This window comes from Burkholderia pyrrocinia (genome assembly GCF_001028665.1).
Lineage (GTDB): Bacteria > Pseudomonadota > Gammaproteobacteria > Burkholderiales > Burkholderiaceae > Burkholderia > Burkholderia pyrrocinia.
This window is the reverse complement of sequence record NZ_CP011503.1, coordinates 1,241,559-1,299,229: the sequence shown is the minus strand read 5'-3', so window position 1 is coordinate 1,299,229 and position 57,671 is coordinate 1,241,559. Positions and strand designations below refer to the sequence as shown.

Annotated in this window: 47 protein-coding genes, 1 tRNA gene and 3 pseudogenes (2 of these 51 cut by a window edge); 21 read left to right on the top strand and 30 right to left on the bottom strand. The window is 63.1% G+C overall.

All coding sequences use genetic code 11. From position 1 onward, the window contains the following. The 16 genes and pseudogenes from drmC to dnaA form a co-directional block, all read right to left on the bottom strand. Nucleotides 1-497 carry the 5' portion of a DISARM system phospholipase D-like protein DrmC gene (gene drmC / locus ABD05_RS05985; protein ID WP_047899377.1) on the bottom strand. Its footprint begins 265 nt before the window's first position, so 497 of the gene's 762 nt are visible here — the first part of the coding sequence; it begins with the start codon at nt 495-497; its stop codon lies beyond the left edge, outside the window. A 1-nt stretch (nt 498) separates the two neighbouring features. After that, entirely contained in the window at nt 499-2,358 is a 1,860-nt protein-coding gene (gene drmB, locus ABD05_RS05980; RefSeq protein WP_047899376.1) for a DUF1998 domain-containing protein, read from the bottom strand. 2 nt (nt 2,359-2,360) lie between these two features. Further along, nucleotides 2,361-6,365, bottom strand: coding sequence for a DISARM system helicase DrmA (drmA, locus tag ABD05_RS05975; RefSeq protein ID WP_047899375.1), 4,005 nt, complete (start codon nt 6,363-6,365; stop codon nt 2,361-2,363). After that, a complete protein-coding gene (locus ABD05_RS05970; RefSeq protein WP_047899374.1) occupies nt 6,355-8,229 on the bottom strand; it encodes a DUF4209 domain-containing protein in 1,875 nt (624 codons plus the stop codon). The genes drmA and ABD05_RS05970 overlap by 11 nt, the downstream gene beginning before the upstream one ends. Further along, nucleotides 8,226-12,296, bottom strand: coding sequence for an Eco57I restriction-modification methylase domain-containing protein (locus ABD05_RS38780; RefSeq protein WP_063847277.1), 4,071 nt, complete (start codon nt 12,294-12,296; stop codon nt 8,226-8,228). Before ABD05_RS38780 ends, ABD05_RS05970 begins: the two co-directional genes overlap by 4 nt. Beyond that, nucleotides 12,293-14,317: a DUF2075 domain-containing protein gene (locus ABD05_RS05960; protein ID WP_047899373.1), complete on the bottom strand. Its 2,025-nt coding sequence runs from the start codon at nt 14,315-14,317 to the stop codon at nt 12,293-12,295. Before ABD05_RS05960 ends, ABD05_RS38780 begins: the two co-directional genes overlap by 4 nt. Continuing rightward, entirely contained in the window at nt 14,314-17,442 is a 3,129-nt protein-coding gene (gene drmD / locus ABD05_RS05955; protein ID WP_047899372.1) for a DISARM system SNF2-like helicase DrmD, read from the bottom strand. Before drmD ends, ABD05_RS05960 begins: the two co-directional genes overlap by 4 nt. 20 nt (nt 17,443-17,462) lie before the next feature. Continuing rightward, the gene (locus tag ABD05_RS05950) at nt 17,463-17,921 is read right to left on the bottom strand and encodes a very short patch repair endonuclease (RefSeq protein WP_047899371.1); all 459 of its coding nucleotides are present in this window, start codon (nt 17,919-17,921) and stop codon (nt 17,463-17,465) included. An 18-nt stretch (nt 17,922-17,939) separates the two neighbouring features. Further along, nucleotides 17,940-18,983, bottom strand: coding sequence for a DNA cytosine methyltransferase (locus ABD05_RS05945; RefSeq protein WP_047901093.1), 1,044 nt, complete (start codon nt 18,981-18,983; stop codon nt 17,940-17,942). A gap of 66 nt (nt 18,984-19,049) precedes the next feature. Further along, nucleotides 19,050-19,247 carry a methylation-associated defense system helix-turn-helix domain-containing protein MAD1 gene (gene mads1 / locus ABD05_RS05940; protein WP_047899370.1) on the bottom strand — a complete coding sequence of 66 codons (198 nt, stop codon included), beginning with the start codon at nt 19,245-19,247 and terminating at the stop codon, nt 19,050-19,052. A gap of 191 nt (nt 19,248-19,438) precedes the next feature. After that, nucleotides 19,439-19,633 (bottom strand): annotated as a pseudogene (locus ABD05_RS38845) (lysozyme); the annotation flags it as partial. A 9-nt stretch (nt 19,634-19,642) separates the two neighbouring features. Next, nucleotides 19,643-19,851: pseudogene (locus ABD05_RS38840) on the bottom strand (hypothetical protein); the annotation flags it as partial. Between the two features lie 187 nt (nt 19,852-20,038). Further along, nucleotides 20,039-20,145: transfer RNA gene (locus tag ABD05_RS37345), tRNA-OTHER, on the bottom strand. A gap of 63 nt (nt 20,146-20,208) precedes the next feature. Beyond that, nucleotides 20,209-22,683, bottom strand: a complete 2,475-nt coding sequence (gene gyrB, locus ABD05_RS05930; protein ID WP_047899369.1) for a DNA topoisomerase (ATP-hydrolyzing) subunit B — start codon at nt 22,681-22,683, stop codon at nt 20,209-20,211. 193 nt (nt 22,684-22,876) lie between these two features. Further along, nucleotides 22,877-23,983 carry a DNA polymerase III subunit beta gene (dnaN, locus tag ABD05_RS05925; RefSeq protein WP_006756934.1) on the bottom strand — a complete coding sequence of 369 codons (1,107 nt, stop codon included), beginning with the start codon at nt 23,981-23,983 and terminating at the stop codon, nt 22,877-22,879. Between the two features lie 169 nt (nt 23,984-24,152). After that, the gene (gene dnaA, locus ABD05_RS05920) at nt 24,153-25,724 is read right to left on the bottom strand and encodes a chromosomal replication initiator protein DnaA (RefSeq protein ID WP_047899368.1); all 1,572 of its coding nucleotides are present in this window, start codon (nt 25,722-25,724) and stop codon (nt 24,153-24,155) included. A 421-nt stretch (nt 25,725-26,145) separates the two neighbouring features. On the opposite strand from dnaA, the gene rpmH reads away from it, so the two are divergent. From rpmH to yidC, 4 genes are all read left to right on the top strand, one after another. After that, nucleotides 26,146-26,280 carry a 50S ribosomal protein L34 gene (gene rpmH / locus ABD05_RS05915; RefSeq protein WP_004198824.1) on the top strand — a complete coding sequence of 45 codons (135 nt, stop codon included), beginning with the start codon at nt 26,146-26,148 and terminating at the stop codon, nt 26,278-26,280. Nucleotides 26,281-26,295: 15 nt separating this feature from the next. Further along, nucleotides 26,296-26,757, top strand: coding sequence for a ribonuclease P protein component (rnpA, locus tag ABD05_RS05910; RefSeq protein WP_021157986.1), 462 nt, complete (start codon nt 26,296-26,298; stop codon nt 26,755-26,757). Nucleotides 26,758-26,832: 75 nt separating this feature from the next. Then, on the top strand, nt 26,833-27,099 hold the full coding sequence (gene yidD / locus ABD05_RS05905; RefSeq protein WP_047899367.1) for a membrane protein insertion efficiency factor YidD: 267 nt from the start codon (nt 26,833-26,835) through the stop codon (nt 27,097-27,099). Between the two features lie 8 nt (nt 27,100-27,107). Then, entirely contained in the window at nt 27,108-28,775 is a 1,668-nt protein-coding gene (gene yidC, locus ABD05_RS05900; RefSeq protein WP_047899366.1) for a membrane protein insertase YidC, read from the top strand. 127 nt (nt 28,776-28,902) lie between these two features. Here yidC and ABD05_RS05895 read toward each other — a convergent pair whose 3' ends face one another. Next, nucleotides 28,903-29,337, bottom strand: coding sequence for a transcriptional regulator (locus ABD05_RS05895; protein WP_047899365.1), 435 nt, complete (start codon nt 29,335-29,337; stop codon nt 28,903-28,905). Nucleotides 29,338-29,674: 337 nt separating this feature from the next. Between ABD05_RS05895 and mnmE the strand changes: the two genes are divergently transcribed. Then, on the top strand, nt 29,675-31,069 hold the full coding sequence (gene mnmE, locus ABD05_RS05890) for a tRNA uridine-5-carboxymethylaminomethyl(34) synthesis GTPase MnmE (protein WP_047899364.1): 1,395 nt from the start codon (nt 29,675-29,677) through the stop codon (nt 31,067-31,069). Nucleotides 31,070-31,177: 108 nt separating this feature from the next. Here mnmE and ABD05_RS35755 read toward each other — a convergent pair whose 3' ends face one another. Then, nucleotides 31,178-31,627 (bottom strand): OmpA family protein, encoded by a 450-nt coding sequence (locus ABD05_RS35755; protein ID WP_082146048.1) that lies wholly within the window; start codon nt 31,625-31,627, stop codon nt 31,178-31,180. A 15-nt stretch (nt 31,628-31,642) separates the two neighbouring features. After that, complete coding sequence (locus tag ABD05_RS35750) at nt 31,643-31,945, bottom strand: M35 family metallo-endopeptidase (RefSeq protein ID WP_238594092.1); 303 nt, start codon at nt 31,943-31,945, stop codon at nt 31,643-31,645. A 356-nt stretch (nt 31,946-32,301) separates the two neighbouring features. Between ABD05_RS35750 and ABD05_RS38270 the strand changes: the two genes are divergently transcribed. Then, entirely contained in the window at nt 32,302-32,457 is a 156-nt protein-coding gene (locus tag ABD05_RS38270; RefSeq protein WP_158361562.1) for a hypothetical protein, read from the top strand. 73 nt (nt 32,458-32,530) lie between these two features. Here ABD05_RS38270 and ABD05_RS05885 read toward each other — a convergent pair whose 3' ends face one another. The 4 genes from ABD05_RS05885 to ABD05_RS38500 form a co-directional block, all read right to left on the bottom strand. After that, nucleotides 32,531-32,668, bottom strand: a complete 138-nt coding sequence (locus tag ABD05_RS05885) for a hypothetical protein (RefSeq protein WP_162489607.1) — start codon at nt 32,666-32,668, stop codon at nt 32,531-32,533. 151 nt (nt 32,669-32,819) lie between these two features. After that, a complete protein-coding gene (locus ABD05_RS05880; RefSeq protein ID WP_047899362.1) occupies nt 32,820-34,178 on the bottom strand; it encodes a sensor domain-containing diguanylate cyclase in 1,359 nt (452 codons plus the stop codon). Between the two features lie 112 nt (nt 34,179-34,290). Then, the gene (locus tag ABD05_RS05875) at nt 34,291-34,539 is read right to left on the bottom strand and encodes a DUF2795 domain-containing protein (RefSeq protein WP_047899361.1); all 249 of its coding nucleotides are present in this window, start codon (nt 34,537-34,539) and stop codon (nt 34,291-34,293) included. A gap of 115 nt (nt 34,540-34,654) precedes the next feature. Further along, nucleotides 34,655-34,792: a hypothetical protein gene (locus ABD05_RS38500; protein ID WP_162489606.1), complete on the bottom strand. Its 138-nt coding sequence runs from the start codon at nt 34,790-34,792 to the stop codon at nt 34,655-34,657. A gap of 184 nt (nt 34,793-34,976) precedes the next feature. Here ABD05_RS38500 and speG point away from each other — a divergent pair, with 184 nt between their 5' ends. The 3 genes from speG (at nt 34,977) to ABD05_RS05855 (ending at nt 37,115) form a co-directional block, all read left to right on the top strand. Next, nucleotides 34,977-35,525, top strand: a complete 549-nt coding sequence (gene speG, locus ABD05_RS05865; RefSeq protein WP_047901092.1) for a spermidine N1-acetyltransferase — start codon at nt 34,977-34,979, stop codon at nt 35,523-35,525. Nucleotides 35,526-36,024: 499 nt separating this feature from the next. Further along, nucleotides 36,025-36,372 (top strand): surface attachment protein Sap1, encoded by a 348-nt coding sequence (gene sap1, locus ABD05_RS05860; RefSeq protein ID WP_047899360.1) that lies wholly within the window; start codon nt 36,025-36,027, stop codon nt 36,370-36,372. Between the two features lie 188 nt (nt 36,373-36,560). Then, on the top strand, nt 36,561-37,115 hold the full coding sequence (locus ABD05_RS05855; protein WP_047899359.1) for a YaeQ family protein: 555 nt from the start codon (nt 36,561-36,563) through the stop codon (nt 37,113-37,115). Nucleotides 37,116-37,136: 21 nt separating this feature from the next. Here ABD05_RS05855 and ABD05_RS05850 read toward each other — a convergent pair whose 3' ends face one another. Further along, the gene (locus tag ABD05_RS05850) at nt 37,137-37,550 is read right to left on the bottom strand and encodes a VOC family protein (RefSeq protein WP_034179392.1); all 414 of its coding nucleotides are present in this window, start codon (nt 37,548-37,550) and stop codon (nt 37,137-37,139) included. 430 nt (nt 37,551-37,980) lie between these two features. Here ABD05_RS05850 and ada point away from each other — a divergent pair, with 430 nt between their 5' ends. The 3 genes from ada (at nt 37,981) to gshA (ending at nt 42,099) form a co-directional block, all read left to right on the top strand. Further along, nucleotides 37,981-39,072: a bifunctional DNA-binding transcriptional regulator/O6-methylguanine-DNA methyltransferase Ada gene (gene ada / locus ABD05_RS05845; protein ID WP_047899358.1), complete on the top strand. Its 1,092-nt coding sequence runs from the start codon at nt 37,981-37,983 to the stop codon at nt 39,070-39,072. After that, entirely contained in the window at nt 39,069-40,028 is a 960-nt protein-coding gene (locus ABD05_RS05840; RefSeq protein ID WP_047899357.1) for a DNA-3-methyladenine glycosylase family protein, read from the top strand. The genes ada and ABD05_RS05840 overlap by 4 nt, the downstream gene beginning before the upstream one ends. Nucleotides 40,029-40,485: 457 nt before the next feature. Then, a complete protein-coding gene (gene gshA, locus ABD05_RS05835; protein WP_047899356.1) occupies nt 40,486-42,099 on the top strand; it encodes a glutamate--cysteine ligase in 1,614 nt (537 codons plus the stop codon). Between the two features lie 102 nt (nt 42,100-42,201). On the opposite strand, the gene ABD05_RS05830 is transcribed toward gshA, so the two are convergent. Beyond that, entirely contained in the window at nt 42,202-42,513 is a 312-nt protein-coding gene (locus tag ABD05_RS05830) for a DUF4148 domain-containing protein (protein ID WP_047899355.1), read from the bottom strand. Between the two features lie 498 nt (nt 42,514-43,011). On the opposite strand from ABD05_RS05830, the gene ABD05_RS05825 reads away from it, so the two are divergent. Next, complete coding sequence (locus tag ABD05_RS05825) at nt 43,012-44,652, top strand: L-lactate permease (RefSeq protein ID WP_047899354.1); 1,641 nt, start codon at nt 43,012-43,014, stop codon at nt 44,650-44,652. Between the two features lie 99 nt (nt 44,653-44,751). Here ABD05_RS05825 and ABD05_RS05820 read toward each other — a convergent pair whose 3' ends face one another. Continuing rightward, nucleotides 44,752-45,651 carry a LysR family transcriptional regulator gene (locus ABD05_RS05820; RefSeq protein ID WP_047899353.1) on the bottom strand — a complete coding sequence of 300 codons (900 nt, stop codon included), beginning with the start codon at nt 45,649-45,651 and terminating at the stop codon, nt 44,752-44,754. Between the two features lie 231 nt (nt 45,652-45,882). Here ABD05_RS05820 and ABD05_RS05815 point away from each other — a divergent pair, with 231 nt between their 5' ends. Together ABD05_RS05815 and ABD05_RS05810 are read left to right on the top strand one after the other, a co-directional pair. Beyond that, entirely contained in the window at nt 45,883-48,054 is a 2,172-nt protein-coding gene (locus tag ABD05_RS05815) for a phosphocholine-specific phospholipase C (protein ID WP_047899352.1), read from the top strand. A gap of 195 nt (nt 48,055-48,249) precedes the next feature. Next, nucleotides 48,250-48,978 (top strand): phosphonate utilization associated transcriptional regulator, encoded by a 729-nt coding sequence (locus ABD05_RS05810; protein WP_047899351.1) that lies wholly within the window; start codon nt 48,250-48,252, stop codon nt 48,976-48,978. Nucleotides 48,979-49,070: 92 nt separating this feature from the next. On the opposite strand, the gene ABD05_RS05805 is transcribed toward ABD05_RS05810, so the two are convergent. Both ABD05_RS05805 and ABD05_RS05800 read right to left on the bottom strand, forming a co-directional pair. Next, nucleotides 49,071-50,459, bottom strand: a complete 1,389-nt coding sequence (locus ABD05_RS05805; RefSeq protein WP_047899350.1) for an FAD-dependent oxidoreductase — start codon at nt 50,457-50,459, stop codon at nt 49,071-49,073. Nucleotides 50,460-50,598: 139 nt separating this feature from the next. Further along, nucleotides 50,599-50,799 (bottom strand): annotated as a pseudogene (locus ABD05_RS05800) (2-aminoethylphosphonate--pyruvate transaminase); the annotation flags it as partial. A 208-nt stretch (nt 50,800-51,007) separates the two neighbouring features. Here ABD05_RS05800 and phnA point away from each other — a divergent pair. Then, nucleotides 51,008-52,246 (top strand): phosphonoacetate hydrolase, encoded by a 1,239-nt coding sequence (phnA, locus tag ABD05_RS05795; RefSeq protein ID WP_047901090.1) that lies wholly within the window; start codon nt 51,008-51,010, stop codon nt 52,244-52,246. Between the two features lie 29 nt (nt 52,247-52,275). Further along, nucleotides 52,276-53,730, top strand: coding sequence for a phosphonoacetaldehyde dehydrogenase (gene phnY, locus ABD05_RS05790; protein WP_047901089.1), 1,455 nt, complete (start codon nt 52,276-52,278; stop codon nt 53,728-53,730). A 90-nt stretch (nt 53,731-53,820) separates the two neighbouring features. Here the strand turns inward: phnY and ABD05_RS05785 are convergent, their stop codons facing one another. Continuing rightward, entirely contained in the window at nt 53,821-54,096 is a 276-nt protein-coding gene (locus ABD05_RS05785; protein WP_047899349.1) for a hypothetical protein, read from the bottom strand. 324 nt (nt 54,097-54,420) lie between these two features. Here ABD05_RS05785 and ABD05_RS05780 point away from each other — a divergent pair, with 324 nt between their 5' ends. The 3 genes from ABD05_RS05780 to ABD05_RS05770 are packed head-to-tail and all read left to right on the top strand — an operon-like array spanning nt 54,421 to nt 56,653. Next, nucleotides 54,421-55,203: an amino acid ABC transporter substrate-binding protein gene (locus tag ABD05_RS05780; protein WP_047899348.1), complete on the top strand. Its 783-nt coding sequence runs from the start codon at nt 54,421-54,423 to the stop codon at nt 55,201-55,203. A gap of 14 nt (nt 55,204-55,217) precedes the next feature. Then, nucleotides 55,218-55,898 (top strand): amino acid ABC transporter permease, encoded by a 681-nt coding sequence (locus ABD05_RS05775; protein ID WP_047899347.1) that lies wholly within the window; start codon nt 55,218-55,220, stop codon nt 55,896-55,898. Further along, the gene (locus tag ABD05_RS05770) at nt 55,895-56,653 is read left to right on the top strand and encodes an amino acid ABC transporter ATP-binding protein (RefSeq protein ID WP_047899346.1); all 759 of its coding nucleotides are present in this window, start codon (nt 55,895-55,897) and stop codon (nt 56,651-56,653) included. The genes ABD05_RS05775 and ABD05_RS05770 overlap by 4 nt, the downstream gene beginning before the upstream one ends. Before the next feature lie 36 nt (nt 56,654-56,689). Here ABD05_RS05770 and ABD05_RS05765 read toward each other — a convergent pair whose 3' ends face one another. Further along, nucleotides 56,690-57,499: an alpha/beta fold hydrolase gene (locus tag ABD05_RS05765; protein WP_047899345.1), complete on the bottom strand. Its 810-nt coding sequence runs from the start codon at nt 57,497-57,499 to the stop codon at nt 56,690-56,692. A gap of 81 nt (nt 57,500-57,580) precedes the next feature. On the opposite strand from ABD05_RS05765, the gene ABD05_RS05760 reads away from it, so the two are divergent. Beyond that, nucleotides 57,581-57,671, top strand: partial view of a CGNR zinc finger domain-containing protein gene (locus ABD05_RS05760; protein WP_047899344.1) — the start only. The gene runs 524 nt beyond the window's last position; the window shows 91 of its 615 coding nt (coding positions 1-91); it begins with the start codon at nt 57,581-57,583; its stop codon lies beyond the right edge, outside the window.

Here is a 57,671-nt window from a genome sequence, read left to right as displayed (position 1 = left end):
GCATCGAAGGTGATGCTGCCACCGTGATCCTGGGACAACTCAAGCAGCATCAAGATGACCACGCCGCGATCAATTGCCGCGTTCAGTGCCTTGACGATTGTCGACACGTCGTAGGCCACGAAGCTGGTGATGAACAGAGACTTTTCAGCGGAGTTGATGACCTGCAGAAGGGCTTGCTCTGTTCGACGAGCCGAGACGAAAGGAGTCGTCGGGCCAGTCCACACGAGTTCGGTGGATTGCTCAGAAGCCGCTTTGGCGTAGACGTGGCTGGCAGCAAGAAGCATTGATGCCAGTTCGTCTGAACCGACCGTGGTGTTTTGCCAGGCTGCCGCAAGTTGCTCGACCACGGTGCTGGCCACCGGGGTTCCCACAACGCTCGGCAACGCCGAAGCGGCCTTGCTGGCATCAGTTCGACGAACGCGGGCTGCAACGGCCTGTACCTTTTCAGGCGAAACCAGAGAGACCAAGGCTGCAATAGCATCCAAGAGTTCATCCATGTCAGAAACCCTTGAAGAAAGCAGCGTCGGCGCGTTCGAGAGTTGGTATGAGCAGCGATCGATCCAGATAGCGATTGCCCCGCTCGCAAGAGGTCTCCGCCACTAGAGAGCACGCATGGCAAGCAGCCCCATGCAATGAGCGATCTTTTTCGGGGTCATGTTCCGAGCAGAGCGGATCGGATGAGCAGACCTTCGAACGATTCAGTGCTTGCTCCAGCAGGCGACCAAGGTTTTCTGGTTTGCCAAGATCTACGAGGCCGCCCAGTGTGCCGTCTGAATCTGCTGCTGCGGTGTAGATGAGGATGCCCGCCTGTGGGCTATCGCCCGATGTGTCGGCATAGATGCGCTCACGAATGCTCGCAGCGTTGTACCCGCACTCCAGAGCCAGCTCGCGAATCAGCAAGTGAGACAGCGTGTGCAGCATTGCATAGCGAATGCCGGGGTAGCCCTCGTTCGGGTCGAGATGACGTGAATTGCGCCATCCCTTATGACCACCACGGAGCATCTGGTCGACCTTCTTCACGCCATTCAAAGCCTCCCACTTGACTAGCGCGGCTTCGTCAAACTGCACGAAGATCCCTTCGCCATGAACCTGGTTGGCTGGGACCCAATCGGGCTTGTTGCGCGACAGGCTGGCCATTTGCGGGCGGTCATTCGGGTCGCCAGACTCTTCGGGGGCTTCGACCCGTGTGAAGCCCAGCAGAGCATTCACCTCGCGCAAGCGCTCAAGGAGCAAAACTCGACTGATATGGCCTCCGAACCCCGGTGGCGTGCCGACCTTCTTGCTCATGAAGTGTGGGTAGTCCGTGGGTGGGTTGGCCTCTGTCAGCACATCCCACTCAGGGGCCTTGATGTCGGCCTCACCCACTGCATCCTGTCCGCCACCGTTGCGGTACGCCTCGATGGCCGACCAGATCGACGCCGCCGGATATTTGTCGATTCCTGGCAGCGCCCCGGTCTTCTTCAAGGTCTTCACCGTCACCGACACTTCGGCTTCGGAATCAAGATCTTCAAAAAACTCCCAGCCATCCTGGATCAGTTGACTAAGCGGGTCTTTAGTCTGAGGAATCGCGAGCGCAGAGAGCGTGATCGGAAACCAGCTATTTGTGGCACCCAGCAGAACCGCGCGCGCTTCCTCGTCGCATTCGTTGTCGAAGTGATCCAGATGCGGATGGCGTCCTCGGCAACCCGGCAGATTCTCTTTTCCTGCCTTGCCGAAAGCGTGCGCCATGCTTCTTGATGCCCCACAGGCATCACACTTCACCCACAGGTTCTCCGTTTGTAGTGACGCGCCACTCTCGAAGAAGCGCAGCGTGCCCTTGCACGAGCTGTTGCCGCCATGGACGAAGTAGTGCCAAGGGAAGTCATCAAGGTGGCCGTCGCGGCAGGCCAGCAGGAAACGTGCGGGGACAGCATCCGCGTCCTTGGCAGGCTGGTCGCCTTTGGAGCCACGGCAGCCTTTGTGCACAAAGCGGGTTCGCTCCGGCCTGAAACGGTTCTCCTTAATCTCGAACAGACCAGCATCAAAGGGTGACAGCAGGCCGCATTTCACGCAGCGCATCCAGCGCGGGAACGGCCGCACCGGCACACCGATGTTGGCTTCAGCCGACCAGACGTCGACGAGTTCGCTTTTCTGGAATGGCGGCATCCGCAGGTTCTCGACCTGCGCACCCAGAACCTTCCGAACGGCAGCGAGAAGCCGTGCCTCTTGAATCGGCTGGCAGCGGTCTTTCTCCCATCTATCGATACCAAGCGTCACTACAGACAGGCTGGGCAGGTCGATCAATGCACCGGGTCCATAGGTCCACAGCAACTGGCTGGGGCGTACTTCTCCGACTGGTGTTTTGTTGTTGATGATCATGTTCAATCCTCATCCTTCGTTGCGGGACGAGGCTTCCAGTCGTGGTCGTCCGTGATATGGCTCGTGTTCATGATCAGGCGCACGCCGGGCTCCACTTCCCGCATCGACATCGGTACGGTCCAGTTGTCCCAGGCTTGAAGCCCGGGCGACTTGATTAATGCAACGGTCTTGTCTTTTTCGGGGCCACGTTTCTCATACGCTAAGATGCGTCCACCCTTGCTGACCTCTTTTGCCCATTCGTCGGCACGCTCTTTCAGCTCAGTCTCAGCCAACTGCTTGCGCGAGTTGTCTTCAGCGACATTGCCCGCACGAGTCGCCAATATCTTGATGGCATCCGTCATCTCGACCTGGTTGGACATGCTCAGTTGGCCCGCGCCTTCGTTCGGACTGAAGACATCGTTCTCAAGGCGCATCAAGCTCAGCATCGCGCCCGTCAAACCCCGGTCCATCGCGCGAGGTGAGAATGGCGTTACCGATTGCGCCTCGACGTGTTTGTAGAACGTGGCGTGGTAGTGCTCGAAGGTTTCGTAATGCGACAGGTCGCGCGGTCTGGCCCACGTCAGCACCGTGCAGACCAAGCCCGGGAACGAGCGCCCCACGCGGCTGGTGGCCTGAATGTATTCGGCGGTTCCCTTGGGTTGCCCGTTCACAGCCATCAGGCCGAGCCGATTCACGTCGACACCCACTGACAACATGTTGGTCGCAAGCACCACATCGATGGCGCGCGTGTCACCCTCCTGCCAGCGGGTCACGTACTTGCCGCTTGATGTGTCGAACTCGGATTTGAATTTCACTTCCAGGTTGTCGAGGTACTTGGGGATGTCCTGGCTTGATACCCGAGACGTCAGCTCGCGAATGTTACTGATGCTACGTTGTGCCAGTGCGGGCCGCTCCACCATGCTCATCTGCACACGGTAGGAACGCGTTTGCACGTCGTCCTCTGCCAGCCGTTTCATGCCGCCCAACTCACGGAGGGAGTTGAAGTAGCCGACCATCGTCATGTATGGGTCAGCGGGTTCGCCAAAGTGGTCGAACAGTTCCTGTGCTGCCGTCAAGAACGCGGTGTAGACACGGATCAACATCGCGGGGCGTGAACTGCCGGGTGAGCACACCCCGAGGTAACGCCGTCCCGGCTTCTCTTCGATCGGTCGTTGCACCGAGAAGAAGTTGTCTTCCACGTCCAGCCCATGCGGGGGGAACACCGAAACACGTCGCATGAAGACGTTGTTCACTTGCTCCTTGGCTTTGCGCACCGTCGCCGTGGAGGCAATGATCTTCGGCTTGACCGTCTTGCCATCGAGTGTCCAGCCGCTCAGTTCATCCACGGCGGTCTCATACAAACCCACCATGGTGCCCAGCGGCCCACTGATCAGGTGGAACTCATCCTGAATGATCAAATCGGGCGGGCGAATCGGGCGGATGGTCTTTACCTTCGAGGAAGGGAGTCCTTTGCCCGCTTGGTGATTGCCATTGCAATCGGCACCTTGCCAAAGCAGGCCGTGGCGCTCGCATTCATGTCCCACGCGACCAAACAGTGTGCGCACCTGACCACGCCACGCCATCATGGCGAACTTATCCACGGTGGCGATCATCATCGTCGGTGGGCGGTGGTAGATCTCATCGTCCACGACCAGCACCGGAATCCCCGCATGCGGCTGCTTGCTGGACTTGCCCTTGGAGAAATCGCAGCGGCCTTTTTTGTCTCCGCAGTAGACGACGGTTCGGCCAGAGCCTTTGTCGACCTCAACGTCGCGTCCGGGAGCCACTTCCGAGCCACACCAAGGGCAACTGGTGAGCTGCGCGGGCGATGCCGCTCCGGCGTTGTATTTGCCGGGGTTGCGCACATCCTCGATGGCGCGGTGGCTGTCCTCGGTCGTGCCCGGTGTGACCTTGTTGCCAACCCAGAGGCCGATGGTGAAGGGTTCCGTGCCGAGGGATTTATCGCCTTTGTCCAGCGCCTCGCGTCGCAACACCTCCATCGCACAGATCAACGCCGTGGCGCGCTGGAATTGCTGCAGAGTCAGCAGGCGCAGGGTGTAACGCATGATCACGGCCAAACCGCGTGAACTGTCGTACCCGCCAAGATTGCCCTGCATACGCCGGATGGCCATGGTGAAGGCAGCCACACCCAAATAGGCTTCGGTTTTTCCGCCACCGGTAGGGAACCACAGCAGATCCGCATAGGCCTCGACAGGCTGGACGCGATCCGGGTGGCTCGGGTCTGCCAGCGACGGGATCGAGAGCAGCAGAAACGCCAACTGGAATGGACGCCAACTGCGGTTTTTCAACACATCGAACTTGTCGAGAGTGTCGTCTTCGCCCCGGCGCATGGCCAGTGCGTACTGGCTGCGCACGCGCTGTGTGGCCATGGCTCGGTTGGCAAACCGGAACGCGGCCAGCGCCTTCTCATTGCTCTTCAGCGTGTCGATACCCTGCTGCAGGCGTGTGTGGATGTCCTGGCAACGGTCCATCGCTTGTTGCGACTGGGTGTCGTAGCCGGTCACCTCGGCACCGACGCGTGCGCGCTGTTCATCAATCCACGCGGCGTAATCCTTGGTCAGCATGCTCAAGGCGTCGACCAGCGGGTCGATGTCCAACGTCGCCAATCGCTGCATATCGAGCAGGCCGCTGCTGACCATCTCGCGCATCGCTGGGCGATCGCTTGGATCGAGCCCGGGCGTCTCCGTCACCTGCACCTCGTACTGCGGCATCACCGTGGTGCGCACCTCGGTCGCCAGCATCACGTCGTCTGCAGTTTCGGCATGGACGGCAACGCCATGGCCCACGGCGAATTCGACGCGATTGCGGTAAATCATCTCCAGCGCTTCGCGCTCGGGGTCCATGCCGTCGGCGTCCAGCACCGGCCTGCGCCGGAAGATGGCGCGCTTGGCGGCATCCTGTGCCGAACGAGCGATCAATTCTGGCTGGAACACCCATGCCGTGTCTCGGTTGGTGTCCGGCTCTTCCTGTGCGTTCACCAGGAACAAGGTGACCAGCCGATCGCCATTGGCATTCTTGGCCCGAATGGAACCCTGCACGCGCACTTCGGGGAACTCGTTGTCGGGTGCCTGATGTGGAATCACGCCTTCGGTAAGCGGCAGCACGATCTTGCCGCCACAAGGAATGCGTTGCCACACCTTGGCCTTGGTCTGCACTTCCGTACCGGTTTCCTTGTTCTTGCGGGTGCGGAATATCTCGTGCTCGTCACTACGCTCATACCGACCCCAGCGCGCTTCGATCTCGATCCGGTCGGCGTCACCATCCACGCAGAAGGTCATGCCGAGGCTGCTGGGCACCAGCGACTGGTTGCTGGCGGCATCGATCTCGTCAGCCGAATCCGATTCCGGCTCTACACGCCCGGTGGCCGTTCCAAACTCCGCACCAGGCTCGTGACGTCCGGGAGCTTTGGCCTCCGTGGGCTCTTCGGCGTCGTCGTTGGCCAGTGGCCCGTCCAACCCCTCGATGCCGCCCTGTGTGGCCTCACGCGGGGCCAGTTTGCCAACCAGATAGCGATCCCGCACACCCATGTCGACGATGCGTTCACGGGGGCCGCCAGCCGGGCCGAGCAGGTCGTCCATCACGGCAAGTTGCAGCAGTTCGCGGATGTAGGCCTGATCCTCAATGGTCGGCACTTCAGCGATGGTCTTGTGCAATGCCTTGGGGAGCGACTCCAGGAAGTCCGTCCATTGAATACGGCCAACGCTGCCGGAGGATGGCGGGGTGAGCGAGGAAAGACCAATTTGAACCGCTGAATCGACCCGCAGCATGCGGTCGAAGTAGATCGTGGTGGTTTCCAGATCAGAACGAAGCCGCAGTACCCGCCCGACCCGCGTGATGTGCCCAGCAGTGTTCAGAATCAACACCCAGTCGTCATTGGCGATGGCTTGGCAAAGCGAACGCTCGCCGTTCAGCTGCAACGTGTAGGGTGCCAGCGTGAGATCGACGGAAAGACCATGATCAATGGCGATCCACGCATTGGGTGATTTGGTCGAATTGTCAGTTGTCATTGTTTTCCTCCACACCCTTATCGCTTTCGGTTCTCCGTGCCGCATTCCAGAATGTGTTGAATACCAGCCTCAACCCCATCCACCACGCGTAAATCGCATGAATCGACTGAAATGAATCATCGTCCAAGAGGCCGTGAGCCAGTTCGTTACGCAAGTTCGGCCCCAGGGCATCGCAGAACAGTGCCTTGATTTCAAAGGACAAGTCTTTCCCGAATACCGTTTCCGTTTCTGGCAGGCCCATCAACGTGCTCAAGCCGTTTTCGTTCTCAATGCCATCAATGTCGAGATTGGTGGTTTTCACCCCGGCATTCTTCAGGTGGAACCGAACCATGTGCTCTATCTGGGGCGCCAGCAGATGCATGGACACAGTGAAATCGCGGTCAAAGCCAGCATAGAGCGCCTTGCCGAATAGGCGCTCTCGGCCTCGTGGCACGATTGGGGACTGACTTGCCAGGCCAATGAAGTCGTCCTCACGCAAGCGATGCTCTTGCAGCAGCACTTGGTGGGCAGGCCATATGTCGCCATGCACTACGATGTTGATCAGAATCTGATAGTCGTGGATCATCTGCGCCCACAACGCCGGGTCGTCACTGCCAGGAGCATTGTCGAACCCGGCTGCTGGCTGCTTGGCAATGACCCGACCATCACGCGACAGATGCGTGCTACCGGCCAAACGACGAAAAATGCTCTGCTGCAGGATCTTTTCTGCCGCTGTGCGAACTTGATCTACCCGAGCCCCTTGGTAGATATTTGCAAACGAAAACAAGGCATCCTGTACTGACTTTCCTGCAACCGACTTGCGAGCATTCTCAACAAGCTCGGAGATGTCTACGCCTGGGGTTTTGACCGCACCAAGTTCATCCAGTGACTTTTCTCCAACATCACTCATGTGCCGATGCAGTTCGGCAATCCGCTCATCGCCTTTATGTACCGCTCGCAGGCTGCGTGGAATGCTGCGGTAGATCTGGATGGCTTTTTCATAAAAACTAGCAGCGACCATATGACTGGGTTGGTCGGACGAGATTCGGGCGATTGCTTCTTTCACCCATCCTTCAGCGACTGTAACAGTCATTTCTGCTGATTTGGCTTCGTCACCAGACCGATCAAACCACCGGCTTGCTGCGTCGAAGAACTCGCGGGAGCGATGAAGGTCGCCATCCCCCTCAAATTCAACAGCCAACGCATTCAGCCTCTGCGCAATGGCTGACGAATGTGTTCGACCAAGGGCATTTGAATCTAATAGATCAGCTAGCCACAGCCCGAGAAAACCGCTGTCCTTGATTGCGGCATTGAAGGCGTCAAGAATTGCTTTTTCCATCTCGGCCAAGCGGGTGCCTGCGCCAGCTTTCAACATGCGAGCCAAGCTGATAGCGCGCTCCCAGCACTCGCGGCCACCACGAACCCATGTTTCTGCATCCAATGGGATTAGTCGATAGGCGTCGATCGCCGCAAGCGCAAACTGGACGTTTCGCGGACGCTGCTTCAGCCAGACGAGATCAGCTACTCGTGCCTTCAACCATGCATCATCGATTGCATCGACAATCTCGGCATAAAACGCGATGTCTGATTCCGATAGATCGTCAGGAATCACCGAACGCCGCCCCTCCATTACCATGAATGGTTTGAAAGGCTCATTGAGGCTTTTCGGCGACAGCATCATGGAGCATGCATCCGCAAGCAACCACAGAGCTTTTCCGTGTGACGGGCGATTATCTTCCGATGCTTCGCGTGCAGCGCTGGAGAAAGCCTGCCACATCGAGAAATAGCCCTCGCGTTCTTCATCGGCCAGCGAGCTTTTCCAGCCGCACTCTGTAAAGTCTTGCGCCGTGACGATCAGGTCGGCGGAGTAACGCTGGTCACTCATGCGTTGTCTCCGGCAAACAAATCATTCAACGGAATCGATGAAATAGCCTTCGGTCGACGCCCGCGTTTGGACTTTGCAACTGACGACTCTCCGTTGCTAATCGCCGCCGCGTCGAAGCGCTCGTGATTGAGTTCCGTTAGCCGCTTGAGAATTTCCAGTCGAGACGAACTATCCACTCCAAACCGCACACCACGCTTCGTCTCGACGAATTGATGATTGAGTTGTATGTCATGCCACCCATAGGTATCAATGACGGCGCGATCAAGCTCTGCAATTAACTGTCGGAAGCGAATAATATCCTCGGTGGTCTCATCCCGTGAATGCACCAAATTGTAGACGGCAGTAAACCCCTGTTGACGAGATTCGCATATTGAAGCGCGATGCTCGAAATATGTCTTTCCGATGGTCTCAAGGCGGGAATCAATCGCCTCGTGAGAGAGACTTCCATCAATCACAAAGTTTGATGGAAAGGGGAAAGTGTCGAAGCAGCTCGTTCCAACATATGCAGGCGTTTCGCCCGTTGTCGAACCCCACACAAGCGCCCATTCGGCATGTGCGACGGATTGAAGAACCGCGAAAGCGCTGAGGGTTGAAAAATCGAATAGCTTGACCTTCTCCGAGTAGATGTTTCGCGGGTCTCCGAAAGTTATGCAGAAATGCTTTGACAACTTGGAGGTCACGAGCACTCTTCCGTGCTGACGAATTCGATTGTGGAATACTTCTCGACGATCCCAGAACTTCCAGAAGCAGCTTTCGTGAACTTGGCGCGTGAGTGAGTCCCGGTACGGGCGGACTCGCTCAACTACGATTTCCCACGCCGTCTTGAAATTCTCAGCTTCGTGTTTTTCTCGTGTCCAGAAATTTATGACCCGTCGAGATCCGGTTTGGCGAGGGCAGTTGTTTACGTCATCACCAACGATGTACTTGGTGATCACTTCGCTTGATGCCGGTTCCTTCTTGAGAATCGAAGCTGCTTCAGTCTCGTCTAGGACAAACCCAATACCCTGGACTTTCACTCCGTCCGAACAAAAGCCTAAATTTGAAGCGAGCGGATGTGGAGCAGGGAGTTCCGAGCCTGGTTCAAGCATCGTCGAAATCGACTGGACTTGCTCACCATCCAGCATCACAGTTCCCTTCCATGTTCGCAGGCTGAACACGAGTACGGAAACATAGACACCAGCCGTCCCCGGCCAAGGGAAGGACGAGAGAGCAAAGAACGTCGTCGTTTGCTCGAATACACGTGTCAGAACCTGAGTTCGCGTGTCGCTCTCAGTGATCGAGTCCGTTGCAATAAATCCGGCGACACCAGTGCTCCGAAGTAGTCGGAGCGAGCGGACGAGAAAGTACGCAACCAAGTTCACAGAACCCTTGGCCCCATCAAGAAGAAGCCTTTTAAGGGCCTTCTCGTAGGAGTCGCCCAGGTTCGACGAGATTTTGCGCCCGCCCATGAAAGGCGGATTGCTGACCCACGCATCGAACCCACCGTTCTCTCGCTGGAACACTTCGGGGAATTCGAGTGGCCAATGGATGGGGTGGCGCGGTGGCTTGCCTGGGAGCAGATCCAAGGCAAGGTCGTGAGCGACTTGGCGTTTCGCGGCCTCCAGCGTTTCGGCGTCACCGCGTGCTATGCGATCCGCCTGGATGGCCAGCGCCGAGAGGCGAGTCTCTTGCGTGCGCGTGGCTTCGGGTGTGAAGACGGTGCCGATAAAAGCGTCGGCCAGTCGCTCTGCCACGTTGAGCTTCTGTCGCGCATCGGCATCCAGACGTGCCATGACCTCAATGTCGTGAATGTCGCGGATCGGCGTCTCGCGCAACCGCTGGCGCAACTCAATCGCCTCGTGAACCGCTCGCTCAATATTCTGACCGAACAGGCGCTGTTGGCCTTTTCCGTTGGGTGCTATCGAAAGCTCAGTGAGCTGATCCAGCCTGTGGATGCCGAGCAGGCTGTCACCGCAGCGCAGATTGTGGTCAAGAAAGCCAAATGGGCGTCCCTTGGCCAGCGTCACCAGCCAGATAGACAGCTTGGCAAGCTCTACGGCCAGCGGATTCAGGTCTACGCCGTACAGGCAACGCTCAGCGATGAGGCGGCGTGCAATCACCGTACGGGCTTCACTGTCGCGAGGCAGAGGTTCCTTGGCAGATCCTGCTTCCAGAAGTTTACCATCCACGCTCACGGTTTTACCCGTAGACTCGACCTGTGACCAAGCCTCAACAAGGCGATTAGACAGCCAACGGCAGGCTTGCACCAGGAACGCGCCCGAGCCCATGGCAGGGTCGCAGATCTTGAGGTCGAGCAATTCGGTGGGGGATTTCAGCACCCATTGCTCGCGCGGCGTTCCCTCTGCTGGACCGACATAGGCCACCGGCGTGAGGGTCTCGGTAACGATCGCTTCGGTCAGCGATTTCGGAGTGTAGTGGGTGCCGGATTCGCGCCGGTCGGAACCTGTGGTTACGATGAATGCCCCAGCGGGATACACCAGCGGATAACCCCATGGATCGGTGCGCAGCAGATGGGCATAGGGTTTGACGCGATCGCGGAGCTTGGTGTCGCCCTGACATACGGTCAGCAGGCGGTCGGCCAGAGTGTCGTCGACGGGTTTGGCCAGATCATTGCGCACCCGACTGGCAGAGCTGCCGGAGCGTTCTTGCAGCAACGCGGCCAGTTGCGCTCCACCATCCAAACGTGCCGAATCCAGCTCGGCTAGCTTGACCCATGGGGTCTTGGCATTCTTGGTGGCATCCAGTTCCAGCGTGACTTCATCAGTGCGTTTGACGGTGCGTTCGAGCAAACCTTCATACACGTAGCCGATCTGTTCGACATCCAGCGCGCGATAGGACAGCGCGCGCCCCTGAAATTGCTGAATGGCCTCCAGCAACAGCAGCACGGTGCGGTTGTCGATGGGTAGTGGCTTGGCTGCATCGCTGCGCCAGTTCGAGCCTTTCGCCCGACCTTCGAGGAAGGGGAAACGGTCCGGATCGAAGAGCGAACCGCCCAAGGCTGGCAGGCGCAGGTTTTCGTGCTCAATGCCGCCGAACACCGCGCGGAAGATCGCCAGCAGGCGCGACCAAGCGTCCCATCGGCGCTCCAGAATTTCCTCGGACTCTTTGCGCAACTGCATGCGCAAGGTGGAGAGCGCGTAATTGGCTTCGTAGCGCTCGTCGCCCATCAGGAGCAGGCCCCGCTCTTCGGCGGAGAGCAGGAACACCAAGCGCATCATCACCGTCAGCGCGGCCTCATACAGCTCGGGTTCTTTGACGTCGTGCAGGAGCTCTCGATTACGGTCCTGGTCGGCTTTGTCGAGTGTTTGAATCAAGACTTCGACGGCGCGGCGTACTTGTTCACCCAGGGCGTCGGTAACTTCGTCCTGGAACTTCAAGGAACTATCGAACAGCGCAGGCAGTTGTTCGGTTTCGTCGACAAAGAAACGACGAATACCGAGCAGGTGCACGAAAGCCTGCAGGGTAATGGGCTCCTGGCTCCAGATGCGGGCATACCAACTGGCAAAGGTGGTGACGGCACCCACGTGGGCATCCACCAGCATCCAGCGCTCGCCGTTGGTCACCAGCCCGAGTCGACAACCCAGCGAACGGCACAAAGCAACCATGCGATCGGCGGGTGTGGCAGCCCAGCCGTCTTGCTTCAGAGTGGCATCTAGATCGACGTCCTGCGCATAGGTTTGGATCAGCAGCAGTGGCTTGTTGGCACGTTGCTCGTCGATCACCGCAAGATCGGGCGACAGCGTCACGCCGTGTTCGGGCAAGCTGGCTTGGAGGTTGGCGGCGCACCAGTCGGCGCGCTTGAGGACGTCGCCTTTGCCGTCTTCGTCGAGCTCAAGGCCACGCGACAGCACCTCGTCGATCCACGCACTGTGCAATTCGTTGAACTGCGGGTCTTCCAGCTCCAGCGCTTCGCGCCATTCCTCGTAGGCTTGGCGCAGCCGTTTGCGCTTGGTGGCATCGAGTTCTTCCAGGCCTTGTGGAAAGGCTTCCTTCAGAACGGGAACGGCGAGGAAAGGGCCGGAGATTTCGATCAGCGATAGCCAATCGTGATGGTTGTCTTGGCTCACGGGTGAGCTCCTTCGAATTCTTGTTGAAGCTCGGGCACGCCAGCGGCCTGCAACAGTTGCGCGGTGCGGTCGAATCTGGCCGGGTCCAGGGTGGGGTCGTCTGCGTTGCCAGGTGGAATCCAGATGACCAAGCCGAGCCGTGCACGGGTGAGCAGAACGCGATAACGATTGCGTACAAAGGTTCGCTCGGCATCGCTGCGTACCTGTTGCCACGTGCTGCCGCGAAACTTCCGGTATTCCCAGTCGTCCGGGTTGGAGGGGGTCAAGTCTCCGCCCCAGCACAGCCCCACCCAGTCGAGCTCGAGCCCTTGGCATTCGAACTCGGACGCCGCAACTTCGAGTGCATGACTTGAACGAACATCCGTTGGAGGCATGAGAAACCACTTCTCGAACGAGTAATCCAGTCGAAAAGCGCTGGACCGCTCTAGGCCATAGGCCCGTAGGCGTTGGTCCTCTGACGTGGCGATCAAACCGGCACGCTGTCCGTCTTCCGGTGCGCTCCTGGCCCGCAACCACGCCTTGACGGTGTCGAGACTACGTGTGAAATTGAGTGGGAACTCCCTGCGATCGGGTAGGAGTGACCGCGCCCGCTCTGCATCAAGGGTGAGTACGGCATCAACCCATTCCGCCAGCCGTTGAGCCCGAAAGCTCCGCACCCCGACGCTCAGGTGAGCCAAGGGCTCCGGCCGAAACTCAATGCCTGGAGGAACGCCTTCGCCAAACAAGCGGTGCCCAGATACGCTGGCACCACCGGATACAACCTCGGGAGAGGCGACGACTCGCCAATGCGGCCGAGCAGCGGCAGCACGCCCCCATTCCTCTAATCCTGCCTCGCCGAGGAAGATTTCTTGCCCGCCGCCAACCAGGGCGATGATCACGGCCCATCCGTCCAATCGATCCATTACGTCGAAGAGTTCGGCGGCCTCAGACGTGTCCACGCCTTGCTTGCGTAGCATCTGCTCACGGTCCCATGCGCGTTGGGCTTCATCGAAGACGACGACATGCTCGTGCGGGAGTGCCGCGGGATTCTCGCGGTGGTAACGCAAAAACTGGTGGACGTTCTGGATGAAGGTCGAGACCTCGTGGGCACTATCCTGGCGCCGACGTCCGGCGCGCTGCTGACTCAAGACCAAGGCTTCACGCACGACCTTGACTAGGGGGCCGTTGCCAGACAAGAAAATCCCTGAAGGGCCGCCCTCAGTACGCAGGGAGGGATCATGAACGACATTGAGCCCGGTCAGCGTCTTGCCGGCCCCCGGCACACCGGTGACGAAGCACACATAGCGTCGGTTTAACGTTCTCGCCTCTCTGATTACTTCTGCCAACAGGTCCGTCGTTGCGTCCAGGTTGCTGGCATAGCTGTGGCTGATCTCGCGAACGTCGTGGTTTTCGTAGAGTCGTTCGGCCGCTTCGATGACCGACAGCGTGGGGCGATACGGTGCGCCGACCCAGGAATCGACATCAATGGGCGATCGGTCAGGATCGTGTTGCGCCGAGTAGGCAGACAACAGCACTGCGGTCAGATCGCTGGCATTGGCGAGCCGTATCGGTGCAACACATGGACCCGAAGTCGGGGCTCTCGAATCCTTGGCACTTGGTGCGGCCGTGGCGCAAAGCACCGGCACGATCGCGCGCCCGGTGCTACCAGCATGGAAATCACGAAGGTTCAAGCAATAGTCTTCTACTTGCCAGCGGGCCGACGCATCGTGAGACGGAGAGCCGACCTTGAACTCGACCACCAGGATCACGTCCTCGGCAAGCAAGACTGCATCCGGACGCTTCTGTCTACGTGGTAGCTCGTACTCCAGGACCAAGTGCCAATCCTTGGCAGCCTCACGCCGTTCGATCAGTTCGTCTGCGCAACGCCTCAAAAGCGCAATCTGGGACTTCCAGGTCTCGATCTGAGTCGTGCGTGTGCTCTGAATGCCTGTCGAGGCGACTGAGTCGGTGAGCTCGCCAAGCAACAGGGCTTCATCTGCGCTCAAGAACGCGCAGAGCGTGTAGCTAACCCCACGACTCATCTCGTACTTCCTTCCGGCACGATGAAGATCACGGCGACTGGAAAGGTGCGGTCATCAAGTTTGGCGTAGCGGGTTTCGATGGCTTGAGCCTCCTGCAGGCGCTCGGCTGGAATGCGGGCAAGACGCGCTTCCAGTGCGGCGGTGTCGCGCCGGAGCTGTGTTCGTTCGTCTTCCGAGAACAGGGAAAGCTGCGCCGGTTGCTGATCTTTTTTCAGTTCGGCCTGGATGGCTTTTTCAAGCTCATCAAGCACGGTGCCAATGTCAGCCACTTCCTGCTGTTTACGGGATTGAAGGGTGTTGGTCAGGAACTTGAGCCGGTCCTTAGACCGGGCGTCGACCGACTGCAGGATGGCGCTTTGAGCGCGGTCGAAACGCACACGGATGGCATCGAATAGCGAATCCGCGGCCATCAGTGGCTTCGCCTGATCCAGCCATTGCTGGACTTTGGTGACGCCTTCTTCCCGGCGGAAGGATTTATCCCCCAGATAGCCTCCGGCCACGGTCAGCTCTTCATGGAGGCGATGATGATTGCCGCCAGTGACGACCAATCGTGAGATGACCACCACGGCAGGACCGTCGATAAGCGCATCTGGCACTGAACGGACTGTGACGCGATGCAACTTCTTCACATCGTCTTGTGCCCAGACCTCGGCGCGCAGCAATCGCAGGCACATCTGCACTAGCCGGTGGTTCAGGTGAACAAGCACCACGTCGTCACGCCCGGTGGCGACGGCATGATCGAAGGTGATGGGCCGAATTTGCAGTGTGTGGGGGTGGCGAAGCCCTTCAAGGCAGCGCACCCATGAGCCCGACAGCGTGGGCATCTTGAATACGGTGCCCGCCGGGGCATCAGCCAAGGCAAAAGGTTCAAGCGGCGGGCGGCCTGCCAACACAAGCCCCGTCTTGACCGCCATGAGGATGTGCTCTGGTGTGAGATGGAAATCTTGCTGCGTAGTCAGGAGCCGTTCGTGCAGCTTGGCGACTCGGTCTTTCAGTTCGCGCTCAGCGCGCACAAAGCGCCTGGCCTTGGCGATCTTGGCTTCTGCGAGGCGGGTATCGAGGTCTTTGAGCGAGCCTTCGATCAGCCCCGACATTTGCGGCGCGATGACTGGGTTGACGCTGCCCATGTCCGCCCGCATGGATTCGAGCTTGCGCAGTGCGCGGATGATGTCGTCACCGTGGCCACCAATGGTTGCTTTGCCATGTTCGCCACCATCGACGGGGTGCCAGATCAATACTTCTTTCTGGCGCTGGCCGTGCCGGTCGATACGGCCATTGCGCTGCTCCATCACATTGGGGTTGTAAGGGATCTCCAGATGGATGAGGCAGTTACAGTGGTTCTGCAAGTCGATACCTTCAGACGCGGCATCAGTGGCCAGCAGGATGCGCACCGCTGAATCCTTGGGCGAGGTCTGGAAGGCGGCTTTGACCTTCTCGCGCTCATCCTGCGGCATGCCGCCATGAAGGATGGCCAGTCGATCGCCACCAAAATCGTGGCTGGCTAGGATCTCGTGCATCCACTGGTGGGTGGTGCGGTATTCGGTGAACAAGATGACCCGGCGCTCATTCCACTGACCGTCGGTCTTGAGATTGGTCGTGAGCCAGTCGAGGATCGCCTTGGCTTTGGCGTCGACCTGGTTCTTGGCCGTTTGGGCCCACGACCGCAGCTCGTTCAGCATTTGTTGCTGGTCTGCTGTCAGCGGTTGCGCGCGACGTGAGGCTTCTTCAACGGCCTCGGACTGTGCGTTTTCGACCTCCTGGTCGTTGGCGTAGTCTTCATCGACCCGCAGGATGGCCTTGCGCAAAATGCGATCAGCCATCGCATCCTTGTCTTTGCGTTGGCTGCCATTGGCCAGACTGGCAATGTGCTTTTCCAGGGTCGAGGCGAAAGCGGCTGGAGAAGAAAAGAGCCGTTTCTTGAGCAGCTGGTTGACGAACGACGTGCCGAAGGCATTGCCGACCTTCTCTGCATCCTGCTCACGGCTCGCGCAGTAGTCGTTCAGCTTCTGATGAATGGCGCGCTCTTGCGCGGAGTACGAGGCCAGCAGCGCTTGCAGCTTGCGCTGCGCATAGAGCGGCTTGCCTTCCGCATCGACCAGATCGCTTTTGAGGCGGCGGATCATCACCTGACTCAATTGCTTTTCATCCGGCAGAATGTTTCGAGCGAAACGCTGGTCGTCCAACAACTCCAGCAGCGAAGTGAAGGATTCGGTGTAGCCGTTGTGGGGGGTGGCGGTGAGGAACAGCCGATGCTGGAAGTGCGGACTGATCGAGCGAATGAAGCGCGTTCGCTGACTCTCCAGTGCGTAGTTCGCACCGGCAGCAGGGGCGATGTTGTGTGCTTCGTCGACGACGAGCATGTCGAATTTGCGCGGATAGCTGGTATGTGCAGGTAGGACGTCGCGCATGGTGCGCAATCCTTCGCCGCTTTTGACCCAGTCCATGGAGGTGATCAGGCGCGGATGGGAGGTCCAGGGATTGGCGTGGATGCCGCGTTCTCGCCGTAACTGCTTGATATAGGCGGTATCGACGATGCGGAATTCGAGGCCAAACTTTTCCAGCATCTCCACGCGCCACTTTTCTTGCAGCGACGCGGGGCAGACGATCAGGACGGTGTGGGCTCGGTGCCGCAGCAACATTTCTTGGATGACGAGGCCGGCCTCGATGGTCTTGCCCAAACCGACGTCGTCGGCGATAAGAAGATTGACCCGCGCCATGTCGATGGCACGAACCAGAGGATCAAGTTGAAAATCCTCAATGCTGGCACCGCTGCGGAACGGCGCTTGCAGAAAGCCTCTGTCGGCATTAGTCGCCGCACCCCAACGCACAGCGTCGAGAAAGGCTTCGAGGGTGGCGGAGTCATCCAGGCCGGTGATCGAAGGCAGGCCAGCACGCTCAATGATTTGCGCGCCCGGCTCGATCTCCCAGATGACCTCAAGCTCCTCACCTAGACCATCCTCGTCGATGGATGAGAGGGTCACTGCATTCTGTGGTGCTGACATTGAGGTGAATTTTGAGGATGTCACATCTGCGACGACCCATTGACGCCGCCTGACCTCGACCAACTGGCCTGGTTCAGGACTGGCGCGGTAGGCCTGGCTATTCTGTACGTTCGAAATTTCCATGCGGTCTACCGTTTTCCTGTTCAGTCTGTTTGGTTCGAGCTGGCTGGTGATTCACTGCGCGTCAATCTGGTCGTGATCACCAAGTTCGCGATGGCGTCAGCTGCACTGGGCGCTGGCTCGTGCTCCCAGAATCGCAACACAGTCCACCCGATGCTGCGAAGCCGCTCGTTCGTGTCGGCATCCCGATGCCGATTCGCTTCTATCTTTTGCAGCCAGAACTCCGCGTTCTGCTTCGGCCATGTGGCGTGTTCGGGGCATCCGTGCCAGAAGCACCCATCGACGAATATGGCGATCCTTAGCCCCGGAAAGGCGATGTCCGCGACCCGACGAGGTTTCTTCAGCACCTCGAAATCGACTCGGTAGCGCAGGCCCCTCCGGTACAACTCTCGACGCAATGCGATCTCAGCGCCGGTTCCCTTTTGCCGTACCTTCGCCATTCGGCGACTGGCTTCTGGAGATGAGGGCTGAATGCGTGGCATCGATTGAGTCTCGTCAGATCATCGGGACTTGGCCGATGCCAAGTGCTCGTTGATGCTGCGCGCGATGGCGCGGCCGAGGTCAACTGGAACGGCATTGCCGATGAGCCGTCCAAGAACTTTGAAACTCACTTCACCATCATTCGGAATAAACGAGTAGTCGCGCGGAAAGCTCTGAAGAATTGCGGCTTCCCTCAGCGAGATTGCGCGGTCCTGCTCAGGGTGCCCGAATCGACCATTCCCGAAGCCATAGCACTGAGTCGTCATGGTGGGAGCTGGCTTATCCCATTCCATGCGGCCATAGACGCCAGGGTAAGTCCTGCCGCTTTCCGCGCGATGGCAGTCGGCCACGAGATGCTCCGGCCAGTCACGCCACGTTCCGCCCGGCTTTGAAAATTTGATGCGCTTGAGATTCTTCTCCGACAACGTGGATGAAACGTGCAGCTTGTCTCTGGGGGCTGCCTCGCCAGCGCTCAATGCGCGCAGGCGACCAATCGCCTGCCTCACAGTCTTGGGCTTTTCGAGCGTAGGTTCGATCATCTTGATCTCGCCGTGCCTGGAAGCCAGCAGCACCATGCGTCGGCGAGTCTGTGGCACGCCATATTGGGAGCTATCGACGACATCAAACCATACGTTGTAACCGAGTCGCTTCAACGTATCGACGAAGTCATGAAACACCTCGTGCTTGGCTACGGTCGGAACGTTCTCCATCGTGATGACATCTGGGCGGGTGCCCTTTGCCAGGCGGGCAAACTCATACAAGAGCCCCCATTTCCCGTCTTTGCCATCCAGCTCGTAGCGTTGTGCATAGGTGGAAAAAGGCTGACAAGGAGCGCAACCTGCAAGAATCTTCAAATCGGCATCACCGAACAGCGCATTCAACTCGGCAGTGGTGACTTTGCTGATGTCGCGCTCTACAAACTTGGCGCTGTTGTTGGCCTCATAAGGAAAGCGGCAAGCGGGGTCCATGTCGATACCGGCAACGACCGGCACGCCCTCGAGCACGAAGCCATGCGTCAGCCCGCCAGCTCCACAGAACAAATCAACACAAGAAATTTTCGTCATTTCAACAATCCTCATTTCGTTTCGACCGCCGGATGAGGCGATCGAAACCCGTCGTTGGCAAGTCAATCATTCTTTGCCTCGACTCTCGTTCTCTGCGGCGCCACCAGACCGCACCCATTCGTCGACTTCCTCGGTCTTGAATTTCCAAAGCCGGCCGATTCGATGAGCAGGCATGTTCCGTTTGCTGATCCACGCATAAACGGTGTCCTTGCTCACGCCGAGGTACTCGGCGATCTCCTCGACCGACAACCAGCGATCTGACATGACGTCGATTTCCTTCAAGAAGTCGGAATTTGGGTAATTTTCAGATGATCGCACGGATCGATGGCCAATTCAACAAGGATTAAGCATGATTAGATCGGGTTATGGTGGGTTTACTTGGATTCAATCGTGGCTGGGAGAGAGCTACGCTGCTTCTGCAGGCCCCGTCGGGGCGGCTGGATGTCACCGATTGGTCAGCCGAGTAGAAGAGTCACCTCTGCCTCCCGCCGCGTAACCAGGCCCGGCAGCACTTTCCCGCCGCCATAGACCCATCGGCGCAGCTCCTGCACCACAGCGATCCAGTGTCGCTGGTTGATTCGCCGCCGGAGCGTCGATGTTTGCAGCCGCCCCGCGCCAAGGTTGAAGGCGAAATCCACGATGGCGGCTACGGACAGCTTCGCGCAGTGTCTCGATCGTCCCACGCAGCCTCGGCTCCGGCACCGATTTCCGACATCCTCTGCGCGCCACGCAGCTCCTCGAATTCCAGCACCTTGTCCTGCATCGCCAGCTCGTGGCCGCGCTTGCCCCTGCGGTCGAGCCACTTGAGGATTTCGGGCGCGAGACGGAAGGCCCCGCCGAGGAGGCCGCCGAGCAAGGTCTCGATCATTGCGAGCCTCCCATCAGCTTGAGCTTGATGGCCGCGACGGGGCCGTCTTGCCGCGCGTGAGGCGCAGGTAGTACACGCCGTGACGGGAGCGGGTAAGGCGGGGGATTTTGTGCATGATCGGGGTATCTGGGACACCACAAGAAAAAAGCCCTTGAACTTCGTGAGAAGTATCAAGGGCTTTTGGGTTTGGTGGCGAATCAGGGATTCAAACCCCGGACCGCCAGATTTTGACTCCGCGGCTGTCTATTACAAAACATGGCGCGCGACAGGTAGGTTAGTTGCACCAACTTCGACGTCCAGTCGCAAAACTGTGGCGCCAGTCGCACATACTCTGGCGCCCTACGCATGACAAATGACTTAAACGTCAATATTCCCCGCCCTCAACGCATTCGACTCAATAAACGCCCGCCTCGGCTCCACATCATCCCCCATCAGCGTAGTAAAGATCCCATCCGCGGCAATCGCGTCTTCGATCTGCACACGCAACAACCGCCGCACCGTCGGATCCATCGTCGTTTCCCACAGCTGCCCGGGGTTCATCTCCCCCAGCCCCTTATACCGCTGCTTCGACACGTTCCGCTCGGCATCCGCAAGCAGCCACTTCATCGCGCTCTTGAAGTCTGTCACGGCCATGCTGCGCTCACCACGCTTGATAACAGCACCTTCCCCAATCAGCCCCGTGAACGTATTCGCGGTGGCCACGAGCTGCTGATAATCCGCTGTGTGCTGGAATTCCTGATCGATGACCGAAACCCGCACATTCCCGTGATGGGTACGTTCGACATGCAGCGACCGCTGCTCGCGCACCGGATCATACGAAGGCACCACGCGCACTTCGTTCTTCAAAGCCTCGTCATGCAACGCAGCGTGCAGCGCCTTCGCCGAAGCCTCCGTAGAAGCCTCGTTGGAGAGATCGATCGCAACCCCGTCCATGATCGCTTCCAGCGCCGCCGGGTCATACAACCGGCTCAACCGATCGATTACGCTCCTCGACAGCAGATACGACCGCGCCAACTCCCCAAGCGCATCGCCGGAAATCACGGCCGCATTCTCGCCAGGCACCAGCTCCGACCCTTGCAGCGCCAACCGCAGCATGTGCGCGTTGAGCTCCACATCGTCCTTCAGATACCGCTCGTCCTTGCCTGCCTTGATCTTGTAAAGCGGCGGCTGCGCGATATACACATACCCGCGCTCGATCATGTCCGGCATTTGCCGATAGAGGAACGTGAGCAGCAGCGTCCGGATGTGCGCACCGTCGACGTCCGCGTCGGTCATGATGATGATGCGGTGATAGCGCAGCTTGTCGAGGTTGTAATCGTCCTTGCCGATGCCGCACCCAAGCGCGGTCACGAGCGTGACGATCTGCTCCGACGACAGCAGCTTGTCGTAACGCGCCTTCTCGACGTTCAGCACCTTGCCGCGCAGCGGCAGGATTGCCTGGAACTTGCGGTCACGCCCTTGCTTGGCCGAGCCGCCTGCCGAGTCGCCCTCGACGATGTAGATTTCGCACTTCGCCGGGTCTTTCTCCTGGCAGTCCGCGAGCTTCCCCGGCAGGCCGACGCCGTCGAGCACGCCCTTGCGGCGCGTCATCTCGCGCGCCTTGCGCGCAGCATCGCGCGCACGCGCGGCTTCGACGATCTTCCCGCAAATGATCTTCGCGTCGAGCGGCGTTTCGAGCAGGAACTCTTCCAGCGCCTTCGCCACGACTTCTTCAACCGGCGCGCGCACTTCGGACGAAACCAGCTTGTCCTTCGTCTGCGAGCTGAACTTCGGCTCCGGCACCTTCACCGACAGCACGCACGACAACCCTTCGCGCATGTCGTCGCCGGTCGTTTCGACCTTGGCCTTCTTCGCGATTTCGTTGTCGGTGATGTACTTGTTGATGACGCGCGTCATCGCGGCCCGCAGGCCGGTCAGGTGCGTGCCGCCGTCGCGCTGCGGAATGTTGTTCGTGAAGCACAGCACGTTCTCGTTGTAGCTGTCGTTCCACTGCATCGCGACTTCGACGCCCACGCCATCCTTCTCGCCGTTGGCGTGGAAAATCGTCGGGTGCAGGTTGGTCTTCGTCTTGTTGATGTACTCGACGAAGCCCTTCACACCGCCGGCGAACGCGAAATCGTCTTCCTTGCCCGAACGCAGGTCGGTCAAACGAATCCGCACGCCGTTGTTCAGGAACGAAAGCTCGCGCATCCGCTTCGCGAGGATGTCGTAGTGATACTCGACCGTGCCGAAAATGGTCGGATCGGCCATGAAGTGCACTTCGGTGCCGCGGTTCTCGGTATCGCCGGTCACCAGCATCGGCGACACTTCCACGCCGTCCACCATCTCGAGCACGCGATCCTGCGCGATGCCGCGATGGAACTCCATGAAACGCTTCTTGCCGCCGCGGCGCACGGTGAGGCGCAGCCAGCTCGACAGCGCGTTCACGCACGACACGCCCACGCCGTGCAGGCCGCCGGACACCTTGTAGCTGTTCTGGTCGAACTTGCCGCCGGCGTGCAGCTCGGTCATCACGATCTCGGCGGCGCTGCGCTTCGGCTCGTGCTTGTCGTTCATCTTCACGTCGGTCGGAATTCCGCGGCCGTTGTCGGTCACGGAAATCGAGTTGTCGGCGTGAATCGTGACGTGGATGTCGTTGCAGTATCCGGCCAACGCTTCGTCGATCGAGTTGTCGAGCACCTCGAACACGAGGTGATGCAGACCGGTGCCGTCCGACGTGTCGCCGATGTACATCCCGGGGCGCTTGCGCACCGCTTCCAGACCTTCGAGGATCTGGATCGACGAGGCGCCGTAGCTGCTGTTATCGGGTTGCGAATTGTGCTGTTCACTCATGGATATCTTCCGGTTCTGCGAGGCCACTCTAGTGGCGGCGCGGTGCGTTTCAGCGAGAGAAATCGCCGGGCCGCTCCAGTTTCCTGGCTCGTCCACGGTGCCGGTCAGGCACCGAAAGGACGGGTTGTCGGTTCGCCATAAAAACGCCAAAGGGGCTTGCCGCCCCCTGGTGTGTGTCTTGATGTCGCGCGCGTCAGATGCGCATCGGCATCACGACATACTTGAACTCGTCGTTCTCGGGCACCGTGATCAGCGCGCTCGAGCTGGCGTCGCCGAGGCTCACCTGCACGGTGTCGACCTTCAGGTTCGCGAGCACGTCGAGCAGATACGTGACGTTGAAGCCGATGTCGACGGTATCGCCCTGATAGGCGATTTCCAGTTCTTCCTGCGCCTCTTCCTGATCGGCGTTGGTCGACATGATCTTCAACTGGCCCGGCGCGATGATGCAGCGCACGCCCTTGAACTTGTCCGAGGTCAGGATCGCCGCGCGTTGCAGCGAACGCTGCAGTTCTTCACGGCCGATCTCGAACGTGTTCTTGTGCGCCTTCGGGATCACGCGCTGGAAGTCGGGGAACTTGCCCTCGACGAGTTTCGACACGAGCTCGACCTGGCCGAACGTGAACTTGGCCTGGGTTTGCGCGATGTCGATGGTGACGGTGTCGTCGATGTCCTCGAGCAGGCGCTGCAGCTCGAGAATCGTCTTGCGCGGGACGATCACTTCCTGGCGGCCGAACGTGCCGCCTTCGAGCTTCATCGACGAGAACGCGAGGCGGTGGCCGTCGGTGGCCACGGCCATCAACTGGTCGCCGTCGACGACGAGCAGCATGCCGTTCAGGTAGTAGCGGATGTCCTGCTGCGCCATCGCGAAGTGCACCATGCCGAGCAGCTGGCGGAACGACTTCTGCGGGACGGTGAGGGTCGCGCCGAAATCCTTCGCCTGCGCGACGGTCGGGAACTCGTCGGCCGCGAGCGTCTGCAGTGCGAAACGGCTCTTGCCCGATTGCACGGTGAGGCGCTTGTCGGCGAGCGACAGCGTGACCTGGCCGTCAGGCATCGCGCGCAGGATGTCGAGCAGCTTGCGGGCCGCGACGGTGGTGGCCACCTGGTCGCCGCCGACGCCGAAATCGGCGCGCGTGGTGATCTGCAGCTCCAGGTCGGTCGACAGGAATGAAACGTCCGGGCCGTTCTTGGTGATCAGCAGGTTGGCGAGGATCGGCAACGTATGGCGGCGTTCGACGATGCCGCTGACCGTTTGCAGCGGCCTGAGGAGGGTGTCTCGTTCGGTCTTGACCAGTTGCATAGAGTTCCTTCGTTGAGTAACGGCCTGCAGCGCAGCAGCCACGCAGCGCCCCGCCGGCCGGGCTCTTGGCCCGCCACCGCCGGAGCGGTCAAACCAGTATTGTGCCTCAAAACCGAACCGCCCCCCTTAAATTGGGGCGGAGGCCGAATTATCAAGCGCGCCCGCGCGCTCAGCCTTTCAGCGTCTGTTCCAGCACGTGCAGCTCGTGGTTGAGCTGCGCATCCTTGCTGCGCTCGTCGGCGATCTTGCGCACGGCGTGCAGCACGGTGGTGTGATCGCGCCCGCCGAACAGCTCGCCGATTTCCGGCAGGCTCTTCTGCGTGAGTTCCTTCGCCAGGTACATCGCGATCTGCCGCGGCCGCGCGATGTTCGCCGGACGCTTCTTCGAATACATGTCGGCGACCTTGATGTTGTAGAAGTCGGCGACGGTCTTCTGGATGTTCTCGACCGAAATCTGCCGGTTCTGCACGGTCAGCAGGTCCTTCAGCGCTTCCTTGGTCAGCTCGATCGAGATCTCGCGGCCGTGGAACTTCGAATACGCGAGGATCTTGCGCAGCGCGCCTTCGAGTTCGCGGACGTTCGAGCGCAGGTGCTTCGCGACGAAGAACGCGACGTCTTCCGACAGGTTCACGCCTTCCGACTGCGCCTTGCGCATCAGGATCGCGACGCGCATTTCCAGCTCGGGCGGCTCGATCGCGACGGTGAGGCCCGAGTCGAAGCGCGAGATCAGGCGATCGTCGATGCCCGAGATTTCCTTCGGATACGTGTCGCTGGTGATGATCACCTGCGCCTTGTTCGCGACCAGCGCCTCGAACGCGTAGAAGAATTCCTCTTGCGTGCGCGACTTGCCGGAGAAGAACTGGATATCGTCGATCAGCAGCAGGTCGAGCGAGTGGTAGTAGCGCTTGAAGTCGTCGAACGCCTTGCGCTGGTACGCCTTCACGACGTCCGATACGTACTGTTCCGCATGGATGTAGCGGATCCGCGCGCCGGCCTTGTCGAGCAGCAACTGGTTGCCGATCGCATGGATCAGGTGGGTCTTGCCGAGACCGACGCCGCCGTACAGGAACAGCGGGTTGTACGAGATGCCGGGGTTGTCCGCGACCTGGATCGCGGCGGCGCGCGCCAACTGGTTCGCCTTACCGGTCACGAAGTTGTCGAACGTGAGCACGGGGTTCAGCTTCGAGCGCTCGTACATCGAATCGGCTTCGCCGCCGGCGGGCGCGGCACCGGGGCCCGGACGCCACGTGCGGCGGCCGGCGGCCGCTTCATGCGCGGGCAGGCTCGGCAGGTCGATGTCGGCGTCGTCGGCGTTCAGGTGGTGCGCGGCAGCCGATTGCGTCATCGGCATGTCAGCCGGCGCGGCAGACGCAGCCGCGGCATTCGCGCTCAGGTTGGCGGCGATCGCGGCCACCGCGGCGGCCGGGCCGCCCGGTTGCAGCGGCGCGCGCGGGGCGGCCGACGTGGCGCCCGTAGCGGCGCTGCGCATGCCGGCCTTCGGATCGAGGACGAACTGGACTTCGATCGGCGCGTTCCAGAAATCCCGGGCCAGATCTGAGATCCGGCCCGAAAACTGGCTCTTGACCCAGTCCAGCTTGAAGCGGTTCGGCGCAGCGATGGACAGCGTGTTCGCCGACGCATCGAAGGCCACCGGGGCCAAGGGTTTGATCCACGTCACGTACTGCTGGGGCGTCAGCTCGCGCTCCAGCAGTGCGGAACAGTGTTGCCAGAAATCGTTCATCAAGTAACTGTCGTTTTTTGCATGCACAGCGCGGCTCGCCGGCGCCCTTGTCGCGGTCACGCAACAAGGCCCGAAGCGGTCGTGCGAGCGTGCCTCGGACGCCTGCGTCACAGTCGTGGAGAGGCAGGCGGGAGCCGAAGCGGCGTGCGGGATTCTTGGAGATAAGGCGAGATTCTAACGCCAAACGCGGCCACAGCGGGACTTATCCACAGGCTGGATTTGTGGGCCGCGGGGCCGGATCGGCGCGGGCCGGCACAGGCGCGTGACTCGTAAAGTATTGACCGTCAAGAGAAAAACGGTTTAAATAGCGGGTTCCGCGAAAACCAATCCTGTATTCCCGGCGATTGCGTTCGCCCGAATGCCTCCGGTTTAGGGCACGCGGTCCCCTGAATTTCGACATTCTCGAACAAGTGAGAACATCATGAAACGTACTTACCAACCGTCCGTGACGCGCCGCAAGCGCACCCATGGCTTCCGTGTCCGCATGAAGACGGCAGGTGGCCGCAAGGTCATCAACGCTCGCCGCGCGAAGGGCCGCAAGCGCCTCGCCATCTAAGGCAGGTTGCGCGCTGTGTCCGCCGTCCGCAGTCCTGCGGAAGGTGCCGTCGAGCCGGGTGCGAATCCGTCGCAGACGAAAGCCGCCTTCCCGAAAGCTGCGCGACTTCTGAAAACGGATGAATTTTCATCCGTTTTTCGTTTGCGCCCCTGGCGGCGTTCCGCGCACTTCGTGATCTACGGCAAGCCGACCGGCCAGCCCGCGCGTCTGGGGCTCGTCGTCGGCAAGAAGTATGCGCCGCGTGCAGTCACGCGTAACCTCGTGAAGCGGCTGGCGCGCGACGCGTTTCGCTTGCGCCGGGCCGAGTTCGCCGGTTACGACCTGCTGCTGCGGCAGCACACGCGCTTCGACAAGAAAGCGCTGCCGAGCGCGGCTTCCGCCCCGCTCGCGGCGATGTGCGCGGCCGAAATCCGCGAACTGCTCGACAGGGCAGTCCGGGAGATCGCCCGCCGTGCGTCGAAGCCCGCGTCCGAGTGACGCATCCGTCCGCGGTGCGGCGTTCGCGCCCGCCCGGCCGGTTTTGACGCGGCGCCGAACGGCGCCGCCCAAGGTATGAAAACGGTCTTGATCGCGTTGCTGCGCTTCTACAAGGTTGCCGTGAGCCCCCTGCTCGGCAACCGTTGCCGTTTTTATCCTTCCTGTTCGGATTACGCGCGCGAGGCAATCCAGTATCATGGCGCCGCGCGCGGCACGTATCTCGCCGTCAGGCGCGTGTGCCGATGCCATCCGTTTTCCGCGGGCGGCATCGACCTCGTCCCGCCGCCCACCTCCGACACTCGCGCTCGCGGCGAAGCCGACGCGCGGTCCCATCGACTCTGAGACAACGCATGGATATCAAACGCACCGTCCTATGGGTGATCTTCTTCATGTCAGCTGTCATGCTGTACGACAACTGGCAGCGGTCCCATGGACGCCCGTCGATGTTCTTCCCGAGCGCCACGCAGACTGCCCCCGCGGCCGCTGCCGGCGGCGCATCGGGCACGGGCGCGACGACGACGACCGCAGGTGAAGCGCCTGCAGCCGCAGCCGGCGCCGCACCGTCGACGACGGCACCGGCCGCCCAGGCGCAGCTCGTGAAGTTCTCGACCGACGTGTACGACGGCGAAATCGACACGCGCGGCGGCACGCTCGCGAAGCTGACGCTGAAGAAGCAGGGCGACGGCAAGCAGCCCGACCTGTACATCACGCTGTTCGACCACACGGCCGGCCACACGTATCTCGCACGTTCGGGCCTGCTCGGCGGCGACTTCCCGAACCACAACGACGTCTACACGCAGGTGAGCACCGGCTCGACGTCGATGACGGGCGACCAGAACGCGCTGAAGCTGTCGTTCGAATCGCCGGTGAAGGGCGGCGTGAAGGTCGTGAAGACCTACACGTTCACGCGCGGCAGCTACGTGATCGGCGTCGATACCAAGATCGACAACGTCGGCACGGCGCCTGTCACGCCGACGGTCTACATGGAACTCGTCCGCGACAACACGGCCGTCGAAACGCCGATGTTCTCGCACACGTTCCTCGGGCCGGCGGTCTACACGGACGCGAAGCACTTCCAGAAGATCGATTTCAGCGACCTCGACAAGAACAAGGCGAACTTCGAGAAGTCCGCCGACAACGGCTGGGTCGCGATGGTGCAGCACTACTTCGCGTCGGCATGGATTCCGCAGACGGGCGTGAAGCGCGACATCTACGCTGAAAAGATCGATCCGGCGCTGTACCGCGTCGGCGTGAAGCAGCCGGTCGCCGCGATCGCGCCGGGCCAGTCGGCCGACGTGCAGGCACGCCTGTTCGCCGGTCCGGAAGAAGAGCGCATGCTCGAAGGCATCGCGCCGGGCCTGGAACTCGTGAAGGACTACGGCTGGGTGACGATCATCGCGAAGCCGCTGTTCTGGCTGCTCGAGAAGATCCACGGCTACGTCGGCAACTGGGGCTGGGCGATCGTGCTGCTGACGGTGCTGATCAAGGCCGTGTTCTTCCCGCTGTCGGCCGCGAGCTACAAGTCGATGGCGCGCATGAAGGAAATCACGCCGCGCATGCAGGCGCTGCGCGAACGCTTCAAGAGCGATCCGCAGAAGATGAACTCGGCGCTGATGGAGCTGTACAAGACCGAGAAGGTCAATCCGTTCGGCGGCTGCCTGCCGGTCGTGATCCAGATCCCGGTGTTCATCTCGCTGTACTGGGTGCTGCTCGCGTCGGTCGAAATGCGCGGCGCGCCGTGGGTTCTGTGGATCCACGACCTGTCGCAGCGCGATCCGTTCTTCATCCTGCCGGTGCTGATGGCCGTGTCGATGTACGTGCAGACGAGCCTGAACCCGACGCCGCCGGACCCGGTCCAGGCGAAGATGATGAAGTTCATGCCGATCGCGTTCTCGGTCATGTTCTTCTTCTTCCCGGCCGGCCTCGTGCTGTACTACGTCGTGAACAACGTGCTGTCGATCGCGCAGCAGTACTACATCACGCGCAAGCTCGGCGGGGCCAAGAAGAAACCGGCCTGACGCCCGTTGCACCCGCGGGCGGCGAGCCGCCCGCGATGCACGCAAAAAAAGCCGCATGGTTCGATCCATGCGGCTTTTTTGTTTCCCGGCGGCGGCGCGCGGTGTGCGATGCGCGTGCCGTTCCCGGTCAGGCCTTCTTCGCTTCGATTTTCGGTTCGCCGTAGAACTGCTCGACCAGTTCCTGAACGAGGTAGCGCTGATGCGGAGACAGTGCCTCGATCTTCGACGCGAGTTCGATCGTTTCGGGTGTCGGCGGATAGCGTTCGTCGCGCGGCAGCGGTTGCGGCGTCGGGTGTTCGATCACGCTCGGCGACGGCCCGTAGTGCAGCCAGTGCAGTTCGACGCGCAGCCATTCGGCGAGCGTTTCGAGTTTGTCCGACGTCGGAATCGTGCGGCCCGTTAGCCACTTGTGTGCGGTTTGCGGCGAAACGGGATGCGTTCCGCGGTGGCGCAGATTGAACCGGTTCGCAAGCTCCGTCGCGCCGGTGACCTTCTCCGGACTGCGCCGCAGGGCGAATTTCAGGCGTTCCGAGAACGCGGCTTTTTCTTCGGATGTCGGCATGGGGGAGATTGTGCAATTCCACCGATGTGTTTCAGACAACCATATGGGATAAACATATCTCATTCAGACGAATCCCGGCCTTGCGCAGGATGAGCACCGGAATTTAGGGACGCAGTGTCAGGCCGCTCCAGCAAACATACTCGTCCGAAACGGTGGCGGTGTCATCGCGTTGGACTGATACTCGACTTATCCCCGGTGGGATAAATTCGGGCGAGTCCGAATCCCGCGTGGCGTCCGGTGGTGTGTGGGCCGGCACGCTACAATGCCGGCGTTCCGATGCCCGAACTGTTGCGCGGGCGCACCACTCACTGCCTGATTACCCGTTCATCCGATTCCCATGCTCGCTACCGATTCCGATCCGATCGTTGCCATTGCCACTGCTGCCGGCCGGGGCGGCATCGGCGTCGTCCGCGTGTCGTTCGGGCGTGGCGGCGAGGCGGCCGCGCTGCCGCTGATCGACGCGTTGTGCGGGCAGAAGCTCGCGCCGCGCCATGCGAGCTACGTGCCGTTCCTCGACGAGCACGGCGCGCCGCTCGACCGCGGGATCGCGCTGTATTTCCCGACGCCGCATTCGTACACCGGCGAGCACGTGCTCGAGCTGCAGGGGCATGGCGGGCCGATCGTGATGCAACTGCTGCTGCAGCGCTGCCTGGATGCGGGGCGTGGCTTCGGGCTGCGGCTCGCGGAGCCGGGCGAGTTCACGCGGCGCGCATTCCTGAACGACAAGCTCGACCTCGCGCAGGCCGAGGCCGTCGCCGACTTGATCGAGGCAAGCACCGAGGCCGCCGCGCGTTCGGCCGGGCGTTCGCTCGATGGCGCGTTCTCGCGACAGATCCACGCGCTCGTCGAAGACGTGATCACGCTGCGGATGCTGGTCGAGGCGACGCTCGATTTTCCAGAGGAGGAAATCGACTTCCTGGAAGCGGCCGATGCGCGCGGCAAGCTCGCGAAGATCCGTGCGCAGCTCGCGCATGTGCTTGGCGATGCGCGGCAGGGTGCGCTGCTGCGCGAAGGGCTGTCGGTCGTGCTTGCGGGGCAGCCGAACGTCGGCAAGTCGTCGCTGCTCAACGCGCTGGCAGGTGCGGAGCTGGCGATCGTCACGCCGATCGCAGGTACGACGCGTGACAAGGTCGCGCAGACGATTCAGGTCGAAGGAATTCCGCTGCACATCATCGATACGGCCGGGTTGCGCGAGACTGAGGATGAAGTCGAGCGGATCGGGATTGCGCGCACGTGGAGCGAGATCGAGCGCGCGGACGTCGTGCTGCATCTGCTCGATTCGCGTACGGGGCTGACGCCGGATGACGAGACGATCGCGGCGCGGTTTCCGGGCGGCGTGCCGGTGGTGCGCGTGCTGAACAAGACGGATTTGACCGGCGTGCCGGCTTGCGTCGAGCATCCGGCGGCGGAAGGGGATCTGACCGAAGTGCATCTGTCGGCGAAGCGCGGCGACGGGATTGATATGCTGCGTGCGGAACTGCTGCGGATCGCGGGGTGGCAGGCCGGGGCCGAAGGCGTGTATCTCGCACGCGAGCGGCATCTGATCGCGCTACGAGCGGCACAGGAGCATCTGGCGCAGGCGGCGGATCATGCGGAGCAAAGGGCGCAGTCGCTCGATCTGTTTGCCGAGGAGCTGCGGCTCGCGCAGGAACAGCTCAATGCGATTACCGGGGAGTTCACGTCGAACGATCTGCTGGGGGTGATTTTCAGCAGGTTTTGTATCGGGAAGTGATATATCGCCGACGATATTGACTGATCCGCAGTGACGTGCCTACTGCGCTCGGCGGCGCGGCGCCCGTGTGCGTCATGCATCATTGACGTGATTAGCGGCAGTTCGAGATTACATGCCGTCACAGCAGTTGTTGGGGCATCCGGGGCTCACTTGAACGGTAACTTCACGAGTTTCCGAACTTGATTCAGCCGTGCTATTAGCCGGAGAAATCTGCGTTTTTATCTGGAACGGTGCATTTGTCAGGCCGGCATCTATGATGATTTTTGTCACTGCGGAAGCGCGTTTCGTCGCAAGCCGTTCCGGGTCGACTTCATTCCTGGATGCGCTACCAATTACGTAAATCCAGTTCTGAATTGGATATTCGGAATTCATTTTTGAAATCCACTGAGTTAACCTATTTTTCTCTGATTCTTGGATCCTGTAACTATTTTTCGCAAATGCGAAGAAGAATTGCTGTGATGGTAGGTTTTGTGACCCCATGCATTCTGCTGCAGCATTTGAGGATAGGAAAAATGAAGCGGCGATAGATGTGATTAATGTTGTGATCCAACCTTTCATGTCGACTCCGATCGTTTATTCTTTGAATTTATCTTCACCGTAGATCACGAATCCGGTGAGTGTATCCGCATTTCGTAATGCAAGGTCGGGATTTTCTCTTGCCCATGCTGCCGCTGTAGGGTCAAGTCCATATCGAGGATCACCACTGCCGAAGGTATCGGCGAAATGGGTTACTTCGTGAATGAGGGTAGACAGGCGAGAATCTCCGAACATATCCTGATTGCGCAAGCCATTGCAAAATTTCGTGCCAATGCTGATGAGCTTGCGCTCAGTATTCGGGCCGCAGACGTGAGCGGCTTCGCGATCAAGATTCTTCATGTTCGGAACGCAGCCTAGGATTCTATCTAGATTGGGATCGCTGCGCACTAGCCGTCGTTCATCCGGCTTCCCCGCCTCAATAAATGGAATGATCTATCTGAAGACGTTAATCCACTTAAGGAATGCCAATCAATCGGATGAATTCGAATTTTTCTCTAGAACCTATTGTTTCTAGGACTTGATTGATTTTGTGGCATTTGATCGAGTTCTTGCATGTGCCGACTGGCGAACTGGATCAACTGGAGAACGGTCGATGATTACTCGATCGACTCGGTACTGAAGAGAAGCGACTTCTGGCCGCTTTCCTAATCGACGGCAAGCGGCCATACGGGGAGCGCACCTGCTACCAGTTCGACATGGCCGAACTGCTGAGCGACCCGTACCAACTGGATGCGGACGACAACCTGATCGAAGACGCGGAAAAGGACACGCGCGTCGAGCGTCTCCACTATGAAACGCTCGCCGCGCTACAGGTATTTCTGATGCATGCCGAGCTGACCACGCCGGCCTGATTGCGTGGCGGTCCGGATCGTGGCTCCCGCATCGACACGCATGCCGATCAACGAATCCGGATCGTCATCCGCATCAATCCCAATGACGATGATGGTAATACCCGCCACCACCGTAGTACCCGCCACCACCGTAATACCCACCGTCAGGCACCACGATACAGCCGCTCAGCAACACGGCGACGCCGGCAATCAGGAAAAGGGTTTTCTTCATGGCGCTCACCTGCTCGGGTTCGATATGAAACCCAGCATAGCCAGCGCCCGCAACACGGGCTGTAAGCATTGGTATCCCCGCTCCGCAATGCGTAACGGCGCATTATTCCGGTCAAAATGACCGTAACAAATGCCCTAAACAGCAGACGTTTTCAGGCGACGACGACCCTGTTTCGCCCCGCATCCTTCGCACGATACAGCGCGGCATCGGCGGCTTCGATCAACGCGTCGGGCGTCGACAGATCGTCGGCCGACACGGTCGCGCAGCCGACGCTGACGCTCACGCGCCCGGCCGGCGAAGCAGGCATCGCGAGATCGAGTCGCAACACGGCTTCGCGCGCCTCTTCGGCAACGACCCGCGCGCCGCGCGCGCCGGTGTTCGGCAGCACGATCGCGAACTCCTCGCCGCCGTAGCGCGCGACGATATCCGCGGGCCGCCTCACCGCGCCGGCCAACGCATTCGCGACCGCGATCAGGCACGCATCGCCCTTCACGTGACCGAACGCGTCGTTGTACGCCTTGAAGCGATCGACGTCGACCATCAGCAGCGACAGCGGTTCGCCCTGCCTTCTTGCCTGCAGAAACAGCGTGTGGAAGTGATCGTTGAAGTGGCTGCGGTTGAACGCGCCCGTCAGCCCGTCGCGCGCGGATGAGCGGATCAGCGTCGCGTGCGCCTCGAACAGCTGCTGGTACAGCATCGTCACTTCCCAAGCGAGCACGCACACGAGCACGCCGGGCGTGAACATGCTGAACACGCGCGCGACATACCAGCCGACCGTGAAGCGGTTCGTGGTCAGCAGGTTCAGCGTCGTGTCGGTGAGGCACGCGAGCACCGCGATCGCGAGCCACAGGTCGAGCGTCGTGCGCAACCGGCCGGTGGTCAGCACGGCCACGAGCGCAAGCGCATTGAGTATCCACACGACGAGCGCGACGCCGTTGAAGGGCAGCACGGCTGCGTCGCCGGGCGGATGGAACGCGGGCGGCAGCGACACGTTCAGCGCGAGCGCGCACAGCAGCGCGGCCGCGACGGCCGGCCCGCCGACCAGCGCGACGGCCCACCGGCGTGTCTGCTGCTCGCCGACCGGTGCATGCGTCAGCCGCTCGCGCGCGAGCAGCGCGGCCATCACGAAGCACGGGAAGCCCGCATGCCAGAAGATCCACATCCACGCGGCGCTTTGCGGGCGCGCGCCGAGCAGGCCCTGCGGCGCGAACACGCCCGGAAAGGTGAGCAATTGCAGCGCGACGGCCAGCGCGGTGAACGCGTAGGCGCCGCCGAGCGCGCCGAGCACGGGCTGGCGCGTCACGGTGAACTGCGCGCCGAGGAAGAACGCCGCGATGCTCGCGGTCGTGAACACGGTGAGCGCGCACATCGGCATGAACGGCTCGACGACCGGCAGCGTGACGTTCGCGTGCGGCGCGGCGATCCCGAGCGCAAGCAGGATGACGAACGCCGTCAGTGCGCCGAACCAGAGCTGACGACGCGTCGTGTGCTGGATCAGGATGCCTTCCATGGAGTCCCCCGAACGCGCGTGCGCTAACGCCCGGTCTTGCGCCGGGGGCGGCACGCATCCCGGCCGCGGCGCGACCGGTGCGGCCCGATCCTATCGCGTTATTGGCGCGGGCTCAAATGCCGAGTCCCGGGCCGAAGTTGCCGGCGACCCAGTGCGTGACGGCGTCGACGTCCGCGTAGTCCTGTTCGGGCAGGCCGTCGAGCATCGACAGCACCTCGTTGCTGGCGCCGGCGTCGCGCGCGGCATCGACGATCGCATCCTTGTTCGCCGGGTAGCGGACGGCCGCCAGCACGTCGGCGATCTGCAGGTCGATCGTTTCGCTAGGGATATCGTGCGGAGGGAGGGCGGGCTTGTCGTTCACGTCGGCGTCTCGCGGGTTGGGCGGGAATCGGATCGAAGCGGAATTTGGGCGCACCACGCGTTACCCGACCCGGGGTGGCCCGGCCGGCGCGCGCCATGGATCGACGGCGATCGACTCAATGCCCGCGTCGCACGCGGCGCCACGGATGCTTCCAGTCGATGTGCGGGGCGTTTTCGTCGCGCGGATGCTGGCGCCGATGTTCCTGCCAAAGTTCGTCGGAAAACAGCGCCGCGACGATCACGAGCGGCAGCACGAGAAAAATTCCGAGTATGACTTGCTCGATCACGATAGCCTCCTTGCGGTGGCAGGAACCCTTGCTCCCATTCTAGGCTCTGAACTTCGCCCGCGTTCAACTTCTTACAGTGCGGAACGGGCCCGGACGCGGCCGCGCCGCGCGGGCGTTCCGCACGTGCGCCGGCATCAAAAAGGACATGAACATGCAACTCCAGAACGATACCAACACGCTCGCGCTGCGGCCGCTGGAGCGCCAGGACCTGCGCTTCGTCCACGAGCTGAACAACAACGCGAAGATCATGCGCTACTGGTTCGAGGAGCCGTACGAAACCTTCTCGGAACTGTCACAACTGTACGACCGCCACGTGCACGACCAGCGCGAGCGCCGTTTCGTCGTGGTCGATGCGCAAGGCGAACTGGTCGGTCTCGTCGAGCTGATCGAACTCGACTACATCCATCGCCGCGGCGAGTTCCAGATCATCATCGCGCCTCAATGCCAGGGGCGCGGCTATGCAGGCCAGGCGACGCGCCTTGCGATCAAGTACGCATTCAACGTACTGAACATGCGTAAGCTGTACCTGATCGTCGATACGTCGAACGCGGCGGCGATACACGTGTACGAAAAATGCGGATTCCAGCACGAGGCCGAATTGAAGGAAGAATTTTTCGGCAACGGCGCGTATCACAACGCTTATCGCATGTGCATCTTCCAGCGCGATTATTTCGAGCGCCAGCAATCGGCCCCCGCATAAAGCAGGGTAAACACGCTGATGAAAGACGCCTGCGGCACGGCCTCCGCGGGCGCCGGATGCATGCGGGGAAATACGGATAAATACGGATGCGCTTATACCTGGCATTTTTCTTGTATCAGGTAAATGCGATGCCGCGCTGCGGTAAAGTCGGATCGTTTCGGATGACTTTATGTGCAACGCATCAAAATGATCCGGATATCGAAATGGATTATCCAAACCGTTCAATCGCCGCATTGTAACTTTGCATGAAAGTCATGCCGGATAACGCTCTCCGCCCGGCGTCACGGGCCTGTCATCCACGCGGCAGGTTTTATCACTCGCGTGCATCGCGCAAAAAACAGGCTGCGCACGGGGTGCGACAATCCGCCGCTATTGCGGTCGCACAACAAATGTGCTTGCTATCGCTTGCCGGTCTTCTAAAGTGAAAAACGCGGGTTGACGATCACCTTTAAACACATAGCTAACCCGAGCCTGGTGCCCGCAAGCCTGGAGACAAAAAATGATGAAGCGTACCGGTATCCTTTTTGCCCTCGTCGGCGCATTTTGCGCGGTGTCGATTGCCCAGGCAGGCGGCGATTCGGCCGTCAAGCCGAAGCAGGAAATCCAGTTGACGAAGAACGCCTGGGGCTGCCTGTCGAAAGACAATCTGGATTCCGTACTGAATCACGAGCGCGACGGCAAGTCGCAGGCGAAGCAGCAGTATTTCGACGACTTCCGTTGCCTGTCGGTGCCGGAAGGCCAGCGCTTCCGCGTGGTGTCGGTCGACCAGGGCGACGTGCAGTTCGTCAGCGCCGATAACAGCGACCAGCAAGGTCTCTGGGCCGATTCGCGCTTCGTCAAGCAGTAACCGCGCGTTCCCCGCGCGTCGCACGACGCGCGAGCGCGCCGGCCCGATGAGCCGGCGGCGCGAACCGAACACGGCCCGGCGCATGCCGGGCCGTTGCGCTGTGGGGCGCACATGACACGCGCCGGACGGCGCGCATTCGGTATCATCACGGCCCGACCGAACCGAATGCCCGCCCGGGCCGCATCCGCATGGCGCTGAAATCCACGATCTACAAAGCCGAACTGCAAATCGCCGACATGGATCGGCATTACTACGCCGATCACGCGCTGACGGTGGCGCGCCATCCGTCGGAAACCGACGACCGGATGATGGTGCGCATCGTCGCGTTCGCGCTGTTCGCGCACGAGCGGCTCGAATTCTGCAAGGGGCTGTCGGACGTCGACGAGCCCGATCTGTGGCAGAAGGACCTGACGGGCGCGATCGACGTGTGGATCGAGGCCGGCCAGCCCGACGAACGGCGCATCTCGAAGGCGGCCGGCCGCGCCGGGCAGGTCACGGTGATCGCGTACGGCGGCAAGACGTCGGATATCTGGTGGCAGGGCGTGCGCAGCAAGGTCGAGCGGCTGCGCAACGTGCAGGTGCTGTCGCTCGCCGACGGCGTCGCGGCCGCGCTCGGGCAGCTCGCGGAGCGCACGATGCGCCTGCAGTGCACGGTGCAGGACGGCGCGGCGTGGATCTCGAGCGCCGACCACGATCCGGTCGAGGTCGAATGGACGGTGCTGAAGGCGCGCGCGGGCGCGTGACGGCCCGCGCACCGGCCGCGCTCAGCCGATCGCGGCCGGCGGCCCCTTGAATTCCAGCATGTTGCCTTCGGGATCGAACAGGTAGATCGACGGCCCGTAGCCGCCGGCGCCGTAGCGTTCCGCGGGGGCGCCCGGCCGCGCGCCATGCGCGGCGAAATGCGCGATCAGCGCGTCGGGATCGAACGGCTCGACGCGCAGGCACAGGTGATCGAGGTTGCGTCCCGTGCCGGGCGGGCCGCTGTCGGGACGATCGATCGGGCCGCCGACCGACAGCAGGTCGATCAGCGCATCGCCGGCGCGCAATTGCACGAGGCCCAGATCGGGCTGTTCCTTCTCCACGTGGCAGCCGACGGCGTCGCAGTAAAAGCGCGTCATCGCCGCCATGTCGGTCACGCGTAGCACGATGTGATCGATCGCGCGGATGGTCGGTTTCATGGGCAGGTTCCCTTCGCAGTCAATGAGCATCGAGTGTAGACGCATCGCGCCTGCGCCGCCGGCCGGAACACGGCACAATCGACAGACGAAAAAAAGCCCGTTCACGCAGAGCGGAACGGGCTTAATCCATATCAGGAGGAGACATGGAGGAGACAGTTCCAACTATACACACGGCGATGGTGCGACGCAATATTCCGAATGCAAAAAAACGTCAGGACGGCGATTTGTCGCATCCGCACTGCAGCAAAATGGTGACGGGACGATGACGAAAACCGTGCCGGAGCAGCCGGCGCGGGCGTTTTGTACGATTTATTTCCGGGTGATCCGCCCCCGGTTCGCCGGTGCGAATCACAGAGCAAGATTCAGGGCGCGACGGCCCGTGCCGATGTCTAGAGTAGGCACCATCTACACTAGAGAGTGCGAGGTTCAGATGAAAACCGCCTATCCGACCGACGATGCCCGCTGGGGCGCCGTGACCGAGCGCGATCCGCATGCGGACGGCGCGTTCTTCTATGCCGTGCGCACGACCGGCGTGTTCTGCCGCCCGACCTGCGCGTCGCGGCTGCCGCGCCGCGAGCATGTGTCCTTCTTCGCCGATCCGGCCGCCGCGCGTGCGGCCGGCTTCCGTCCCTGCAAGCGCTGCCAGCCGGAAGGGCTGCCGCGCGAGCTCGAGATCGTCAACCGCGCGTGCGCGGTGCTCGACGCGCATCCCGAGCGGCTCACGCTGCAGCAACTGAGCGATGCCGTGCACGTGAGCCCGTTCCACCTTCAGCGGTTGTTCAAGCGTGTGGTCGGCGTGTCGCCGCGGCAGTACCAGGCCGCGCAGCGCGGCGCCGCGCTGCGGCAGGCGCTGCAAAGCGGGCAGCCGGTCACGCAGGCGGCCGTCGATGCGGGCTTCAACTCGCCGTCGCGCCTCTATGCGTCGGTGCCGCGCGAGCTCGGGATGGCGCCATCCGCGTTCCGTCGCCAGGGCGCCGGCCTGCGGATCGACTATGCGACCGCGTCGACGTCGCTCGGCACGGTGCTCGTCGCCGCGACCGAACAGGGCATCTGCCGGATCGCGTTCGGCGACGAACCGGCGTTGCTGGTCGGCGAGCTGAAGGACGCGTTCGCGCGCGCCGAACTGGTCGAATCGTCCGCGCGGCTCGCGCCGTTCGTCGCGCAGATTCGTGCGTACCTGGACGGCACGCGGCATGCATTCGACCTGCCGCTCGACATCGCGCCGACCGCGTTCCAGCAGCGCGTGTGGGAAGCGCTGACGCATATTCCGTACGGCGAAACGCGCAGCTACTCGGAGATCGCCGAGGCGCTCGGTTCGCCGCGGGCGGTGCGCGCCGTGGCGTCCGCGTGTGCGTCGAACCCGGTCGCGCTCGCGATTCCGTGCCACCGCGTCGTGCAAAAGGGCGGCGCGCTCGCCGGGTATCGCTGGGGTGTGCGCCGCAAGGCGACGCTGCTGGCGGCCGAGGCGCGTCATGTACACAACGATGAAAACGAAGCCGTGACGGAGGGAAGTGCAGTTTGAGCATCGCGAAAACAACGATCACGTCAACCGTGAACGGCGGCCATGTGCCGCCGTCCGCGCAGATGGAGCTGCGCTTCAACGCGCCTTACGACTGGGCGCGCGTGCTGCGCTTCTTCAGCGGGCGCGCGATTCCGGGTGTCGAGCAGGTCGCCCACGGCGTGTATCGCCGCATCGTCGACCTGCATGGCGACTCGGGCCGGCTCACCGTCACGAAACATCCGCGCAAGCATTGCCTGGTCGCGACGGTCGAAGGGGCGGTTGCGCGTCATGTCGACGATGCGTTCGCCGCGCGCGTCGCGACGATGTTCGACCTCGGCGCCGATCCGGCCGCGATCGGCGATGGACTCGCGCGCGATCCATGGTTCGCGCCGCTCGTCGAGGCTGCGCCGGGGCTGCGCGTGCCGGGCGCCTGGTCCGGGTTCGAGCTGGCCGTGCGCGCGATCGTCGGCCAGCAGGTGAGCGTGAAGGCCGCGACGACGATCGTCGGCCGGCTCGTCGAACGGGCCGGCGAGCGCGTGGTGCCTATCGACGATGGGGCGCCGGCATGGCGTTTCCCGACGCCCGATGCGCTCGCCGCGTGCGATCTCGACAAGATCGGGATGCCCGGCAAGCGTGTGGCGGCACTGACGGGCGTGGCGCGCGCGGTGGCGGCCGGCGACGTGCCGGTCGATCGCGCGCATGCCGACCTCGCGACGCTGCGCAGCGCGTGGCTCGATCTGCCCGGCATTGGCCCGTGGACCGTCGAATACATCGCGATGCGCGCGTGGCGCGATCCGGACGCGTGGCCGGCGTCCGATCTCGTGCTGATGCAGTCGATCGCCGCGCGCGATCCGGCGCTCGACCGGCTCGCGAGCCAGAAGCGCCGCACCGAAGGCTGGCGGCCGTGGCGCGCGTACGCGGCGCTGCATTTGTGGAACGAAGTCGCCGACCGGGCGGGCGGCGCGCGCGGCGGGTGATGGCGGCGGCCTGCGGTCCGGTGCGACCGCGCGAGGCCGCGATGCAACCCGTTGTGCAGGCCGTGCTGCCATTCGCCGGCTGCCCGCCGGATGCGGGCCATCACATTGATTCAGCGAATCCGGTGCCTGCCGGATGCCGGGCGCGCAACGCGCGTGCACGCCGCTTTCGCCGGCCTGTTCGGTGGCACCTGCCGCCACCTGTCCGCGCTTCACGTTCCGTCGGACGAATTGAAGTGAGCGACATGCCCATCGATGTCGCCTGAAACCGGTAACACACGCTGCGACCGCCGCAATCGGCCGCGTCCGGCGGCGCGCTTCGGCCCGTGCGCCATGCCCGCGGCCACCTCAAGCGCGCGTTCCGGCGAGATGTTAAAGTGCCCGCTACCAACGAAGCGACCAACAATCCAGCCGGCCGTGCGCGGCGTTCTGCGCGCGGCCGTCACGCACTTGCGTCTCCATGTCGAACACCATGACTCACCGCCAGTCCGAACTGCTGCTGAATCGCCTCGAAGCACTGAGCTCGGGCCCGACGCGGCAGCATCTGCCCGACGGCCTGCGCGGCATCGAAAAGGAAAGCCTGCGCGTGACGCGCGACGGGATGATCGCGTTCACGCCGCATCCGCGCACGCTCGGCTCGGCACTCACGCACCCGTCGCTGACGACCGACTATTCCGAAGCGCTGATCGAGCTGATCACGCCCGCGGAACCCGACGCCGCGATCACGCTCGAACGTCTCGACGATCTGCATCGCTACGTTTATGCGTCGCTCGGCGACGAGATGCTGTGGAACGACTCGATGCCGGGCCTGCTGCCGGCCGACGACCAGATTCCGATCGCCGACTACGGCACGTCGAACATCGGCCGCCTGAAGACGGTGTACCGGCGCGGCCTCGCGTATCGCTACGGCCGCACGATGCAGTGCATCGCCGGCATCCACTACAACTACTCGCTGAACGAGGAAGTGTGGCGGCGCCTGCATGCGGAAGAAGGGTCGACGGCCACGCTCGTCGATTACCAGTCGGAGCGCTATCTTGCGCAGATCCGCAACTTCCGCCGCCGCAGCTGGCTGCTGATGTACCTGTTCGGCGCGTCGCCCGCGCTCGACACGAAGTTCCTGCGCGGCAAGCCGCACAAGCTCGATACGTTCGATGCCGATACGCTGTACCAGCCGTATGCGACCAGCCTGCGGATGAGCGATCTCGGCTACTCGAACACGACGGCCCAGGCCGCGCTGCACGTCGACTACAACACGCTGCCCGGTTATCTCGATGCGCTGTCGAAGGCCGTCAGCGAGCCGTATCCCGCGTACGAGGCGATCGGCACGCATCGCGACGGCGAGTGGATCCAGATCAACACGAACGTGCTGCAGATCGAGAACGAGTTCTACTCGACGATCCGGCCGAAGCGCGTCACGTATTCGGGCGAACGCCCGCTGCATGCGCTCGCATCGCGCGGCGTGCAGTACATCGAGGTGCGCTGCCTCGACATCGATCCGTTCGAGCCGACCGGCATCGCGCTGGAGACCGCGCGCTTCATCGACGCGTTCCTGCTCGCATGCGCGCTCGACGACAGCGCACCGCTCGACTGCGACGCGTACAAGGAAGCGAACGCGAACTTCGGCAGCGTGACGATGGAAGGCCGCAAGCCGGGGCTCACGCTGTCGCGCGACGGGCAGTCGATCACGATGCAGGCGTGGGCGGATGACCTGATGGCCGATATCGAAACCGTCGGCCGCCGTCTCGATGAAATCCGCGGCGGCGACGAGCATGCGCGCGCGATCGCCGCGCAGCGCGAGAAGCTTGCCGATCCGGAGCGCACGCCGTCCGCGCGCGTGCTGCGCACGATGCGCGAGAACGGGCAGTCGTTCCTCGCGTTCGCGCTGGCGCAGAGCGAAGCGCATGCGGCGTTTTTCCGCGCGCATCCGCCGTCGGCGGACACGCTGCGCACCGAGCAGGCGCTCGCCGCGAAGTCGCTGGCCGAGCAGGCCGAGCTCGAAGCGAAGGAGGCCGGATCGTTCGACGCGTTCGTTGCGGCTTATCGTGCGTATACGCTGAACCGCTTCAGCGTGTGACGATCGCGTACGTGCACCGCGTCGGTCGGCGCGGTGCACGATACGTATCTCCGTCGCCGGTTGCGCCGCATCGTGGCGCGATCAATCCGGTCCGGTTGGCAATCAGTGATGCGCGTACGTCCCGCGATCGATCGCGGGCGGCAGCGCCGGCTTGCCCGATTCCACGTGCGCCCGTGCGTTGCTGCCGTAACCGGCATCGTCGCCGCGTGCCTGCGCGGCTCGCTGCATGATCGCCTGCATGTTCTCCGGAAAGTCGGGACTGCTCGCGAGGCTCGTCCGGTAGCCGGCGGCCTGCAGTTCCGCGAGTTCCTGGCGGACCTCCGCGCGCGTCAGCGTCGATGCGGCCTGCGCGTGGGCGGCGAAAGCCGCGCCGGTCAGCAGGAATGCGCATGCCACGTGTTTCAACGTCTTCATCGTGTTTGCTCCGTGAGGTTCCGGTGCCGCGCCGTCGTCGGCGCGGGCGGAATCGATGCGGCCAGTCTAGGCTTCGGACGCCAAACGAAACATCCCGCTTGTCGGTAGTCACCTTTGTCGCGCGCGCAACATTGCGTGGGCGATGGCGTCGGCGTTGCGCGCGCAGGTGAGCCCTTCGCGACGGGTTTCCTGACGGGTGCGACAGCGGCCGGCCAACTGTCGGTCATCGTGCGGCGGACGGTCCGTATCGGGGCGCTACATTTCGGGCTTGTCCCCCTTGTACATGCGCCGTGCGCCTCCTAACCTCTTTTAAGCGACTGATCGGTTGGCCGTGCAACGTAGTTGCGTGCGCAAGCGCCCGATCGTTGTCGCGATTGCAGAACGACCGATTTGCACCGAATCCGGGGAGCGTCCAACGCGCCAACCCGGGTCGACCGCACAAGGCATGGGACCCGAGTAATCGCTAAAGCGCCAACCCGGGTCGACATTGGAGACACGATGAACCCCACCGACGCCCTACCGCCCGGCATCGTCTTCGCGCAGCCGTTGACGCCGGTCGCCAACTCGCTGCTCCTGTCCTTCCTCGTCGCGGTGATCCCGATCGCGGTCGCGCTGATCGCGCTCGGCGTGCTGCGCCGTCCCGCGTGGCAGGCGTCGCTCGCCGGGCTCGTCGCCGGCCTCGCGGTCGCGATCGGCGCGTGGGGCATGCCGGCCGGGCTCGCGTTCAACGCGGTCGGCGCGGGCATGGCGCTCGCGGTCGTGCCCGTGATGTGGATCGTCTTCAACGCGCTGCTGCTGTACAACATCGCGGTGAAGTCGGGCCGCTTCGACCAGTTCCGGCAGTGGATGCTCGATAACCTGCCCGACGACCGCCGCCTCGTGCTGCTCGTCGTCGCGTTCTCGTTCGGCTGCCTGCTCGAAGGGATCTCCGGATTCGGCACGCCGGTCGCGATCACGAGCGCATTGCTGATCGCGCTCGGCTTTCCCGCGCTCGAAGCGCTCACCTATACGCTGCTGTTCAATACGGCACCGGTCGCGTTCGGCGCGCTCGGCGTGCCGATCACCGTGCTCGGCGCGGTGACGTCGCTGCCGCCCGCGACGCTCGCCCAGATGGTCGGCCGCCAGTTGCCGTTCTTCGCGCTGCTGCTGCCGTTCTACGTGGTCGGCGCGTATGGCGGGCTGCGTTCGATCAGGCAGCTATGGCCGGCGCTGCTCGTGTCGGGCGCCAGCTTCGCGCTCGCGCAGTTCGTCACGTCGAACTTCCTCGGCTACCAGCTCACCGACGTGCTGTCGTCGCTCACGTCGCTGATCGTCACGATCGGCTTCCTGCAGCTGTGGAAGCCGCAGCCCGATCCGCAATACGCGCTCGCGCGCAGCGTGCCCGCGGCAGCCGGCGCCGCGCGCGCGGGCTTCGGCGGCTGGCTGCCGTGGCTCGTCGTGTCGGTGGTCGTGATCGTGTGGGTGCATGCGAACATCGCGGCGATCGGCGACGTGAAGATCAAGTGGCCGGGCCTGCACAATGCGGTGTTCGTGTCGCTGTACCACAAGCCGTATGCGGCGATCTGGGACTTCCAGCCGCTCGGCACGGGCACCGCGATCCTGCTCTCGGCGATCATCACGGCCGTGCTGACGCGCACTGGCGTCGGCGCGTTCCTCGAATGCGTGGTCAAGACCTGGCGGCAGACATGGATCGCGATCATCACGGTGATGATGATCGTCGGGCTGGCGTACCTGCTGAACTACTCGGGGATCAGCTACACGCTCGGCACCGGCGTCGCGTCGACGGGCGCGCTGTTCCCGCTGGTGTCCGCGTCGCTCGGCTGGATCGCCGTGTTCCTGTCCGGCAGCGACACGTCGGGCAATGCGCTGTTCGGCAACCTGCAGGTCGTCGCCGCCAGGCAGCTCGGCTTCGATCCGGTGCTGATGGCCGCGACCAATTCGTCGGGCGGCGTGATGGGCAAGATGATCTCGCCGCAGAACATCGCGACGGGCGTGTCGACGACGGACCTGAAGGGGCAGGAAGGCGTCGTGTTCGCGCGCACCTTCTGGCACAGCGTGATCCTCACGCTGCTGCTCGGCGTGCTCGTGTTCCTGCAGCAGCACGTGTTCACGTGGATGATTCCGGCGCTGCCGAAGTGACGCGTGGCCGGACGCGAGAAGGAAGGCACGAGGAAATAACGAGGGAAGGCGCGACGAAAAGCGCCAGGAAATGCACGAAAGCGGCGAACGCGCGGCGGCTCAGCGCGCGTTCGCCCGTCGCGTTGCGTCGCGCGTGACGTGCTCCGCCGGCAGGATGCACGCGAGGAACGCGTCGATCGCCGGGCTCTGGCGGCGCGCCTTCAGGTAGTACACGTATTCGTCGATCGTCGTGTCGATGCCGCGCAGCGCGATCACGCGCAGGTCCGGATGGCGCTCGGCCTCGCCGAGCGGAAACACGCTGCCGCCCACGCCATGCAGGATCGCCTCGCGGATCGCTTCGCGGCTGCCGATCTCGGCGACCGACGCGGCCGCGACGCCGGCCGTCGCGAGGATCGTCTCCGTGCAGCGGCGCGTGACCGAGCCTTCCTCGCGAATCAGCAGCCGCACGTCGGCGAGCTGCACCGGGTCGATCGCGTCGAAACGTGCGAGCGGGTGGTTGCGATGCACGACGAGCACGAGCGGATCGGTCGAGATCACCTTGCGTTCGAGGCCGTCGGCGTCGTTGCGCTGCGACGAGACGGCGAGATCGATGCGGAATTCCTGCAGCGCCTGCAGGATTTCCTCGGAGTTGCCGATCCGGCACGTGAGCGCGATCGACGGATGCGCGTTCGAGAAGCGGCCGACCGCGTCCATGATGTAGTACGGGCCCGTCGCGCCGATCCGCAGATGACCTTCGAACAGGCCGCCGACGTTGCGCAGCATGATGTCGGCCTGTGCTTCGAGCGCGATCATCTTCTCGACGAGCGGCAGCAGGTCGATGCCCGTCTCGGTGACCTCGAGCTTGCGGCCGCTGCGGTAGAACAGCTCGACGCCGTACACCTGCTCGACCTGCCGGATCTGCGCGGCAATCGTCGGCTGGCTCACGCCCAGGTGGCGCGCGGCGCGCGTGATGCTGCCCTGCCGGACGGTCGCGTGGAATGCCTTCAGCTGATCGAACACGACTCGGCTTCTCCCCCCTCTTCATCGCGCGTCAGCGTAGCGCATGCATGTGTCGGCCGCATGAAAGCCGCGTCGTATGCCGCTTCGAAAAAAAGCTGGGGGTAACCGCAAGAAACCTGCTGGAACCGGTCACGGCCGGGACATGCCGGTGCGGGGTAATAACGTCAATGCACCGACCGCCGGCCCCGCTCGCCCGGCGACCCCACTCCTACCGAAAACAGGGTCTTCTTCATGTCCTCGAACAATCGACGCGATTTCCTGCGCCTCGCCGCGCAGTCGGCCGGCGCGATGGCCGCCTACGCGGGCTTCCCGCCCGCGATCCGCAACGCGCTGGCGATGCCGGCCGCCTATCGCACCGGTACGATCCGCGACGTCGAACACGTCGTGATCTTCATGCAGGAAAACCGCTCGTTCGACCATTACTTCGGCGGGCTGCGGGGCGTGCGCGGCTTCAACGATCCGCGCCCGCACCTGCTGCCGAGCGGCGCACCGGTGTGGCAGCAGCCGCCGGCGTCGGTGTTCACGAAGAACTACCATTCGCGCGGCCTCGACCCGTCGGCGCCGTACGTCCTGCCGTTCTACCTCGACCCGAAGCAGACGACCGAATTCCAGCCGGGCACCAACCACGGCTGGAGCAGCGGCCACCTGTCCTGGAACAACGGCCAGTGGGACCAGTGGGTGAACCAGAAGCAGGACGTGCTGACGATGGGCTACCTGAAGCGCCAGGATCTCACGTACCACTACGCATTGGCCGACGCGTTCACGATCTGCGATTCGTACTTCTGCTCCGCGCACGCCGACACCGCGCCGAACCGCATCTACCTGTGGACCGGCACGGTCGACCCGCGCAACATCTACGGCAACCCGCCGAACGGCCCGGGCATCGGCGAGCGCGACGACGTGAACGGCTACACGTGGACGACCTACGCCGAACGCCTCGAGAACGCGAAGATCAGCTGGAAGGTGTACCAGGGCGGCACGGGCATCCCGGGCGACCCGACCGACAACTACACCGACAACTCGCTGATGTTCTTCAAGCGCTTCCAGGTGAAGGAAGGCGCGAGCGGCCCGCTGGTCGACAAGGGCGCGTCGGACCACACGCTCGCCGAGCTGAAGGCCGACGTGCAGGCGAACCGGCTGCCGCAGGTGTCGTGGATCGTGTCGCCGTACAAGTACAGCGAGCACCCGCAGGCATCGCCGACCGACGGTGCGTTCTACATCAACATGGTGCTCGAGGCGCTGACGTCGAACCCCGAGGTGTGGGCGAAGACGGTGTTCATCCTCAACTACGACGAGAACGACGGGCTGTTCGACCACGTCGTGCCGCCGGTGCCGCCGGTGACGAGCGGCGTGGGCGGCCAGGGCATCGTGTCGTCGAACCTGCTGTCGAACCTCGGCGACGAACTGCTCGACCTGAACAAGTACCCGGGCGAGATGAGCCCGCTCGTGCCGGGCGCGGACCCGGGTGGCATCCAGCCGATCGGCCTCGGGCCGCGCGTGCCGCTGATCATCATCTCGCCGTGGACGAAGGGCGGCTGGGTCTGCTCGGAGACGTTCGACCATACGTCGGTGCTGCGTTTCCTCGAAGCGCGCTTCGGCGTGAAGGAGCCGAACATCAGCGCGTGGCGCCGGTCGATCTGCGGCGACCTCACGTCGGCATTCGACTTCTCCGCGCGCCCCGACACGCGCACGGTGAGCTTCACCGTGCCGCAGCACATCGCGACGGCCGGCCAGGCGTACCAGGTGCCCGCGCAGCAGTCGATGCCGGCGCAGGAGCCCGGCACGCGTCCGGCGCGTGCGCTGCCGTACGAACTGTTCGTGCACAGCCGCGTGAGCGGACACGACGACACCGTGTCGCTCGACTTCGCGAACTCCGGCGACGCCGGCGCGGCGTTCTACGTGTACGACCGCCGCAACCCGGCGACGCCGCCGCGTCGTTATGCCGTGTCCGCGCGCGACCGCTTCGTCGATACGTGGAGCACGTCGGCCGCGCACGGCGAGTACCATCTCGCCGCTTACGGCCCGAACGGCTATCTGTGCGAGTTCCAGGGCAACACGCGGCTCGCCGCGGACGGCCGCCACGCGAACCCCGAAGCGAAGATCGGCTACGACGTGCGCAACCGCCACGTGTATCTGCAACTGCGCAACAGCGGGCGCGCGACGTGCCGCGTGACGGTCGACAATGCGTACAGCCATGCGCATGCGCGCACCTACACGCTGGAGCCGGGCGAGCGCATCGAGGATCACTTCGAGCTGTCGTCGAGCCACGGCTGGTACGATCTGACGATCACCGCGACGACGCTGCGCGGCGGCGACGACAAGGTCGTGCGTCGTTTCGCGGGCCACGTCGAAACGGGCCGGCCGAGCCACAGCGACCCGGGGCCGGTGAAGCACACGGCCTGACGGCCGGCATCCGTCGCACGGTTCGGGCGAGCTTCGCCCGCCGTGCGGCGGCCACCTGCCGGATGCATCCCGGCAGGCGGAATTGGTTTTTGGAAACTGAAGACTGTTGACAATATGTCGGGCCGAGGGTATATAACGCTCATTCGCCGATATGGCGCCCTCGTTTTCACCTGCGGCCCCGCTGCCTGCCCGACCATGACTGCCCCGAACGCGCTCAGCGCCATCGAACTCCTGCAAAGCCAGTCGCTCGCGATGATCGTCCAGGACATGCTCGAGCGTTCGATCGTCTCTGGCGAATACGCACCTGGCGAGAAGCTCAACGAAGTCGACATCGCGACGAAGCTGAACGTGTCGCGCGGCCCCGTGCGCGAAGCGTTCCGCGCGCTCGAGCAGGCCGGCCTGCTGCGCAACGAGAAGAACCGCGGCGTGACCGTGCGCGTCGTGCCGTTGCGCGAGGCTGAGGAGATCTACGAAGTGCGCGCGATGCTCGACGAGTCGGTCGCGCGCGCGCTCGCGAAGCGCATCTCGCCCGACACGCTGAAGGTGCTGAAGGGCATCATCCAGTCGATGAAGGACGCGGCGAAGAAGCGCGACGTCACGCGCTATACCGAGCTGAACGTGCAGTTCCACGATGCAATGGTCGTCGGCGTCGGCAATACGCACCTGACCGACACCTACCGCCGGCTCGTGCGCCAGCTCGGGCTGCTGCGCCAGGCCGCGATCGAGGCCGAGGAAGATGCGATCGCGGTGTCGGCGGCCGAGCACGACAAGATCGTGCAGGCGCTCGCGAGCGGCGACGAGGAGAAGGCCGTCGCACTGGTGCGCGAGCACGTCGCGCATGGCCTCGCGCGGATGCGCCGCACGCACGAACAGGGGCTGCCGGTCGTGGGCAAGGCGGCGCGGGAGAAAACCGCGCGCGCGTAAGGCCCGGCAACGCTGGCGCTGATTGCCCCGCACTAAAGCAAAGGGACGCTTCGCAGCGTCCCTTTTTCATTGCGTTTTCAGGCAGCGCATCGTCACGCCTTGTCGGCCTTCCCGGCCGCGCTCGCGAATTTCGCGAGCCACGTATCGACGGCCGACGGCTGCCGGCTCTCGTCCTCCGCGCGCTCCTTGCGGCGGATCGCATTGCGCACGACATGCGCACCGACATAGCGGATCGGCTCCGGCGGGAAATGGCCGAGCGGGCCACGCACGATCGGGCTGCGCGTCCACGCGTTGTCGAGGCCGAGCACGAGCGACGACAGGATCTGCCCGCCCATGTAGGTCGGCCCGACGCCATTGCCCGAATAGCCGAAACCGTAGAACACGTTCGGCGCGTCGGCGAGGCGGCCGAAGAACGGGAAGCCCGTCACCGAGCGATCCGACGGGCCGTTCCAGCTCGCGGTGACCGGCACGCCCGCGAGCGACGGAAAGAATTCGCGCAGGCTTTGCGTGAGCTGCGCCTCGTACGGCGAGCGCCGGTCGAACACCGGCGCGATGCGGCTGCGCCACGAGAACGTGTTGCCGCCCTTGCCGAGCATCAGCCGCCCGTCGGCCGTCGTGCGGTAGTAGTAGACGAAGATCCGCGAATCGAGCACCGACACGCCGTCCACGAGCCCGGTCCTTTCGAGCAGCTCCGGGCATTTCTCGGTGATGACCATGTCGCTCGACACGACCGCGATCGTGCGCTCGAACTGCGGGAAGCGGCTCGCCATCCATGCGTTGATCGCGAACACGAGCTTGCCCGCCGTGACGCTGCCGGACGGTGTACGCACGACGGCCGGCTGTCCGGGCGTGAAGTCGAGCATCGGCGTGCGCTCGTAGAGCCGGATGCCCATCGCGAGCGCGACGCGGCGCAGCCCGCGCACGAGCTTGCCGGGATGCACGGTCGCGGCGATCGGCGAGTAGACGCCGTCGAGATTGCGCGCGGAGCCCGAGCGGCGCGCGACTTCGGCGGGCGGCAGCGGCTCGTAGCTGTCGATGCCGCATGCGGCGAGCGCGTTGAGCACCGGCGTGAGCGTGCCGACCTGCGCGCGCGACGTCGCGGTGTACAGCGTGCCGTCGAGTCGCAGTTCGGCGTCGATGTCGTGCGCGCGGCAGAAATCGGCGATGTGCTGGACGGCCGCTTCCGACGCCTTCACGAGCCGGATCGCCTCGGCTTCGCCGAACAGGCGCCGCAGCGTCAGGAATTTCGCCGACCACGTGAGCAGGCAGCCGCCGTTGCGGCCGCTCGCGCCGGCGCCGCACAGGTCGGCTTCGACGATCGCGATGTCGAGCGCCGGGTTCTGCTGCTTCGCCTGGATCGCGGTCCAGAGCCCGGTGAAGCCGCCGCCGACGATGCAGACATCGGCCTGCGTTGCGCCCTGCAGCGCGGGGGCGAGATCGCCGTCGTTGAACAGCGCTTGTTCGATCCAGAAGGGTCGCATCGGATGGTTCTTCAATAAGGGTCGGGGCCGTGCAAGGGCGCGGCCGGAAAACCTGGCCGCCGCGTGGCGATTCACGGCGGGGTTGGCCGCGCACGCATGGGCTCGCAGCCGGTTGCATCGCATCACGTCGGGCCGCCGCTTAGGCCGACACGCGGCGCACGCCCATCGCCCGCAGCGTGTCGGCGATCGCGGCGACGGCGCCCGGAATGCCGGCTTCGCCGAAGTGGCCGATGCAACCGACGCGGAACGTTTCGACTTCAGTCAGCTTGCCCGGATACGGAATGTAGCCGCGCTTTTTGACCTCCCGATAAAACCGCTTGAAGTCGTAGTTCGGCTCATCTTCAGACCCCTTGACCGTGGCGCCGCGGCACGCGGCGGATGAGTGGAGACCAGCCCTCCTTTCACTGCGCCGTTTTGCTTTCTGTTCTCTGCATGTTGTTGACAATCTACAAATCATCAATTTTAATGTCAAGCATCGAAAACACCTCCCATCGGCGCGGCGCGGGCGCCGACGGCTCACCCCCTTCGACCTGAAAGGAATGAACGTCATGACTGAAACGCCTGTATCCGTGGAGGTGAACGGCCGCCGCTACAACTGGATGAGCCGGCCCGTCGTGGTCGTCTGCGTCGATGGCTGCGCATACGAATATCTGGAAGAAGCGGCCGAGGCCGGCGTCGCGCCGTTCCTGCGCACGCTGCTGAAGCCCGGCACGGCGCTCAAGGGCGAATGCGTGGTGCCGAGCTTCACGAACCCGAACAACCTGTCGATCGTGACCGGCGTGCCGCCGGCGATCCACGGGATCAGCGGCAACTACTTCTACGATCGCGACACCGGCGCCGAGGTGCTGATGAACGATCCGAAATACCTGGTCGCGCCCACCGTGCTCGCGAGCTTCGCCGAACAGGGCGCGCACGTCGCGGTCGTCACCGCGAAGGACAAGCTGCGCCGCCTGCTCGGCAAGGGGCTGAAGGGCATCTGCTTCTCGTCGGAGAAGGCCGACGAGGCGAGCTTCGACGAAAACGGCATCGACAACGTGCTCGAACTGGTGGGCAAGCCGGTGCCGAGCGTGTACAGCGCGGACCTGTCGGAGTTCGTGTTCGCGGCCGGCGTGCGCCTGCTCGAGACGCGGCCGATCGACTTGATGTACCTGTCGACGACCGACTACGTGCAGCACAAGTGCGCGCCCGGCACGCCCGGCGCGAACGCGTTCTACGCCATGATGGACACGTACCTGCAGCGCCTCGACGCGCTCGGCGCGATCGTCGCGATCACGGCCGACCACGGGATGAACGCGAAGCACGACGACGCCACCGGCGAGCCGAACGTGATCTACGTGCAGGAGCTGTTCGACGAGTGGCTCGGCCACGACGCGGCGCGCGTGATCCTGCCGATCACCGATCCGTACGTCGTGCACCACGGCGCGCTCGGCTCGTTCGCGACCGTCTACGTGCCGGCGTCGGCCGATGCCGATGCGCTGCGTGCGCGGCTCGCCGCGGTCGACGGCATCGAGGTCGTGCTGACGGGCGCGGAAGGTTGCGCGCGCTTCGAGCTGCCGCCCGAGCGGATGGGCGACCTGATCGTGATCTCGAAGCAGGACGTCGTGCTCGGCACGCGCCGCATCAAGCACGACCTGTCGGGGCTCGATGTGCCGCTGCGCTCGCACGGCGGAATCTCCGAGCAGATCGTGCCGCTGATCTTCAGCAAGCCGGTCGCCACCGACGTCATGGGCCGCGCGCGGCTGCGCAACTTCGACATCATCGACATCGCGCTCAACCATCTGCAGTGATGCGCGCGCATCCGCAAGGGGACACACGCATGAACGCCAATGCAGCATCGACGACCGTCCGCGAGATTCGACGCGAAGCACTGCGAATCGATGGCGAACGGATTGATCGGGACGCGGTGATCGACGTGCGCAACCCGTACGACGGCTCGCTGGTCGGCACCGTGCCGAAGGCGACGCTGGAAGACGTGCGGCGCGCCTTCGCGGTCGCACGCGCGTACCGGCCGACGCTCACGCGCCACGATCGCGCGGCGATCCTGCGCCGCGCGGCCGACATCGTGCGCTCGCGCACCGCCGAGATCGCGGCGCTGATCACGGCCGAAGCCGGGTTGTGCATCAAGGATTCGACGTACGAAGCCGGGCGCGTGGCCGACGTGCTGACGTTCGGCGCAGGCGAAGTGCTGAAGGACGACGGTCAGATCTTCTCGTGCGATCTGACGCCGCACGGCAAGAAGCGCCGCGTGTACACGCAGCGCGACCCGCTGCTCGGCGTGATCTCGGCGATCACGCCGTTCAACCACCCGATGAACCAGGTCGCGCACAAGATCGTGCCGTCGGTCGCGACCAACAACCGGATCGTCGTGAAGCCGTCGGAGAAGGTGCCGCTGTCGTGCTACCTGTTCGCGGACATCCTGTACGAAGCCGGCCTGCCGCCGCAGATGCTGCAGGTTGTCACCGGCGACCCGAAGGAGATTGCCGACGAGCTGATCACGAACCCGGCGATCGACCTGATCACGTTCACCGGCGGCGTATCGATCGGCAAGTCGATCGCAGCGCGGATGGGTTACCGGCGCGCGGTGCTCGAACTCGGCGGCAACGATCCGATCATCGTGATGGAAGACGCCGATCTCGACGAAGCGAGCACGCTCGCGGTATCGGGCTCGTACAAGAACTCGGGGCAGCGCTGCACGGCGATCAAGCGGATGCTCGTGCACGAGGCGGTGGCCGATCGCTTCACCGAACTGGTCGTCGAGAAGACGCGCGCGTGGTCGTACGGGAATCCGTCAGATCCGTCGGTCGACATGGGCACCGTGATCGACGAAGCGGCCGCGAAATTCTGCGAGCAGCAGGTGAACGATGCGATCGCGCGCGGTGCGCGGCTGCTGGTCGGCAATGTGCGCAACGGCGCGCTGTATTCGCCGACGGTGATCGATCGCGTGACGCCCGACATGCCGCTGGTGAAGCACGAGACCTTCGGCCCCGTGTCGCCGATCATGCGTTTCCGCGACATCGACGAAGCGATCCGGATGTCGAACAGCACCGACTATGCGCTGTCGTCATCGGTCTGCACGAACCGCTTCGACAACATCACGCGCTTCATCACCGAGCTGGAAGTGGGCAGCGTGAACGTGCGCGAGGTGCCGGGCTACCGGCTCGAACTGACGCCGTTCGGCGGCGTGAAGGATTCGGGGCTCGGTTACAAGGAAGGTGTGCAGGAAGCGATGAAGAGCTTCACGAATACGAAGACGTATTCGCTGCCGTGGTGAGCGGCGCGTGATGCGGACGCGCCGGCTCGAAGGCCGGCGCGCGGAATATCCCCGGGGCGGGATGCGGCCGCGACGGCCGCCAGGTGGCGGTCAATCGTCGTCGTGGTGGTGATGACGCCAGCCGCGATGCCAGCCGTTGTCGTGCCGGTAGTAGCGGTAACGATAGTCGCCGTAGTACGGGCCGTAATAGACGGGCGCCGGTTCGTACACGACGGGCGGCGGCGGCGCGTAGTAGACAGGCGGCGGCGCTTCGATCACGGGCCCCGGCACGCCGAAATACACGCCGATGTCGGTACGCGCGAACGCGCTTGCCGACAGGCAGGCGCCGGCGACGCCGAGGGCACCGGACAACAGGATGCGTTTCATTTGCCGTTCACTCCGTTCGCGGGCGGCAGGGCCCGCGAGCAATCGGTTCACCTGTCTTCATGGTACGTAGCGCGTGCCGAATGGGTGATACCGCGGTGTCGCTTCTGTAACCACCGGTAACGAATCGTCGGACGATTGCTGGGCTGCATCGCGATGGCTTTCATCTCGGAACGAGTGGCTGGCCGGCGCGTTATTCGACGCGCTCATATCGTTAGCGGATTTGCGTTTTTGCCGCGCATCGGCGCGTCGGTAGAATTCGCGGACCTCTCGCGCGGCCGGTCGGGTCGGCGGGTTCACTCCCTTCCATCGTTCGGGGTCCGCACCATGAAATTCATCCGCTCCATTCTGCTCGTCGCGCTGCTGCAGGCCGTCGTGGCCACGAGCGCATTCGCTACCGACGATCTCGCGCAGATCAAGTCGTCCGGCGTGTTCCGGGTCGGCACCGAAGGGACGTACGCGCCGTTCACGTACCACGACGAGACGGGCAAGCTGACCGGCTTCGACGTCGACATTGCCACCGCGATCGCGCAGCGCCTCGGCGTGAAGCCGCAATTCGTCGAAGGCAAGTGGGACGGTCTGATCGCGGGCCTCGACGTGAACCGCTACGACGCGGTCGTCAACGAAGTGTCGATCACCGACGCGCGCAAGGCGAAATACGTTTTCTCGTCGCCGTACATCACGTCGCACGCGGTGCTGATCGTGCGCACGGACAACACGACGATCCGCTCGTTCGACGACCTGAAGGGCAAGAAATCCGCGAACACGCTGACGAGCAATTTCGGCAAGCTCGCGGCGGCCCATGGCGCGGACGTGGTGCCCGTGCAGGGCTTCAACGAATCGATCGACCTGCTGACGTCCGGGCGCGTCGACGCGACGATCAACGATTCGCTGTCGTACCTCGATTTCCGCAAGCACAAACCCGACGCGAAACTGAAGATCGCGGCGACCGACACGAGCGGCGCCGGCGACGCATCGGGCGTGCTGCTGCGCAAGGGCAGCCCCGCGCTGGTGGCCGCGATCGACAAGGCGCTCGCGGACATCAAGTCGGACGGCACCTACGCGAAGATCTCGCAGAAGTACTTCGGCCGCGACGTGTCGCAGCCGTAACGCGGGGCTGAACGATGCCGGCCTGGCTGCACCTGATGGCGGAATCGCTGCGCCCCCTGCTGGTCGCGGGGCTCGTGTTCACGGTTCCGCTCACGCTCGCGTCGTTCGCGATCGGCCTGCTGCTCGCGTTCGGCGCGGCGCTCACGCGGCTGTTCGGGCCGGGCTGGGCGCAGGCCGCCATCCGTTTCTATATCTGGCTGTTCCGCGGCTCGCCGCTGCTCGTGCAACTGTTCGTGATTTTCTACGGGCTGCCGAGCGTCGGCATCGTGCTCGATCCGCTGACGGCCGCCGTGATCGGCTTCTCGCTGAACGTCGGCGCGTACAACGCCGAGGTGATCCGCGGCGTGATCGAATCGATTCCGAAGGGGCAGTGGGAAGCCGCGTATTCGATGGCGATGACGCGCGCGCAGGCGCTGCGCCGCGCGATCCTGCCGCAGGCCGCGCGCGTCGCGCTGCCCGCGCTGTCGAACTCGTTCATCTCGCTCGTGAAGGACACGTCGCTCGCGGCTGTGCTGACCGTGCCCGAGATCTTCCAGGCCGCGCAGCGCATCGCGGCCGTGACCTACGAGCCGCTGATTCTTTATACCGAAGCCGCGCTGATCTACCTGCTGTTCAGTTCGGTGCTCTCCACGCTGCAACGTCGCCTCGAAACCCGTTTCGGCCGTCACGCGCTGTTCCAGGCGGAGTTGCGATGATTCGTCTCGAATGCATCGACAAGTCGTTCGGCGCGCATCGCGTGCTGAGCGCGATCGACCTCGCATTGCAGCCGGGCAGCGTGACCGCGCTGATCGGGCCGTCCGGCAGCGGCAAGAGCACGCTGCTGCGCTGCGTGAACCTGCTCGAAGTGCCCGAGGCGGGCGCGCTCACGGTGGGCGACGCGCGCATCGACTTCGCGGCGGCGCGCCGGCCGTCGCGCGACGCCGTGTTCGCAGTGCGCCGGCAGACCGGCATGGTGTTCCAGAATTTCCAGTTGTTTCCGCACCTGAGCGTCGTGCAGAACGTGATGGAAGGGCTAGTGACCGTGCAGCGCTGGCCGCGCGAGCGTGCGCGCGAACGGGCGCTGGCGCTGCTCGACAAGGTCGGCATCGCGAACAAGGCCGACGCATGGCCCGTGACGCTGTCGGGCGGCCAGCAGCAGCGCGTCGCCATTGCGCGGGCGCTTGCGCCGTCGCCGCAGGTGCTGTTGTGCGACGAGCCGACGTCGGCGCTCGATCCCGAGCTGTCCGTCGAAGTGGTCGAGGTGCTGCGCCAGCTCGCGCGCGAAGGCACGACGATGCTGATGGCCACGCACGACCTGCGCCTGGCCGCGTCGATCGCGCACGACGCGGTGTTTCTCGCCGATGGCCGCATCGTCGAAGCCGCTGCGTCGCGCGACCTGTTCGGCCAGCCGCGCGACCCGCGCATCGCGAAGTTCATCGCGACGCTCGCGCAAGGCGTGCCGGCGTTCTGATTGCCTGACTGACACGATTACGGCGGCGCGTCACGCCTATCCCTGCCCGTCGAGCACCGCGGCAACGATCGCCTCCGGCGCATCTTCCTGGACCAGATGGCCCGCGCGCGGCACCCGGATCAATACGCCGTTCGCGATGCGATCGGCAAGCGCCTGCCCCTGTTCGAGCGGAATCCACCCATCGTCCTCGCCCCATACGATGCGCACCGGAAAGTCCGGTGCAGCATAGCGGGCTTGCGCTTCCTCGATGTAGCGCTGGCGCATCTGCGCGATCTGGCGATAGAACGCGGATTGGCCGGCCGGCGTGAGCCACGGCGAACGGTAGATCGACAGCACGTCGTCGCTCAGCGGCCGTGCCACGGCATTGCCGATATAGGCCGATACGAGCGCGTGATGCGCATATGCCGGCAACCCGGTGAACGCGGCTTCGTGCTGTGCGACATGGCGCACGAACGGCGATCCCTGCGGTGCAATCGCGACCGGGTTCACGAGCGTGAGGTCCGCATACGCGATGCCGTCGAGGAAGTGCGCGCGCAGCACGGTCGCACCGCCGTAATCATGTGCAAGCACGCGCGGGCGCTCGAGCGCCCATTCGCGCAGCATCGCGCCGAACAGCACGTTCTGCCTGCCGAGCGATACGTCCGCGTCCGGCATGTCGGACTGGCCATAGCCGAGCAGGTCGTAGAAGTACACGCGATGACGCCGCGCGAGCCACGGCGCGATCCGGCGCCACACCTGCGATGAAAACGGCGTGCCGTGCACGAGCACGAGCGGCGGGCCTTCACCGAGCGTTCCCCACGCGATCCGGTGACCTTCGAACATGAAGCGGTTGGCGAGTTCGAGCATCGGCTTCTCCGTGCTAACCTGTTTTTGCTGTTAACAGGTTACGCCGGATTGTCCGGACTTGAAACCGATAGGTGCAAATAAATGGTTACTCGACACGAGCATGCGCGGCACGCGCGCGAATGGGGCGCGGCCGATTTCGTCGGCGGCCATCCGGCGCTCGACTTCCTCAACA

Bases quoted from the DNA above. Each gene is read 5' to 3' on its own strand.
- sap1 (WP_047899360.1), top strand. From the start codon at position 36,025: ATGATGAAGCGTACCGGTATCCTTTTTGCCCTCGTCGGCGCATTTTGC.
- ABD05_RS05850 (WP_034179392.1), bottom strand. From the start codon at position 37,550: ATGAAACCGACCATCCGCGCGATCGATCACATCGTGCTACGCGTGACC.
- dnaN (WP_006756934.1), bottom strand. From the start codon at position 23,983: ATGCAACTGGTCAAGACCGAACGAGACACCCTCCTCAGGCCGCTGCAA.
- mads1 (WP_047899370.1), bottom strand. From the start codon at position 19,247: ATGTCAGATCGCTGGTTGTCGGTCGAGGAGATCGCCGAGTACCTCGGC.
- ABD05_RS05970 (WP_047899374.1), bottom strand. From the start codon at position 8,229: ATGAGTGACCAGCGTTACTCCGCCGACCTGATCGTCACGGCGCAAGAC.
- phnA (WP_047901090.1), top strand. From the start codon at position 51,008: ATGACTGAAACGCCTGTATCCGTGGAGGTGAACGGCCGCCGCTACAAC.
- ABD05_RS05950 (WP_047899371.1), bottom strand. From the start codon at position 17,921: ATGCCACGCATTCAGCCCTCATCTCCAGAAGCCAGTCGCCGAATGGCG.
- ABD05_RS05815 (WP_047899352.1), top strand. From the start codon at position 45,883: ATGTCCTCGAACAATCGACGCGATTTCCTGCGCCTCGCCGCGCAGTCG.
- ABD05_RS35750 (WP_238594092.1), bottom strand. From the start codon at position 31,945: ATGAAGAATCTTGATCGCGAAGCCGCTCACGTCTGCGGCCCGAATACT.
- ABD05_RS05770 (WP_047899346.1), top strand. From the start codon at position 55,895: ATGATTCGTCTCGAATGCATCGACAAGTCGTTCGGCGCGCATCGCGTG.
- ABD05_RS05880 (WP_047899362.1), bottom strand. From the start codon at position 34,178: ATGGAAGGCATCCTGATCCAGCACACGACGCGTCGTCAGCTCTGGTTC.
- gshA (WP_047899356.1), top strand. From the start codon at position 40,486: ATGTCGAACACCATGACTCACCGCCAGTCCGAACTGCTGCTGAATCGC.
- drmD (WP_047899372.1), bottom strand. From the start codon at position 17,442: ATGGAAATTTCGAACGTACAGAATAGCCAGGCCTACCGCGCCAGTCCT.
- ABD05_RS35755 (WP_082146048.1), bottom strand. From the start codon at position 31,627: ATGAAAGGTTGGATCACAACATTAATCACATCTATCGCCGCTTCATTT.
- mnmE (WP_047899364.1), top strand. From the start codon at position 29,675: ATGCTCGCTACCGATTCCGATCCGATCGTTGCCATTGCCACTGCTGCC.
- ABD05_RS05960 (WP_047899373.1), bottom strand. From the start codon at position 14,317: ATGAGTCGTGGGGTTAGCTACACGCTCTGCGCGTTCTTGAGCGCAGAT.
- ABD05_RS05810 (WP_047899351.1), top strand. From the start codon at position 48,250: ATGACTGCCCCGAACGCGCTCAGCGCCATCGAACTCCTGCAAAGCCAG.
- ABD05_RS05945 (WP_047901093.1), bottom strand. From the start codon at position 18,983: ATGACGAAAATTTCTTGTGTTGATTTGTTCTGTGGAGCTGGCGGGCTG.
- ada (WP_047899358.1), top strand. From the start codon at position 37,981: ATGAAAACCGCCTATCCGACCGACGATGCCCGCTGGGGCGCCGTGACC.
- dnaA (WP_047899368.1), bottom strand. From the start codon at position 25,724: ATGAACGATTTCTGGCAACACTGTTCCGCACTGCTGGAGCGCGAGCTG.
- ABD05_RS38270 (WP_158361562.1), top strand. From the start codon at position 32,302: ATGGCCGAACTGCTGAGCGACCCGTACCAACTGGATGCGGACGACAAC.
- ABD05_RS05830 (WP_047899355.1), bottom strand. From the start codon at position 42,513: ATGAAGACGTTGAAACACGTGGCATGCGCATTCCTGCTGACCGGCGCG.
- phnY (WP_047901089.1), top strand. From the start codon at position 52,276: ATGAACGCCAATGCAGCATCGACGACCGTCCGCGAGATTCGACGCGAA.
- ABD05_RS05805 (WP_047899350.1), bottom strand. From the start codon at position 50,459: ATGCGACCCTTCTGGATCGAACAAGCGCTGTTCAACGACGGCGATCTC.
- ABD05_RS05780 (WP_047899348.1), top strand. From the start codon at position 54,421: ATGAAATTCATCCGCTCCATTCTGCTCGTCGCGCTGCTGCAGGCCGTC.
- ABD05_RS05785 (WP_047899349.1), bottom strand. From the start codon at position 54,096: ATGAAACGCATCCTGTTGTCCGGTGCCCTCGGCGTCGCCGGCGCCTGC.
- rpmH (WP_004198824.1), top strand. From the start codon at position 26,146: ATGAAACGTACTTACCAACCGTCCGTGACGCGCCGCAAGCGCACCCAT.
- drmB (WP_047899376.1), bottom strand. From the start codon at position 2,358: ATGATCATCAACAACAAAACACCAGTCGGAGAAGTACGCCCCAGCCAG.
- yidC (WP_047899366.1), top strand. From the start codon at position 27,108: ATGGATATCAAACGCACCGTCCTATGGGTGATCTTCTTCATGTCAGCT.
- ABD05_RS05775 (WP_047899347.1), top strand. From the start codon at position 55,218: ATGCCGGCCTGGCTGCACCTGATGGCGGAATCGCTGCGCCCCCTGCTG.
- ABD05_RS05885 (WP_162489607.1), bottom strand. From the start codon at position 32,668: ATGAAGAAAACCCTTTTCCTGATTGCCGGCGTCGCCGTGTTGCTGAGC.
- speG (WP_047901092.1), top strand. From the start codon at position 34,977: ATGCAACTCCAGAACGATACCAACACGCTCGCGCTGCGGCCGCTGGAG.
- ABD05_RS05825 (WP_047899354.1), top strand. From the start codon at position 43,012: ATGAACCCCACCGACGCCCTACCGCCCGGCATCGTCTTCGCGCAGCCG.
- ABD05_RS05895 (WP_047899365.1), bottom strand. From the start codon at position 29,337: ATGCCGACATCCGAAGAAAAAGCCGCGTTCTCGGAACGCCTGAAATTC.
- ABD05_RS05855 (WP_047899359.1), top strand. From the start codon at position 36,561: ATGGCGCTGAAATCCACGATCTACAAAGCCGAACTGCAAATCGCCGAC.
- ABD05_RS05765 (WP_047899345.1), bottom strand. From the start codon at position 57,499: ATGCTCGAACTCGCCAACCGCTTCATGTTCGAAGGTCACCGGATCGCG.
- gyrB (WP_047899369.1), bottom strand. From the start codon at position 22,683: ATGAGTGAACAGCACAATTCGCAACCCGATAACAGCAGCTACGGCGCC.
- drmA (WP_047899375.1), bottom strand. From the start codon at position 6,365: ATGACAACTGACAATTCGACCAAATCACCCAATGCGTGGATCGCCATT.
- yidD (WP_047899367.1), top strand. From the start codon at position 26,833: ATGAAAACGGTCTTGATCGCGTTGCTGCGCTTCTACAAGGTTGCCGTG.